This window comes from Thermosynechococcus sp. HN-54, from assembly GCF_023650955.1.
GTDB lineage: Bacteria > Cyanobacteriota > Cyanobacteriia > Thermosynechococcales > Thermosynechococcaceae > Thermosynechococcus.
In genome coordinates, this window is sequence record NZ_CP098039.1 from 1,840,845 (window position 1) to 1,898,515 (window position 57,671).

The following is a 57,671-nucleotide window of genomic DNA, read 5'->3' on the forward strand; positions in this document are numbered from 1 at the left end:
TTAAAGGCACTGGGGACTTTGTTCACCACCATTACCATTTTCGGGACATCCAGCTGCCGCGCCACATCTACAGTGACTGCTGTTCCTTGAAAATCTTGGCGATCCGGTCGCAAAATCAGCACCAAGGCATCGGAAACCGTAATCGAGAGCAGCGTTTCCTCGTTCAGTCCTGGGTGGGTATCAATGAGCAAAAAGTCGAGATTCAGCCCTTGGAGCAGTTGCTGAAAACCATCATTGAGCAAGCCGACATCGTAGCCTTCCCGCAGCACACGGGTAATTTCACTAGTTTTGAGGCTAGAGGGAATGAGAAAGATAGACCCTTTCGCCTGTTGACCATGGCTAGTGAGGAGATGGCTGACATCACGAGCCACATCGGTAATTTCACAGCGTCCCCACAGGTAGTCATTGAGGGCATGTTCCGTATCTTCCGACTCAAGGCCAAAGAGCACATGGATACCGGGGGATTGAATATCCGTATCCACGATCGCCACGCGATAGCCCAACGTTGCCAAGGTACAGCCCAGATTTGCTGTTGTATTTGACTTGCCTGTGCCACCCCGAAAAGAATGCACAGAAATAATGCTACCCATGGCTGTCCTCGCTACATCTGAGAATTCAACGTCTATTTTCACATCCTGCCGTTGAGGAAACATCTCATCCCAAATTCAGAAGATAGAACCCAAGCGGCCAACCCATCAGAAAAGGGATCATTCGGCGTCTTGGAAATACTGCTGCGTGTAGAACTGGGCGTAGCGGGCAGACTGGGCAAGTAGTTCTTGATGGCTGCCACTTTCAATGATCCGCCCCTGCTCTAGGACAAGAATGCGATCCGCTCGACGCACCGTGGCTAAACGGTGGGCAATAATAAAGACGGTGCGCCCCTTCATTGCCTTCTCCAACGCATTTTGCACCAAGGCTTCCGATTCAGAATCTAAAGCAGAGGTGGCTTCATCTAAAATCAAGATACGCGGATCGGCATAAACGGCGCGGGCGATCGCCAGCCGTTGGCGTTGCCCCCCAGAAAGATTGATCCCCCTTTCCCCCACCCACGTCTGATAGCCATCGGGAAAGCGCGTAATGAAATCATGGGCATTGGCGATTTTGGCTGCCTCAATCAGGCGCTCCCAATCCGGTTCAGAGTAACCAAAAGCAATATTTTGGGCAATACTGCCTGAAAAAAGAATCGTTTCCTGAGGAACAATGCCAATTTGCCGCCGCAGGCTTTTCAGCGTCACTGTTTTAATATCAATGCCATCAACCAAGACTTTCCCGGCTTGGGGGTCATAAAAACGGGGCAAGAGGTTAACAATGGTTGATTTCCCCGCCCCTGAATGTCCCACAAGGGCAATCACTTCGCCCGGCTCCGCCAAGAGATTAAAGTCCTTGAGCACGGGACGCTCTGGATCATAGCCAAAGTACACATCTAGGTATTGCACTTTGCCAGAAATGGGGGGTAGGGGCTGCGCATGGCTCATTTCCTTGATCGTGGGTTCGAGAGCCAACAGGCCAAAGCTACGCTCCACTGACGCCTGTGCCATTTTGAGTTCGTTGTAATCAGCAGAAATCATATTAATGGGTTCCATCAGTAGCGCCACTGCGGCAACAAAGCTGAGGAACTGCGACCCCGTAAGATGACCGGCATTGATTTGCCATGCCCCCAAGATAAACAGCAGCATGATGCTCAGGGCTTCAAGAAACCCCACCACAGGGTATTGCATTGACTTAATGCGTTCTGCACGGTAGCGAGCACGGCGGTTAATATCAGCCTGCTGTTCAAACTGCTCTACGGCATAGTCCTCAGCTGCAAAGGCCTTAATCAGACGAATCCCCGAAAAAATTTCCGTGAGGTGGGAGGTCAAATCAGCAATGCGGGCTTGACTCAGGCGCGACTGTCGCAACAACCGATTGCCAAACCAAGCGATGAGAAACGTCATCAGCGGTGCGATAATCATTGTCCCCAGTGTCAATTGCCAGTTGAGGTAGAACATGTAGCCAATGACAGCAATTGTCGTCAAGATGGAGGGGACAAGGCGATGAAAACTGCTATTGATCATCACACCAATGCGATCCACGTCCTCCGTGAGGCGGTACGTCAAGTCTCCGGTTGCAGCCCTTTCAAAGTAGTCCACCCCCAAACGATGCAGATGACGGTAAAGCCGCACCCGAATGTCATAGACAATCCGTAGAGAAATATCGGACATCAAGACATCTTGGCCAAATTGGCAAAAACTACGACCGACAAACAGCAGCGAGGAGGCTGCACACCATTGAATCAGACCTATCAAATCCCCTGCCCCAATGAGCTTTGCCGCTTGGCCAATTAGGTAGGCGATCGCCGGCATGGTGGAGACGTAGCCAAGGGTACACAAAAAAGCGACCAGCAACCGTCGCCGATAGGGAAGGATATAAGCAAGTAACGGCCGGTAGCTGGTATTCCAAAGCATGGGCTATTTTCCAATGCAAAAACGGCTAAAGATTTGTTCTAGCACAGACTCAGTCACCTCTTCCCCAGTTAGGGTACCAAGGGCACGAGCGGCAGCATGCAGGTCAATCGTCCAAAAATCAAGGGGCAGTTGGGCATCAATGGCCACAAGCACATGATTCAGGGATTGATGGACTTGCTCAAGCAGGGCAGCTTGGCGTTGGTTGAGGGCGAAATCCAAATTGGCTGCTGTCACTCCTTGACCTTGTACCAGATCGAGAATGGCCTGCTCAAGCTGCTCAATTCCCCGCTGACTCAGGGCAGAGAGGAGCACTGTGGGAATGGGGGCAATGGGCAGGGGAATATCAGTCACGTCCACTGTTTCGCTGAGCAGATCGGCTTTATTCAGGACAACCAGCACTGACTGAGGAGAGTGTTGCCGCCGCTGGTGTAGGTTGAGTTGGTCGTAGATTTCCTGATCAGCGGCTGTCCACCCTTGGCTAGCATCAATGACAAAAAGGATGAGATCGGCAGTGGCGGCGGCTTGGCGCGCTCGCTCGACGCCAATTTGTTCGACAAGGTTATCGGTCTCGCGAATACCTGCGGTATCGAGCACTTGGATTGGAATGCCACCTACGACCAATTGCGACTCAACAATATCACGGGTGGTGCCGGGTAAATCCGTAACAATGGCGCGATCGCTACGACTCCAAGCATTGAGCAGACTTGACTTACCGACATTCGGGCGACCCACAATGGCCACTTTTAGCCCAGTGCGGATCAGTGCTCCCCGTTCTGCCGTGGCCAAAAACGCCTCTACTTGGTGTTGCAACTGACGAATTTCCTCAGCAATAGCTGCGGGGTCAAGGGGGGGGAGCTCGTCGGTAAAATCGAGTCGCGCCTCAATTTCCACCAAGAGGGATAAACAAGTTTGGCGAATCTGCTTGAGGGGGCGAGCCAATTTGCCCGTGAGACCCGCTAGTGCTATTTGTGCTGCTGTTGTCGATTGGGCAGCCACCAGTTCAGCCACACTCTCGGCTTGGGTGAGATCAAGGCGACCGTTGAGAAAGGCACGCAGGGTAAATTCCCCTGGCTCTGCGAGGCGTGCCCCGGCGGCCACACAGAGTTGCAGCACGCGCTGGACAGGGATGAGACCACCATGACAGTGAAATTCCACCACATCTTCGCGGGTGTAGGAGCGGGGAGCCAGCATTAAGAGGAGGAGGGCTTCATCCACCCGTTCCCCAGTTTGCGGGTCGCGGACATAGCCATAGAGGATGCGATGGGATTGCCAGTGTTGCTTGCCGGGAGCTTCAAATAAAGACTGGGCGATCGCGACTGCTTTGGCGCCTGAGAGACGGACAATGCCGATACTCCCTTGCTGGGGCACAATGGCCGTGGCGATCGCCACAATCGTGTCATGGAGGTGTCGCACTAGCGTTGGCGATATGACTCCCTAGAAGCTCATCTCCGCTGCTTGGACTTTCTCGACCTGTTTCTTCTTCAGCACAAGCAGAATCTGCGAAAGGGTAATGGCGGCAAAGAACACCAACAGCCACTTAATGCGGTTGGGATCCTGAAGGACAATTTCCGTATCCTTTTGACCAAAACCACCCACATTGGGATTGTTGGTGAGGGCTTCGCCCGCAGTCACCGTTTGGCCTTCACTGACAATGAGGTCAGGGCCAGCAGGAATGGTTTCTGTCACTGCTTCGCCGCTCTCGGGGGTAATCACCACCGCAGTACTGCCATCGGGGTTAGCGGTAATACTGGTAATCGTGCCCGCGATCGATGCAGTAAAGACGTTATTGTTGCTCTTTTCACCATTGGGATAGACTTGGCCGCGACCCCGGTTGCCCCCGGCATGAACGGAATATTTACCGAAGTGGATCGATTTATCCGTGGCAGGGTTGGGGGCGAGGACGGGGAAAACAATTTCCTGATACTGCTCACCTGGTAGAGGCCCCACGAGAATAATGTTTTGCTTATCCTCACTGTAGGGCTGGTAGTAAATGCCGCTGGTTTTGGCTTGCAACTCCTCGGGAATGCGATCGGGAGGAGCAATTTTGAAGCCCTCGGGCAACATCAGCACTGCCCCGACATTCAGACCGCCCTTAGATCCATCCCCCAGCACCTGTTGCACACTGGTGTCGTAGGGAATTTTCACCACAGCTTCAAAGACAGAATCGGGGGTAACGGCTTGGGGCACTTCCACTTGCGTGGGTTTGGCGGCGAGGTGACAGTTGGCGCACACAATTCGCCCGGTCGCTTCACGGGGACTGTCATAGCCCTGCTGGGCATAGAAAGGATAGGCCTGTGCTTGCGGTGACCAAAGAAGCACACTGGCGGCAAGGGCGATCGCCAGTGTCAAAGATTTGAAAAAGCGTTTCATACCACTCCCTAAATTTCTTTTTATGTCCACCAAGGTTCTTTACCCGTGCGGAAATCGGTTTCCGTCCAAGGGGTAAACACCAGTTTGTCATCTTCTGTCACCGTGGCATTCACCAGTGCCAAGGAGAGGGGAGCAGGGCCACGCACCACTTTACCCGTGCTGTCGTATTGAGAGCCGTGGCAGGGGCAAATGAACTTGTTTTCGCTGACATTCCAAGGCACCACGCAGCCAAGGTGAGTGCAGACGGCATTCAAGCCATAATTGGCAATTTGGTGATCCTCAGTAACGATCACGTAGGTGGGATCCCCTTTAATCCCTTGGGCAAGGGAGCGATCGCCCGGCAGGTGCTTCGTCAGGTAGTCGGAAACCTTAATATCGTTGCCCAATGCATCCTTGGCAACCACACCACCCCCCGTGCCGCCACTAGAGGGGGGAATGAAATACTTGACGACAGGGTACAAAGCGCCCAACGCTGTACCGGTGATGGTACCAAACGTCAGCAGGTTCATAAACTGTCGCCGCCCCATATCGGGCACATCAGACATTCCAGAAACTTGAGCCATGGTTTACGCTTATTTACTAAGGAATCGAAACGGACAGTCGTAAAATAATTACGTTTGTTAACTATTATCACACTGTCCGAGCCGTCCCAACCGCAAGGGCTGAAATTCTTGCCAATGCCGACGCCCCTCACTGGTGATGAACTCCATGCCTTACTCCTGCGCAAATGGGGGCGTTCCTTTGATCTTCAGTTTCGCCGCGTCGGCGATCGCATCTTTTTGCAGGTGATGTGGCGCTACCTCGAGCAGGCCTCCTATCCCGATACGCCTGAAGACTACGCCGCCCACCTCGGGGCGATCGCCCAGCACCTCAATGACTGGGGCTGTGCCGAACAGGTTTGCACCTTCATTGAGACCACTCGTGAAAAGCCACGCCTTGGCAAAGCTGTGAATATTCCCCTGAACCTCGGTACTCGTATTATCGAATGGCTAGAGTAGTCGCCCCTAGCAGATTTTTGAAAAAATGTTAAGAATGTTAAAAAGGATTGCGATGATGTGGGAGATGTCCCCCCTATGCCTGAGAATGTTTGCGGAAGGTTACGTCAGCCCGTCGGGTCAATCGCCGTACCTATCTCTCCTGCAGGAGTTCGGTGAGTCGTAACATTCCAATGGCAGATGCCACATTATCAAGACCCTTGTTTTACAATTCCAACTTTGGAGGAACTCAATGAGCGTCGTCACGAAATCGATCGTGAATGCAGATGCCGAGGCCCGTTACCTCAGCCCCGGTGAACTGGATCGCATTAAAAGCTTTGTCAGCACCGGCGAGCGCCGTCTGCGCATTGCCCAAACCCTGACCGAAAACCGCGAGCGGATTGTCAAGCAAGCGGGCGATCAACTCTTCCAAAAACGGCCTGATGTGGTCTCCCCCGGTGGCAATGCCTACGGTGAAGAAATGACCGCCACCTGCCTGCGTGACCTCGACTACTACCTGCGGCTTGTGACCTACGGTATTGTTGCGGGCGATGTCACCCCCATCGAAGAAATTGGTTTGGTGGGTGTGCGTGAAATGTACAACTCCCTCGGCACCCCCATTCCTGCTGTGGCCGAAGGGATCCGCGCCATGAAGAACGTTGCGTCCTCGCTGCTGTCTGCAGAAGATGCCGCTGAAGCCGGTTCTTACTTTGACTTCGTGATTGGCGCCATGCAGTAGGTCGCCTCAGCATCCTTCATTGATCCATCATCCAAATCAGTTTTTGAGGAAAAAGAACTATGCAAGACGCGATTACCGCTGTCATTAATGCCTCTGACGTGCAAGGCAAATACCTCGACACCGCCGCCATGGAGAAGCTGAAAGCTTACTTCGCAACTGGCGAACTGCGGGTGCGTGCTGCGACCGTGATCAGCGCTAATGCCGCCAATATTGTCAAAGAAGCAGTGGCCAAATCTCTGCTCTACTCTGACATCACCCGTCCTGGTGGCAACATGTACACTACCCGTCGCTATGCGGCCTGTATCCGCGACCTCGACTACTACCTGCGCTATGCCACCTATGCCATGCTGGCTGGGGATCCTTCCATCCTCGATGAGCGAGTGCTCAATGGGTTGAAAGAAACCTACAACTCCTTGGGTGTGCCCATTGCTGCCACTGTGCAAGCCATCCAAGCCATGAAAGAAGTCACCGCCAGCTTGGTGGGTGCCGATGCCGGCAAAGAAATGGGCATCTACTTTGACTACATCTGCTCTGGCTTAAGCTAAGTACAGCTCTCCAGTCGCACATCTGTCTGGGAGTTAGGGGTTAGAGTGTCAGCCTGTCATGGCAATTGTGCTTAAACAGTCTGAGTCTGGCCTTTAGCTCCCAGACGTGTAATCACCCCACACAGATTTGGAGTCCCATCCCATGCGCATGTTCAAAATTACCGCCTGTGTGCCGAGCCAAACCCGTATTCGCACCCAGCGCGAACTGCAAAACACCTATTTCACAAAACTGGTGCCCTACGAAAACTGGTTCCGCGAGCAACAACGCATCCAAAAAATGGGTGGCAAAATTGTGAAAGTGGAACTGTTTACGGGTAAGCCAGGCGTCAACACCGGTCTAGCCTAGGTACCCCTCTAAAACTGTTTCCTAGCGATTTTGAGGCTCCACTGTTGAGATAGTTGATTGGGTGGGTTGCTCCCTTCTGAGACAATTATCTGAAGGGTGGAGCTTTGCTCATTAGAGAAGCTTTAGAGAACTTTTTCCAAGGCTACTAAACGAGAAAACGCTCCCAACCCTCGCCATATTGGAACCGCATTTTGGGGAAAACAGCCTCTAAATTCTCGTGGGGACGCGGGATCACCGTTGACGACAGATAGAGCGTTTTTTCCTTGGGACTTTGAGCTGGAATTTTCTTGGCGGCCTCGACACCGGCTGCAACCGCAATTTGCACTTCAGAAACGTCGCCGCGCACAATAATTGTCAGGCGAGCACCACTGACTACTTCATAGCCCACAAGGGTAACACGCGCCGCTTTCACCATGACATCGGCAACGGCTAAGGCAGGGGGATGACCCAGTACTTCTACCATCCCAAGGGCAATGGGCATGAAGACCGCTCCTAAACACAAAAATTTGTTAAGGTAATGCCATTCTTGCGATCGCGAAGGGATGCACTGATTTGGCAACATCAGCATATCATCTCTATTGATAGCCTTGATAAGTTCGAGGGACGATCGCGATAATTCATTTTTATCGCCAAAATCATCTTTTCTGATTGAGTCTTTTTTGAGGCTATTGTAAGTTTAAGCCTCCGAACGCCCCACCCCCATCAGCTTGGCTAAGCCAATCCCCGTAAAGTAGAGGGTAAGGAGGGCACCCGCCAACAGTCCTTGGGTAATCGGATCAATGGAGGGGGTCAAGACCGCTGCCACGGCCACCGCAATCATCACGACGTAGCGCCATTGGCTCAGCATTTGCGGGATCGAGACAATCCCTAGGGCAATGAGCACTAACTGGAGAATGGGGACTTGAAAGGCGAGGCCAGTGGCAAGGAGCAATAGCAAAATAAAGTCCACGTAGCGATCGATCGACCACAATTGCTCAACCACATCCGCCCCATAGTTAATGAAAAAGCCGAGGGCTGCGGGTGCCAAGAGGGTATAGGCAAAGGCCAAACCGGCAATAAAGAGAATAGATGAGCCAAAAAACACCGGTGCCAGCAAGCGTTGCTCACGCCGTGTCAATCCCGGCAGGATAAAACGAATGGCTTGGTAGAGGATCATGGGGGTGGCTAAGAGAATACCACTGTAGGCCGCCGCTTTACAGGAGACAAAAAAGTATTCCCCTGGACTGAGTTGCAGGAACTTAGCACCATGGGCTGGTTTTTCAAGGAACTGAATGATCCGGCGGACTTGGGTAAAGCAGAGAACAATCGTGACAGCAACAGTGCCGAGGACAACAAAGAGCCGCTGTCGCAACTCCTCAAGGTGATCCCAGAGGGACATTTCCACTTCATTGGGCAGTTCATCCTCAGGGTCAATGGGGTCGCTCGCCTCAAGGGCGCTGTCAACAATCGCTGAGGATTCTGGAGCGGGACTATCGATATTGGGCGATCGCGTCATCAAAGACCTCCGAGAAACCCTGCACTTTAAGGCAGGGAGGAATAGGAGCGGCGGCACCGCCGCCAATATGAAGTCTTCCCTGTTCCCTATAATAATCGGGTTGGGGAGAGCGCAAAATGTATGTCACTCAGAAGAACCAAATACGGGGTTTGAGTCGGCAGGAATTTGCTGCCTGACGCGCCCTGTACAGACTGACCAAAAATCTTTACAACGTAGGGCTTTATTCGGTCAGGCAGTTTTTCTTTGAGACACATCAGCACCTCCGTTATAGAGTTTTCTGAATCCTTGTCCTGCTTTTTACAATGATAAGAGAGCGTAAGGATTATAATGCGTTAGCACTGCCCCAAGGGGTGGCGACTCAATTCTTAAGTCTTGATCACCTGCACCGACGCTAGTCTATGTCCTTAATGGCAATTCCCCGCAGTTGGGGTAAGCTGCCGCTGACGGCTGAACTACTCAGCAAATTACAACACCAACGGGAAATTGTCCTCACCGGGATGCCCCGACTAGTGAAGGGCTTGGTGGCCACCACATTGGCGCAGCAGAGTCAGCAATCGCTGTGTGTGATTACTTCAACCCTAGAGGAGGGGGGACGCTGGGCAGCCCAATTGGAACTCATGGGTTGGGATGCGGTTCTTTTTTACCCCACATCAGAGGCATCCCCTTACGACCCCTTTGACTTGGAAGCGGAGATGGTCTGGGGGCAACTGCAAGTTTTAGTTGAGAGCGATCGCCCCAACATGGCAATTGTCACCACGGAACGGGCACTGCAACCCCATTTACCGCCACCAGAGCAGTTTCGTGCCGCCTGTCTAACCTTACAGGTGGGTCAAGAGCACTCCCTAGGGGAGGTGGCCACTGCCCTAGCAGCCCTTGGTTATGAGCGGGTTTCTCTAGTAGAAACGGAAGGCCAGTGGAGTCGGCGCGGCGACATTGTGGATATTTTCCCCGTTTCGGCGGAGCTACCCGTTCGCTTGCAGTGGTTTGGTGATGAGATTGAGTCGATTCGCGAGTTTGATCCGGCCAGCCAACGCTCCCTACACACCGAGGGCGATCGCCTTGATGCCCTTGAGCAGGTAACCCTGACGCCCATTAGTTTTACCCCCCTGATTGCCCAAGCCCTGCGGGCAGCGGATCACGCCCATCTCATTCCAGAGGATCAGGAGGGACTGCGGCGCTATCTGGGGGTGGCTTTTCCGCAGCCGGCTTCGCTCTTGGATTATTTGCCTGCCCAAACCCTCATTGCCGTGGATGAGCCGCCTCTTTGTGCTGCCCATGGCGATCGCTGGTATGAGCACAGTCAAGCCTACTGGCAAAGTCTGGAAACGCCGCCTCCCCCCATTCATCGTCCGTGGTCGGCCACTACCCAAGCCCTCGAGCGGTTTCAACGGGTGCACCTCTATGAACTGGCCAGTGAGGGACTCGGTCTCAATTTGTCAGCACGGGCGGTTCCAGCGATTCCCCACCAATTTGGTCGCTTAGCAGCAACCCTACGGGAGGAACGGGACAAGGGTTACACCGTGTGGTTAGTGTCTGCCCAGCCCAGTCGCTCCGTGGCACTGTTGCAGGAGCATGATTGCCCTGCCCAGTTTGTGCCCAATCCTAAAGACTTTGCCGCTATTGATAAGCTGCAACAGCAGCGGCTTCCCATTGCTCTCAAGGTCAGTGGCCTAGCGGAAATCAGTGGCTTTATTTTGCCCACCTTCCGCACGGTGCTGGTGAGCGATCGCGAGTTCTTTGGCCAGCACAACTTGGTCAACCTTGGCTATGTGCGCAAACGCCGCCGCGCTGCCGCCAAACAGGTGGATCTCAACAAGCTCCAGCCGGGGGACTACGTCGTCCATCGCCAACACGGTATTGGCCAGTTCCTGCGCCTTGAAACGCTGACGATTAACAATGAAACCCGCGAGTACCTCGCCCTTCAATATGCTGATGGCATTCTCCGCGTTGCTGCGGATCAACTAAATAGTCTCTCCCGCTACCGTAAGCAAAGCGATGGCGTCCCTCAACTCAATAAGTTAACGGGCAACACTTGGGAGCGTACCAAAGCACGGGTGCGCAAAGCCATTAAGAAAGTGGCAGTGGATCTGTTGCAGCTCTACGCTCAACGCGCCCAACAACGGGGATTTGCCTTCCCGCCGGATACACCGTGGCAGCAGGAGATGGAGGACTCGTTTCCCTACCAGCCCACCCCAGATCAGCTCAAGGCCATCCAAGAGGTCAAGGCCGATATGGAGAGCGATCGCCCCATGGATCGGCTTGTGTGTGGGGATGTCGGCTTTGGCAAAACCGAAGTGGCGATTCGCGCCATCTTTAAGGCCCTCATGGCAGGCAAACAGGTGGCCGTTCTAGCACCAACCACGATCCTGACGCAGCAGCATTACCACACCCTCAAGGAACGCTTTGCCCCCTATCCCATTCAAGTGGGGTTGCTCAACCGTTTCCGCAGTGAGAGTGAACGGCAAGACATCCTGCAAAAACTCAAAACCGGCGAAATTGATGTTGTCGTGGGCACCCATCAACTCCTGAGCAAGACTGTCAAATTTCGGGATCTAGGGCTGCTGGTGGTGGATGAGGAGCAACGCTTTGGCGTCAATCAAAAGGAGAAAATCAAAGCCCTGAAAACCCAAGTGGATGTCCTCACCCTGAGTGCGACACCAATTCCCCGCACCCTCTATATGGCCCTGTCGGGGGTTCGGGAAATGAGCCTGATCACGACACCACCCCCCTCCCGCCGCCCGATTCAAACCCACCTTGCTCCCTATGACCCAGAAACGGTGCGCAGTGCGATTCGCCAAGAATTGGATCGGGGGGGGCAAGTCTTCTATGTAGTTCCCCGTGTGGAAGGAATTGAGGAAGTAGCGGCCAAACTCCAAGGGATGGTGCCCAGTGCCCGCATTCTTATTGCCCATGGCCAGATGCCTGAAGGGGAACTGGAATCGACGATGTTGGGGTTTAGCAATGGCGAAGCCGATATTCTCGTGTGTACGACGATCATTGAGTCCGGCTTGGATATTCCCCGCGTCAATACAATTTTGGTGGAGGATGCGCAGCGGTTTGGTCTAGCCCAACTCTATCAACTGCGGGGACGGGTGGGGCGAGCAGGGATTCAGGCGCATGCGTGGTTGTTTTACCCGCGTCAAGAGGTACTCACCGATGCGGCACGCCAACGGCTGCGGGCGATTCAGGAGTTTACCCAACTGGGATCGGGCTACCAACTGGCGATGCGGGATATGGAAATCCGCGGTGTTGGGAATCTATTGGGGGTGGAGCAACACGGTCAACTCGACAGTGTCGGCTTTGATCTGTATGTGGAACTGCTAGAGGAGGCGATCGCCGAAATTCGTGGTCAGGAGATTCCCACCGTTGACGATACCCAAGTGGATCTCAATGTCACTGCCTTTATTCCCGCCGACTATATGCCTGATCTAGAGCAAAAGATGGCCGCCTACCGCGCGGTGTCCGCAGCAACCACCAAGGAGGAGTTAACGCAATTGGCAGCGGAATGGAGCGATCGCTATGGGGCATTGCCTAAATCGGTTCAGCAACTGCTGCGGGTTGTCGAACTCAAACAACTGGCACGCCAGTGTGGCATTAGTCGCATTCGTCCCGAAGGCAAGCAGCATGTGATCCTTGAAACGCCCATGGCCGAACCGGCTTGGAAACTGCTCCTTGAGCAACTGCCCAGTCATCTTCAGAGTCGGTTTGTCTATCAGCAAGGCAAAATCACTGTCCGCGGTCTGGGGGTACAACCGGTGGAAAAACAACTGGAGCAACTTATTGACTGGTTCAGCCAAATGAAAACAACCGTTGCGACAGCTCCCTAAAGAACGGATTGGGGATCTAGTTGGTCTAAAAGGGGTTCAAGGACGGCTTCCCAAGGGGGTAGAGGAGTCCCCAAAATCGCCTCTAACTTCTCGCAGTTCAGGGTGGAAAAGGCGGGTCGCTTGGCCGGGGTGGGGTACTCACTACTGGGAATCGCTTCTAGGGTAGCAACCTGACAGCCCTTTGCACGCAGCTGATCAAAAATTTTTGCCGCAAAGCCATACCAACTGGTGCTGCCGCGGGGGGTGAGGTGATAGAGGCCGCTCAGGGAGGGATCCGCCTGCCAGCGTTGAAGCAGTTGATAGGTGACTTGGGCAATGAAGGGGGCAGCCGTGGGCGTACCGATTTGATCGGCAACCACCCGCACGAGAGGACGAGTTTGGGCAAGGCGAGCCATTGTGCGCAAAAAGTTCTTGCCCCGCAGATCATAGACCCAACTGGTGCGCAAGATCAGGTGGGCAGGGTGATGGGTAGCGATCGCCTGCTCTCCCAGCCACTTACTGTAGCCATAGGCATTGAGGGGGGCAGTGGCATCGGTTTCCCGATAGGGCAGCGATTGAGTACCAGCAAACACATAGTCGGTGGAGTAGTGAATCAACAGCCCTCCCAACGTAGCCATTGTTTTTGCCAAGAGACCGACAGCGGTGCCATTAATCCGCTGCGCCCGTTCCGCTTCCTGTTCGGCTTGATCCACGGCAGTGTAGGCCGCCGCATTGATCACCACATCGGGGCGAAGGGTTTTCAGTAAGCGGGGAATGGCCTCTAACTCTTCCAAGTCTAGGGTTACGGCAGTGCCTTGGCGAGCAATGGGAATGACTTCAACGCCGGGGGGTGCCTGCTGCACCAATTGCCAGCCCACCTGCCCCGTTGCCCCCAAAATGACTAGCCGCATTTTCCGCACTCCTTGATGATGATGAACTGATTGTTAAAATACTTTAAGAGTTTGCGCCACTGCCCATGAACACGGCACTTGTCCCCAGCGATTCGCCGCCCCAAGAGATTGCGATCGCGGCTGAAACCCTTCCCAATGATCCGGAGACCTTTCAACCCTACGATCCATACGATCCAGTGGCCATTGATGCTTATTATCGGCAGCGGCCTTTACTGGTCTTGAGTCGCTGGTTGCGGATTCTCTGGCCAGTCTTTTGGTTGTTCTTTCATCGCTGGTGGGACAAAGTTACAGGCCAAAGCAAACAAAATCAGCGACAGCGGGCGATCGCCCTGCGCGAAACCTTAACCCGCCTTGGGCCTGCCTATATCAAAGTGGGACAAGCCCTCTCCACCCGTCCTGATCTCCTGCCAGCCGTCTATCTGGAGGAATTGACCAAGCTTCAGGATCAGTTGCCGCCTTTTCCCAATGAAGTGGCCTTTCAGTTTATTGAGGAGGAACTGGGAGCGCCCCCCAGCGAACTCTTTGCAGAAATTAGTGACCGGCCGATTGCTGCTGCTTCCCTTGGACAGGTGTATCGGGGGAAACTCCATAGTGGGGAAGAGGTTGCCATCAAAGTGCAGCGCCCCGGCTTGGCAGAAAGTATTACATTGGACATTTATATTCTGCGCGGCGTGGCCTATTGGGCAAAACGCTTGATCAAAGAGATTCGCAGCGATTTAGTCGCCATTCTCGATGAATTTGCCGGTCGCCTCTTTGAGGAAATGGACTATACCCAAGAGGGACGGAATGCCGAACGCTTTGCCCGTCTCTATGGCCACTTGACCGATGTCTATATTCCCAAAATCTACTGGAAGTACACGCGGCGGCGAGTGCTCACGATGGAGTGGGTGACGGGGGTCAAGCTCAACCAACCGCAGCAAATTCAGGCCTTGGGAATTGATCCGCGCTACATGGTGTATGTGGGGGTGCAGTGCTCCCTACGGCAGTTGCTTGAACATGGTTTTTTCCATGCGGATCCGCATCCGGGAAATCTCTTGGCCATGCCCAGTGGCAAATTGGCCTATCTCGACTTTGGCATGATGAGTGAGATTGCGCCGGAACAGCGCTACGGGCTACTAAATGCGATTGTGCATATTGTCAACCGCGAGTATGAAAGCCTGGCCTACGACTACGTAAAATTGGGTTTTCTCTCGCCAGACACAAATCTTGAACCGATTATTCCTGCTTTGGCCTTGGTGTTTGAGGATGCGTTGGGAGCCAGCGTCTCGGAACTGAATATCCAGCGCATTTTTGATCGCCTATCAGAGGTGATGTACGAATATCCCTTTCAGGTGCCTGCTTACTACGCTCTGATCGTGCGATCGCTCCTGACCATGGAAGGGATTGCCATGGGCGTTGACCCCAACTTTAAGGTTCTCAGTGCCGCCTATCCCTATATCGCCAAGCGCCTGTTGACGGATCCGGCACCGGAGCTGCGCACAAGCTTAGCCAATCTTCTCCTCAAGGATGGCCAATTTCGCTGGACACGTCTAGAAAATTTGCTGCGCAATGCCCGCGAGAGCCGTGACTATGACTTTAATGTGGTGCTGGAGCAAGCCTTGGATTTTCTCTTTTCCGAGCGGGGGGCGGATTATCGCGATCGCCTAGCGGATGAAATTGTGAAAAGCCTTGATACTTGGGCGCGCACAACCATGGGGCAATTGAACTTGGTGCAACTGTTACCTTTAGTCACTCGTCCTGTGCCAGCCACCTCAACGCCAAGTATTATCAATGAACCCAATGCCCTAGAGCATTTGCGCCGTATTTTCACTATCTTGCAGGATACCCCCGGCTTTGACTGGGGCAAAGTCATCCCTGCGATTCTGCGGATTATTGTGCGGCCAGAGGTACAGCAAATGGGTCAGCGTATTGTCAATGGCCTCCTCCAACGGGCGATCGCCCGCTTTATTCGGGAGATGTTGCTGGCGGACTCGCAGCCGGCGCTTCAGACGACGAATTTGTCTCGCTAGGTTCGGGGGATACGGGTGCTGGCGCAGCCTCAGTGGGGGTCGGTGCTGGTGAGGCTTCACTCGTAGGTGATGGTCTAGCCTCTGGTTGGGGTGTTGGCGGTGGCGTTGCCGGTGCGGGTGTGGTAGGTTGTGGTCTTGGGGTGGGAGTAGGTTGCTGACCGCGGCAGACCTCCGGACGGTACTGAAAAGCAAAGGTGAGCGCTAAGGCTTGATATTGTCCTGTCGCCTCAAAGGATTGCTGACGTACCCGTTCTAGAGCCGCTTGATCCAAGAGCGCGGAGCCACTGCTGCGAATAATTTGGGGATTGCGGGTGAGTAAGCCGGTTTCTGGGGCGGCGTTAGCGGGGAGCAATTGACCTTGGGGAGTGACGACAACAGCAACCGTAGTTTCCCCTTGCAGGCGATCGCCACAGGCCTCTTGGGGATAAAAGTCCGTGATCCGCTGGGCTAAATTCACTTTCAAATTCGCCGTGTTGAGCGTTAACCGCGTTTGATTCAACCAACGGGACAGCGCTGCCGCTGCTTCACCTTCTCTCGTGGCCACTGGCTCTTCAGGGGTAGCTTCAGGGGTCGGCGTGGGTGAAACCAATTCTGGCGCAACCGCAACATCTTCATTCGGGGTTGTCGGGATAACGGGCAAGGGGCGGCTGGCCGGGGGCAATTGCCACAGGGGCGGCAAGGGCTGAATCGGGGTGGGATTGGGCAGGGGCGGGAGTTCCGTCAGCGGCGGCAAAGGCGGCAGGGGCGCCAAGGGGGCAAAGGAGAGAGGGGGTGGCTCAATGCCTGTAAACGGCAGAGGGGGTGGAGTGGTCGTGGCTAGGGGCGGCAGTTCTGTGGGCAAGAGCGGTTCAATCGAGGGTAAGTCCGCTTCGAGTTCCGGAGCAAGGCTGACCAAAGGCACCAGTTGATCGCTGGCCAACTCTGGAGGTGTGGGTTCTGGCACCCGCACGAAGGAAAGAATCACAGCGTGCAGCAGGATGGAGCTGGCGATCGCCACTCGTGTTGGCTCCCACACTGGCCATTGAGAAACCCGTTGCCAAATTGGTTGAATTGGTAGCCGCAGCACCCTAGATCCTCCACACCGTATGAACATTCACGACGATTGTATCTCGGCTGATGATTTCTAACTCCTAGCCATACTTGCTACGATAAACGGATAATCCTGTCCTAATATAGCTGGCTCTCAATACATTCTCCATAAAATTATGTCCAACCAATTCCAAGAAGTTGAAGTGATACTCAACCGTTTTTTTGTAAAAACTCTGAGTCAACCAGATCTCACATTTCATGAATACCAATGCCAATTTAATCAAGTGCCAGAACAAGGTAGTGAGCAAAAAGCTATTTCTAGTATTTGCTACAAACTAGGAGTGCCTGCTGTTCGCCTAGGGAGTCACATTATTACAAGGGAGCCTATTGACCCTAGGAGAATGCAAACTCAGGATTGGCAGTTACAGCAAATCGGATGTAGAGAACTTAGCTGTCAAAATGATCATGAAAGACAGGCACTAGAATCCTTTGAACGAAAAATCCTAGAAATCAAATTAAAGGAAAAATTTAAGAAAACCACGATTGAAAAAGACTATGAATCAGGACTAATTTGGTGGATTCCGGAAAGGGAAGGTATAGAGAAATTTGATGATGAGTCGGAGATGTGTGGTAATGGATGGGAGATCCATCGAGGCAGAGCAATAGACATTACAATAGATACAGATGGGCAATTATATTTAGAGATTGATCTTCATCATCGGTTTTATACTCCATTCACCCTTGAATGGTGGCTTAGAAAATATCCTAGTATTCAGATTAAGTATGTGAGGAATACCTACAAAGATAGGAAGGTATGGATTCTTGAAGACTTTTCGGATAAAAAACCAGATGAAATAGAAATAGAAGGGTTAGGAATAAGTTTAGCAGAATACCACCGTCAACAGGGAGCACCTGAACAAGACATAAAAGATTCTCGCGTGGTAGTTGTTAGGAAAATTAATGACTATAAAGCTAAGCCACTCTATCATTTGTCCCAAAGGCTATCACCAAGTCTAACAATGGAAATGTTGGCGCAAGTCGCTGAACAAGGAGCAGAAAAAAGTAAAATTCAAGACGTATTTGGCTATACAAAGAAAAATCTCAACCTGCGTTTACAAGAATCGCAAGAGACAGCCGAAATTATTTTCAAAAAAATTTATAATCTTAGCGATAAACCAGCACCAGTTAAAGTTAATGGCTTTGTTATGCCTCGTGCAACACTATTAGCTCGCAATAATAGAGAAGTTAACAAAACAGCTAAAGTTAGCTCCTTTGGCTGCGCCAAGATCGGTGAAACACAATTTGGTTGTCTTAATCTTTTTAATAATAAACGTCAATACCCAGAACAAGTACGTAAATGTTTGCTACAAATAGCAAAAAACAGTGACACGCAAATACAAATAGAATCTTATTTTATAAGAAGTGACTATCCGAAAGATGATCTGGCTCAACAAAGGTTCTGGCAGCAGTGGGCTGCTCAAGGAATTAAAACGGTTTTAGTCGTGATGCCTTGGTCGCCCCATGAGGACAAAACCAAACTACGGATTCAGGCATTAAAGGCGGGGATCGCAACTCAGTTCATGGTGCCAATCCCCAAGGCTGATGCCTACAAAGCTCTCAACGTTTCCTTGGGACTGTTGTGTAAAGCCAAGTGGCAGCCGGTCTATCTAAAGCCATTGGATAATTCTGAAGCTGCTGACTTAATTATCGGTTTTGACACAGGCACAAATCGAAAACTGTACTACGGCACCTCTGCTTTTGCAGTCCTAGCGAATGGCCAAAGTTTGGGTTGGCAGTTACCAGATGTACAACCGGGAGAAACTTTCTCTGGCCGATCAATTTGGCAGGTCGTGTCCAAATTAGTTCTTAAATTCCAAGACAACTGTAATTCCTACCCTAAAAAGATCCTCCTGATGCGCGACGGGCTTGTTCAAGAAGGGGAGTTTGAACACACAATCAAAGAGCTGACGAATCAAGGTATCGCTGTAGATATTCTGAGTGTGCGTAAAAGCGGCTCAGGCAGAATGGGACGTGAGATTCATTCAACTCATAGCGGAGTAACCTATCAGGACGCCGAAGTCGGTACGGTTATCTTTATCCCTGAAAGGAACGCATTTATTTTACAGACCAGCGAGGGAATCAAGACAAGCCATGGAACGATTGGCAGTGCTAGACCGCTGCACGTTGTGCGTCATTATGGCAACACTCCCCTAGAGCTACTGGCCTTGCAGACCTATCATTTGACTCAGTTGCATCCTGCCAGTGGGTTTCGCTCTTGCCGACTACCTTGGGTGCTGCACTTAGCCGATAGAAGTAGCAAAGAGTTTCAGCGGATAGGTCAGATTAGCGTTTTAGAAAAGATCGACCGCGAAAAGTTAATTGCTGTTTGATGTAATAATAGACTCTAGCCTAGTAAAACTTGGAGCAACATTGAAATACTCTATGTAGGCTGCTCAATTAAAAGCGGAACTGGCTTACTTGGGTGGCTAGTCTATGAAAAGCAAATACTTTTAGATAAAAGTCTATAGATTCATCATCCTGACCCCTGATCAAAGGGAATGCTAGGGGGTAAAATTAGGTTTAATAATATGAGAAACTAGAAAAGATTATCAATCATTATATTGTCAAAAGAAACCCCTGACCCTATGCTTGTTTAGAGATAAAAAGACGGTGTTAACGTCACGATAACAATCGGCTATCCCGTCATTATTTTCTGTAGCGATCGCCCTGATTGCAACTCTAGTTTTTGTACTGCTTACCCTTATTCTAATTAGGAGATCTTACTCATGCCAATTGCTGTGGGAATGATTGAAACGCGCGGATTCCCCGCCGTCGTCGAAGCAGCAGACGCAATGGTAAAAGCCGCTCGCGTTACCCTTGTGGGCTACGAAAAAATTGGGAGTGGTCGGGTCACCGTGATTGTGCGGGGTGATGTCTCCGAGGTGCAAGCCTCAGTGGCTGCCGGGGTCGATTCTGCCAAGCGAGTCAATGGCGGAGAGGTGCTGTCCACGCACATCATTGCTCGTCCCCATGAAAACCTTGAGTACGTGTTGCCCATTCGCTACACAGAAGCGGTGGAGCAATTCCGAAACTAAGGGGTTTGGCAGTCCAGTAGAGTCTTCAGTTCAGTCGCTTATTCAGTGTCCAGTTCTTACCTGTTTGACGTTTAGGAGTTATTACAATGGCAATTGCCGTCGGTATGATTGAAACCCTTGGCTTCCCCGCAGTGGTGGAAGCCGCAGATGCAATGGTGAAAGCTGCTCGCGTTACCCTAGTGGGCTATGAGAAAATCGGCAGTGGTCGGGTGACCGTGATTGTCCGTGGCGATGTGTCTGAAGTGCAGGCTTCCGTCGCCGCGGGTGTTGAAAATGTGAAGCGTGTCAATGGGGGTCAAGTGCTCTCCACCCACATCATTGCTCGTCCCCACGAAAACCTCGAATACGTCCTGCCGATTCGCTATACGGAAGCGGTGGAGCAATTCCGCGAAAGCGTTAGTGGTATTCGTCCGATGGGTCGCCCATAGTGAAGATCGCGCGAGTGTGCGGCACCGTTACCAGTACTCAAAAGGAAGACACCTTAACGGGAGTCAAGTTTCTCGTCTTGCAATATTTGGGTGAGGACGGCGAATTTTTACCCGACTACGAAGTGGCTGCGGATACGGTTGGTGCAGGACAGGATGAGTGGGTATTGGTAAGCCGAGGCAGTGCCGCCCGCTGTATTATCAATGGCGCCGAAAAACCCATTGACGCAGCCGTTGTCGCCATTATTGACACCGTAAGTCGGGATAACTATTTGCTCTACAGCAAGCGTACCCAGTATTAGCATTGGAGACTTCTCCCTATGGCGGTTCAAAGCTATGCGGCACCTCCGACGCCGTGGTCTAGGGATTTAGCGGAGCCAGAGATTGCCCCCACGGCTTACGTGCACTCCTTTAGTAACCTCATCGGCGATGTCCGCATCAAAGATTATGTTCACATCGCACCCGGCACTTCCATTCGTGCCGATGAAGGAACCCCTTCCACATTGGCTCCCGCACCAACATTCAAGATGGCGTTGTCATCCACGGCCTCCAGCAGGGACGGGTGATTGGCGATGATGGCCAAGAGTATTCTGTCTGGATTGGTGATAATGCCTCAATTACCCACATGGCCTTGATCCATGGCCCTGCGTACGTTGGCGATGGCTGTTTTATCGGCTTTCGTTCAACGGTCTTTAATGCACGGGTGGGCGCGGGCTGTGTGGTGATGATGCACGTCCTCATTCAGGATGTGGAGATTCCACCGGGAAAATATGTGCCTTCGGGAATGGTGATCACGACGCAGCAGCAAGCCGATCGCCTGCCGAATGTGGAAGAGTCGGATATTCACTTTGCTCAGCACGTGGTTGGCATTAATGAAGCGCTGCTATCGGGGTACCAGTGTGCTGAGAATATTGCTTGTATTGCCCCGATTCGGAATGAACTCCAGCGTCAAGAAGACCCACCCATCCTACACGTTGAAACGCTCACCGGGGAAAAAAACACCATGACCGCAGATTATGGGACTCATGTCCGCCAATTGTTGCAGCAGGGATACCAAATCAGCTTGGAATACGCCGATGCGCGGCGGTATCGCACTAGCTCTTGGCAGAGTTGCCCGGCGTTGACGGGACGGCAAGAGTCTCAAGTGATGGCGGCGATCGCCCAACTATTGAAGGAACATGAAGGCGAGTATGTGCGCCTGATCGGCGTCGATCCCAAGGCTAAACGCCGCGTTTTTGAGGAGATCATTCAACGCCCTGGTCAAACCCCTGTGACCACTTCCGGTAGCTATCGCCCTAGCACAACTGGCAGTGCGGCGCCAGTGGGTTCCTTGGACGCTTCCGTGGTGGCTCAGGTACGGCAGTTGCTTCAGCAAGGCTATCAAATTGGCACAGAGCACGCCGATCCCCGCCGCTATCGCACCAGTTCTTGGACAAGCTGCGCTCCCATTCAATCCAAACAGGAACCGGAGGTGCTGGCTGCCCTTGAAGCCTGTCTCAAAGAACATGCCGGCGAATATGTGCGCCTCATTGGTATTGATCAAAAGCAAAAGCGGCGCGTGCTTGAGCAAATTATTCAACGGCCAGAGGGGCCGGTGGCGATCGCCACAAAAGCACCCACCCCAGCGGCTACTAGCCATGTCTCCGTCAGTTCTGGCGGCAATGAAACCGTTCTCAGTGCCGATCTCCTGAACCAAATTCAAGACCTGTTGCGCCAAGGCTGCCAAGTCACCACCGAGTATGCCGACCAGCGTCGCTTCCGTACCAGTTCTTGGCAAAGTGGCATCAAAATTACCTCTGCGCAGCAAATCAATGACCTGAGTGCCTTCCTAGCGGAGCACCAGCGGGACTATGTGCGCCTTGTGGGTGTGAATCCCCAAGCTAAACAACGGGTACTGGAAACCATTATTCACCGCCCCAATGGCAAAGCGGCCAGCAATGGAAATCAAGGGGGCACACCCCCCTCAACAAGCGCTGTTCAAGGGAGCAGTAGTCGCTATGGCCTCAGTCAGGAGACGGTTGAACAAGTCCGGCAACTGCTGCAACAGGGCTATGCCCTCGGTCTAGAACATGTGGATGCCCGTCGCTATCGCACCAACTCTTGGCAAAGCGGCCCGCGCATTGAGGCCAAAACTCTCAACGAAGCCCTTGCTGCGATTCAGGCTTGCCTCCAAGAGTACAGTGGCGAGTACGTGCGCCTTAGAGAATTCCACGCAAGATCAGCAGGACTCTAGAGACCTCACTCTAGTCATCAGGAAAGCCCAGCTGCCGCGCCACCAGAGACAAGGACTTCGCCAACACCTAAGACAAGTGTAGTCTATGGCCAAGCCTATGTTAGTCAAATGTTTGCCAAGATGTTTCGCGTAGAACCTATCCAACCTGCGGTGGATGGTACAGGCAACAGTTGAACTCACCCACCGTCATTAACTTTGGATGATTAAGAGTAGTTTGTCATCAGGTCGGGTGCAGTGATCTGTTATGTGGCTACTCCCCATACCAAGATTTCTTCCACATCTGCATTTGATTTATTTCTGCCTGCTGGGTTAGTAAGATGTTTTTCGCAAGCCTTTTGATTTCTTGTCGCTTAGTCTTTGCTTGTTGTGATGAAGAATCATTGCATTTATAAATCTTAGATCAAAGTTTTCGTCAGCATTCCCTAGACTCATAGTCATCATCATGGCTTCTCTTTGAGTTTCAGACATTGGCATCATGTGACCCATTTGGGAGTTCCATGCCATTGGCGTACTTCCAATTCTGGGATACCAAGTTCTTCGCCATGTTTGTAACTGAGTAATTTCTTTCTCTTGGGCTTTGATAATTTCTAGGGCAAGTTTCTTGATTTCTGGTCGCTGGGATTTTTGGATAGCTTCCTTTGCCATTGAAACTGCACCTTGATGATGAAGAATCATCGCATCGATAAATCTTAAGTCTAGGTTTTCATCTGATACACCTAGCTCCATTGTCATACCACTCATGTTGTGACCCATTTGATGATTAGCGGCTGCTGCTATTCCTGAATTCAGAGCAAGAGCAACCACTAAAATGGGCGTATAAATTTTTGACGTCATAACTTTACTTCCTAATTTTTTGGCTCTAGCTTTAGCATAAGCATAACAATACGCTAGGCCGCAGTGAGTAGAGCAACGGTTTCCACATGGGCGGTTTGCGGAAACATATCGAGGGGCTGAATTTTTGCGAGTTGATAGGCACCGGTAGCGCAGAGGTGAGCTAGATCCCGTGCCAAGGTGGCGGGGTGACAACTCACATAGAGAATGCGCGGCGGACGAGTGCGGAGGATGGCATCAAGAACGGGGCGATCGCACCCTTTGCGCGGGGGATCGAGAATCAGCACATCTATAGCCTGATTGTACTGAGGCAGCCACTCTTCTGCTCTAGCACAGAGAAATTGAGCATTCTTAACGCCATTGTGCTGGGCGTTGGCGATCGCCTGCTGTACCGAGGCAGGATGCACTTCCACACCAATCACTTCAGCCACAGCACCCGCAAGGGGTAGGCTCAGCGTCCCGACGCCACAGTAGAGATCCACCAATCGTTCGCGACCCGTTGGCGCAATCCATTCTTGGAGGATGGTAACCAGTTGCTCCGCTTGCGCCGTGTTGACCTGAAAAAATGTGGTTGAAGCAATCTGAAACCTCACCCCTGCCATCTCTTCCCAAAGGTACGATCGCCCAGCCAGTACTTGTGTCTCGTCACCAAAGATGCGATTTCCCACTTGATCATTGAAGTTGACACAGACCCCCACCACTCCTTGAAACCGCTGTAACCACGTTTCTGCCTGTGCCGCAAACCTAGGGGGCAATGCTCCCGCTAGCACGAGGGTAATGAGCTGCTCCCCTGTGCGCTGACCTATGCGCAAACCAAGGTGGCGAAACCCCGGTTCATGGGTACGCTCGTTGTAGATTGGCCAAGGGTGTAACTCCTGCTTTAGGGCAGCCAATAGGGGGTTGAGACGTGGATCTTGGACTGGACATTGATTGAGGTTCACCAGATCATGGGAGCCTTTTTGGTAATAGCCAGCAACAACCGTTCCCCGCCGCCGACCAAGGGGGTAGGTCACTTTATTGCGATAGCCAAAGGGGTGGGGAGCAGCCACAATTGGCAAAAAGATTTGCGGCTCTAGATGACCAATGCGGGCGATCGCATCCTTCACCAGTTGTTCTTTGGCTGCCAATTGCGCCCCATAGGCCACACACTGCCACTGACAGCCGCCACACTTATCGGCAACAATACAGCTGGGGCGTACCCGCTGCTCTGAGGGCTGCACCACCTCCAGTATTTTGGCATGGGCGTATTGACGCTTCACATGGGTCAGTCGCACCCGTAGGCGATCGCCGGGAACCGTATCGGCCACCAAAACGACGCGACCCTGCCAGCGTCCTACCCCTTCCCCTGTGTGGTTTAAGGAGCCAATCGTTAACTCAATGGTGGCACCCTGCTGCCAAACGGTCATCAATTGATTTACGTCTGATTTACAGTTAAGACCAGCAAACGTTAGGGATACGTTAAGGAGACCAAGCATGCTCTATTTTCGCTGCTATACTGCAAGCGGTGCAATCCGACGTTTGTACTGAAGTCATTTTGGAGTCAATCCCCTATGTTGAAGCGTCTTTCGCCTTGGTTACTTGCGCTAGCACTACCCGTGGGTGCCTTCTTCACTACCCCTGCTAAAGCGGCCAATTTTATCTCCCTCACCTATGGCCCTTTTCAGCGCTCCTTCCCCATGTCAGAGCTAGAGGAATTTGTGTCCACTCAAGAAGCCACGGGGGAATTGCGAGCATTGATGCGGCTAGTTCCCAAAGATGACCAAGCCAAGCTCCTAGAATTTTTGGGCATGCGGCTGCCCTTTAATGTCGTCCAAACCAATAAAATTCTGTCTAGTCCCATTGGTAAAGATTTACTCAAACAATTTTCTGAAGTTACGATTCGCCGCGATAAAGCCGGTGAAGTTGCCCTCCGTGGTGCCATGCTCACCGCCGCTGCCTCTCCTGAGGGCTTGAGCATGATGTCGTTCCTAAAAAACTATCCCGCTGAAACCATTAACCTTGATTTGCGCAAACTCAACAAAATGCTCAAGAAACAAGACGGCATTATGAGTATGCTGGGTAAGTTGCGCCCATAATCGCAAACGATTAAGCAAAAAGAACAATTAACAATTCCAGTGCAGGGGTACAAAGACTCCTGCATTTTTTGTCGCAATCTACTCCTGCTCTCGCAACCACGTCCACCAGCGATTCAAGGGCGCATAGAGCAAGGGTGCCCAAAGACTACTCATAATGGCTGAGCTAAGCGCCACCTGCCGATGGTGTTGCCAAATCTCCTCGAGGGGCAAGCCACTCACAAGGCTCATTTGCATCGCCATGACCGTTTGCTGAAGAATAGCCATTGCAAAGGTCATCAGAGCAACGGAAATAAAATCCTCAGAAACAAAGCGCTGCTTTTGCATCAGGGCGGTCAGCCCCCCCACTACTGCTAAGCCCACTGCATGACTAGGGTGAGCACTGACTAAGCCATCTTGAATCCAACCGAGGGCAATACCCGCCAGTACCCCTTGACCCCACGATCGCTTGACACTCCAGACCACCACCCAAATTAAAAACCAGTCTGGCACCAATAGATGCAAGTTGGGTAAGTGAATAAAACTCAGCAGGGCACAGAGTCCCACAGAGCTAATAATAATCAGCCAGTTCAGACTAGTTCGCTGTAAAGGTGTCTGTCGGTTCAGCATAGGGAATGACCGTAACCCACTCGAGGCGATCAAGGGGGGCGCCGAGAATCACTGTGGCATGGGGACGGGTGGGATCGCTCAGTTCCACCGATTGCACCTCGCCAATGGGAATGCCCGCTGGATAGAGGCTACTGAGGGCTGAGGTATAGAGGACATCCTTGGGCTGCACCTTCGGATCCTTCTCCAAAAACTCGACAATCACTTGCTGGTTGAGCTGTCCCCGCAAAATCCCCATTTGCCGTGTCCGACCCACCACAACGCCGACTCGACTGGCGGGATCCGTGAGCAACATCACCCGACTGGTATTGGGAGTAATGCTGGTAATGCGCCCCACAAGACCCCCGTTGCCGACCACGACTGAACCAATGGTGAGACCCTGACGACTGCCTTCTCCCAACAGGAGCGATCGCCACCACTGATCGGAACTACGACCAATCACTGGTACAACGCGGCCATTGAAATTCGGCAACATGGGTGCATTGAGCAGTTGGCGTAGGCGTTGGTTTTCTGCTTGAAGGGCTGCCAGTTGCTGCTCCAGTTGCCAAGTGCGGGCTTGAATCAGGGCTTGCTGCTCTGCCACCGAGCCTTGAAAGGGCAACCTCAGCAGGCGGTACAGCTCTCGAATGGCTGCTCCATTGGTCTCACGCAAGATCCAAGTGCTCGTGAGTGCCAACGCTGCAATAATTAGGCCACCCGCATACCGCTCCCACCAGCGCAGCAAAAAAGCCATGGTTATCTATCCTTAACCAATGACCGTCGGTTGATTGGAAAAGACACGGGCTAAATCCTTGAAGTTCTCAAGGACACGACCGGTGCCCATCACGACACAACGGAGTGGATCTGCCGCCACATGGACGACAATGCCCGTTTCATGGCTAATCAGGGTATCTAGACCCCGCAGCAGCGCCCCACCGCCTGCTAACATAATGCCCCGATCCACAATGTCGGCTGCCAGCTCTGGGGGCGTCCGCTCAAGGGTACGTTTAATTGCTTCAATAATGGCCGAGAGGGGTTCGGCCATGCTTTCGCGGATTTCCGCTGCTTTGACCACGACGGTGCGCGGTAGGCCAGAGAGTTGGTGTAGCCCCCGCACTTCCATGGATTCGGAGTCATAGCTGTCGTTGGGGTAGGCAGAGCCAATGCGAATCTTGATCTCTTCGGCTGTGCGTTCACCAATAATCAGGTTGTGCACTTTTTTCAGATACTGGACAATGGCTTCGGAAATTTCATCGCCAGCAACCCGTACGGATTCACTCAAAACGGTGCCCTGTAAGCTGAGAACCGCCACTTCCGTCGTGCCACCGCCAATGTCCACAATCATGTTGCCCGTCGGTTCTTCCACGGGTAAACCCGCACCGAAGGCGGCGGCCACGGGTTCATCAATCAAATACACTTCCCGCGCGCCAGCACCGCGAGCGGCATCCTCAATGGCACGGCGTTCAACACCAGTTACGCCACTGGGAATGCCAATCACGACACGGGGGGCAAACAAATTCTTACCGCCGTGCACTTGGCGCATAAAGTGCTTCAGCATGAGTTCAGCCCGCTCAAAATCGGCAATGACGCCATCCCGCAGGGGACGTACGGCCACGACATTGCCCGGTGTGCGCCCCAGCATTCGCTTTGCTTCAACACCAACGGCAAGGGGTTGTTTGGTATTTTGGTCAATAGCAACAACGGAGGGTTCCTCTAAAACCACACCCCGCCCAGACACATAAACCAGGGTGTTGGCTGTGCCCAAGTCAATGCCAATGTCTCGTGATAGCCGACTAAATACTCCCACGATGGTGTACCCCTTCTTTGAATCCTGTTGATTGTAACAGTGCCGTTACCAAAAAACGTGATGGCAAGATTGTATTACGTTTTGTTTGGAAAATCTCGGTGGGTTATCCCTATATCCAGACTTTTTGCTAAAGAGTGATGACGTCTCTTGGCGAGTCACCCAAAGCCGACTATTGATTCACCGCATCCTCTTCATCGGGATCACTCAAGGCCATGCCATTGGCTTCACGACGCAGGGTTTGCCGCTGTTGCTGGGTGACTTCAATACCGACGGCGATCGCTTCCTTAAGCCGTTCTAAGGTGGCCTGCCAGCGTTCTTGGGTGGTTTCTGAGAGGCGATCGCGATGTTGTTCAAAACTAGCAGTAATGTCTTCGAGCAGTTCGGGTAGGGCATCAGCGGATTTGCGCAGCAATTGTCGGGTTTCTTTACCGGAGCGGGGGGCAATCAGCAGCCCCACAAGTGTACCAATCGCACTCCCTAGGAGCAGACCACCCCAAAAGGCACCACCGCCACCCTGTTGCTGACTCATCGCTTTCTCCTTTGCAGGCGGACACCATATCGCCCTATCCAGCTTATCAAGGTTAAAAATAGACGGACATTGCGCTGTTGCCGACGCCATTTGGGCAATTGCGATCGCAAGCCCGACACCCCCCGCTGGCCAATGATAATCACGTCAGGAGCACCGCCCAAAACGCCATGAGTACTGCGCTCCGCATCCAGTAGCGCACGGGACACCCCCCGTAGAATTTGCCGCAACTTGACCAACTGCCATGCCAACCACAGGGCAATCAGCGCAATCAGGCAATTGCAGCCAATGACAATCCAAACCATTCGCGGCGTAGGGGGCATCGAAGTTTACAATTGTTGGTTTATCTTTTCATAGATTGCCACAGCCTAGTTTACCGTGGAGAACAAGTCGCTGGCCGGAATGGCAGGTATGGTAAAACTCTTCCCAAAACCAAAATATCGGCGAAGGATACGGCCTTGGCTGGTGTCGCTGTTGTTGGCGGCACTGATTGTTGGCGGTGGGCTGTTCAGTTGGTACCACTGGCGATCGCCCTCTTTGGCACCCCTTTACACGCTTACCGTTGAGGCACCGCCCCAAAGTCTGCAAGAGCTGGAGCAATGGGCAGAGTCTGCGGATCCCCTGAAGCGCGATCGCGCCCGCTATCTCTTGGCTGTAGAAAGCCTGAGTCGGCAGCAACCCCAAGCGGCTCTTCAGTGGCTCCAAGACCTTGAGCAGACCTACCGGCCAATGGCGGCACCGATTCTCCTCCTGCGGGCTGAGGCCTATCGCCAACAGGGAGACAACCGCAGGGCCAAGGAAACGTGGGAACACTTACTGCGGGACTATGGCAGCGAACCGGAAGCGGCAGTAGCCCTGCTGAGTTTGAATCAACCGCAAAAGGCGATCGCCCGCTTTCCCCAGCATCCGGCCGTCGTTAACTATGTGGCTGAACAGTTAAAGAACAACCCGGATCAGGTGCCCTACTTGAAGCTGGTGGCACGCTACGGTCTCTTTCTCAAGGATTACGGTACCTACCTCGAAATTTTGCGGCAGCGCTATGCCGATGAACTGACACCCGCCGACTGGGAAGCGATCGCCTTTGGCTATTGGGAAAAAATGCAATATGCCCCCGCAGCAGCGGCCTATGCCAAGGCTCCGCCAACCCCACTGAATCTCTATCGGGTGGGACGAGGACGGCAACTGAGTGAGGATCTTCGCGGCGCGATTGCGGCCTATCAAGCCCTGATTAAACGCTTTCCCAAAAGCTCAGAAGCAGCTCTTGCCCAACTGCGCCTTGCCCGTTTGGCGAAAACGCCGGCGGAGCGTCTTCCTTTGCTGGCTACCTGTCTCAAGTTAGCGACTCAAAATAAGGTGCCGGCGATCGCTGCCGATGCCCTTCTGGCACAGTACCAAGCCTACAAGGAACTGGGGAATGCTAAAGGGGCGCAACAGAGCCAACACCAACTCTTCAAGACCTATTCCCAGAGTACGGCCGCCGCAGAACTGCGCTGGCAACTGGCTCAAGAGGCGGCCCAAAAACGGCAGTGGTCTCAGGCACAACAGTGGGTCAAGGAGATCCTCAAATTCAACGCCGAGAGTGAGATTGCCCCGCGAGCTGCCTTTTGGAAAGGAAAGTGGCAGGGGGACTCAGGCCACAGCCAAGCGCAACGCCAAACTTGGCAATTCCTCATGGAGCGCTATCCTCACACGTACTATGCTTGGCGGGCAGCCAGTCTGCTCCAAAAACCGGTGGGCACCTTTACAACCCTGCGGCAACAGCGCCCCTCGGTAGTGGGCGATCGCCAAACCATACTCCCTCTGGCGACGGGCAGCCCAACGTTGCGGGAACTGTACCTTCTGCGGCAGTCTCAGGAGGCTTGGCAACGCTGGCAGTGGGAGTTCCAAAATCGGGTGACGCCGACAGCGGCAGAACAACTCACCGATGGCCTGATTCGCCTTGGTGTGGGGGAATACCTCGATGGCATCTTTATGCTGCAAAACTTATTTACGCGGGCAGCCAGTGAACCGGAGGTGGCAGCATTCTTTGCGCCCATTCGCCGGGATGTCCGCTTCTGGTATGCCCTTTACCCCCTGCCCTACTGGGAGTTGGTGGAAAAGTGGTCACTGGCACGCAACTTAAATCCCCTATTGGTGATGGCCTTAATTCGCCAAGAATCCCGCTTTGAAAAGGAAATCCGCTCCGTGGTGGGGGCAACGGGGTTGATGCAGTTGATGCCAGAGACGGCTGCTTGGATTGCCGAGACGTTGAACCTAGACAGCTATTCCCTTGTCGATCCGGAGGATAATATCCGCTTGGGCACCTGGTACTTTGACTACACCCACAATAAGTACAATCAAAACACGCTCTTGGCCTTGGCCAGCTACAATGCCGGGCCGGGCAATGTCAATCAGTGGTTGCAGCGATTTGATATTACCGATGGCGATCGCTTTGTCGAATCCATCCCCTTTCCTGAGACCTATGGCTATGTCAAGAGTGTCTTGGAAAACTACTGGAACTACTGGCAACTCTATGCCCAGCCCTAAAAAATCGTCTATTCTCTAAGGGGGTACGAGTTGAATCATGGATCAGGATATTCCTGTTGCGGAACGGCTGCAACCAATTTCTAAGGGCAAAGCGGAACCTCGGCGAGGGGGATGGGCGATCGCCAGCGCCATTGTCCTCGTAAGTCTTGTGGGGGTAGGAGCAGTGTGGTTCCTCAATCGTCCCACGGAATCACCAACGGCTACGGAAACGGAGCCAACCGTACCGCCAACGGAAAATCTGCTGGGACATCTGCCCTACGAGGAAGCCCCTCTCGCGGAACTGGAACCCATCAGTGCCGATGGCCAAATCAAGTTACGGCGAGCCGCAGCAGAGCGGTTTCGTGCCATGGTAGCAGCAGCGCAGCAGGAGGGAGTGGTATTAGTGCCCCTATCCGGTTTTCGCTCCAAGCAGGATCAGGACTATCTCTTTTTTGAAGTCAAGGAGCAACGAGCACAACGAGCCAGTGAGCGGGCATTGGTGAGTGCACCCCCCGGCTATAGCGAACACCATACGGGCTATGCCGTTGATATTGGCGATGGCGCCCGGCTGGACACCCATCTCAAGGAGACCTTCGAGGATACCCCTGCCTTTCGCTGGCTGGAAAAGAATGCGGCTCGTTTTAGTTTTGAACTGTCCTTTCCCCGTAATAACCCTCAGGGAGTGAGTTATGAGCCTTGGCACTGGCGATTTGTGGGCGATCGCCACAGTTTGCAAACCTTCTACAGAGCACGGCAACTGACACTGAGGAACGAACCATGAGGGGATTTGACCATCGAGCAGTTTTAGTAACCGGCGGTACAGGGGGACTCGGTCAAGGGGTGGTGCCTGTGCTCTTGAGCCAAGGCTATACGCTGACAATTCCCTACATTGATGCGGCGGCTCGTGAAACCCTAGAGAAACAACTATCTGCGGCTGAATTGGCCAACGTTCGGTTTGTCCCCGCCGACTTGAACAATGAGAGCGAAGTAGATGCGCTGGTCAGTCGGATGCCACAACTGGATGCGGTGGTTCACCTTGTCGGTGGCTTTAGCATGGGCGCAACGGCACAATTTGCCCTCAGCGATTGGCAGCAGAGTTTTCGCCTCAATGTTGAGACCACCTTCCTAGTCTGTAAGCACGCCCTCAAACGCATGCAAGCACAGCAATACGGCCGCATTGTCACCATCGGCTCCCGCGGTGCGGTCGAACCAGCAGCTGAACTAGCTGCCTATTGTGCTGCCAAAGCAGCAGTCGTGGCCTTGACGCGGGCGATCGCTGCCGAAACCAAAGGCAAGAACATCACTGCCAATGTCATTCTGCCGAGTATTATCGATACCCCGGCCAATCGAGCTGCCATGGGGGAAGCCCAAGCCGTGAATTGGGTGAGTCCTGCGGCCATTGGTGAACTCATTGCCTATCTTATTTCTGAGGGAGCAGGGGCTATTAGTGGTGCTGTGATTCCTATCTATGGCAATGCCTAGAGTGAGTTGCCATGCCTTTTATTATTTTGCTCATTCTTCTTTGTACGGTCACCAATCTCTTCAGCGAGGTGCTGATTCTCACTCCCCTCGAGGTCTTGCGCTCCATTCATATTCCAGCCATCGTCCTCTGGGGCGGGCTGCTCTTGCTCTTGGCGTGGGTGATCGGAGACTAGCAGGCTAAACCTTGACAACCCTTTGACTAAATTCAGCAATTTGGGCAGCGGCGACTTCTAAGCAGGGGCGATCGCGCACAAGGGCAAAGCGCACATAGCCCTCTCCCCCTTGACCAAAGCCAGAGCCTGGAGCGGCGGCAATCCCCGTTGCCTGCACGAGCGCTTGACAAAAGCCCAAGGAATCCCGTTGCCAAGGTTCAGGGAGTTTTGCCCACACGTACATCGTCGCTGGGGGGAGGGGCACCGGCCAGCCATGGTCGCAAAGCGCTTGGACAAAGGTATCGCGCCGCCGCCGAAAGACCTCCCGCGTTTGCTGGACACAGGTTTGATCCCCCGTGAGGGCAGCAATGGCTCCCCGCAGGATGCCGGCGTACTGGTTAAAGTCAATCACCGATTTGATTTGGCGCAGGGCAGCAATAATGTCAGCACGACCAATGGCAAAACCAATGCGAAACCCGCCCATATTGTAGGACTTGGAGAGGCTATAGAATTCAATACCCACCTGGCGATCGCGATCCACTTCAAAGATCGAGGGTGCCCGCTCCGCGTCAAAGACGAGATCAATATAGGGAAAATCATGGACGAGTAAAATGCCGTGGCGATCGCAAAACTCAACCGCTGTCTTGAAAAAGTCCAAGGGAGCAACCGCCGTAGTGGGATTGTGGGGATAGCTGAGAATGAGAAGTTTGGCCTGCTCTCGCACCGTTAGGGGAATGGCTGCCAAATCCGGCAAAAAGTGATTTTCTGCCCGCAGGGGCAAGGGATACAGGTGTCCCCCCGCAAGATAGACTCCCCCGGCATGGGAGGGGTACCCCGGATCCAGCACCAACGCATACTCTTGGGGATTCATCACTGCTAGGGGCAAATGCGCCGTCCCCTCCTGCGAGCCAATGAGCGTCAGCACTTCCCGCTCTGGATCCACACTGAAGCCAAAGCGGCGTTCAAACCAAATCGCCACCGCCTGCCGAAAGGCCGCTGTACTGGCAAAGAGTTGATAGCCGTAGGTATTGGCATCGCGCACCGAAGCTTCAATCGCCGCAAGAATATGCTCCGCTACCGGCAAATCCGCAGACCCCAAGGAGAGATCGACAATCGGCTGTCCCGTGGCGGCCACTGCCGCCTTCGCCCGATCCATGGCGTCAAAGACATTGCCTTGGAAATAGCGCAGGCGATCGGCCAGCTTCATGCTGCCACCTCCACCTCACTGGAGAGCAAGGCCTCCACAAATTCAAAACTGCAAAAGGGACGCAGATCCTTAATGCCTTCGCCGGCGCCAATAAAACGAATGGGTAACCCCAACTCCTGCACCACGGCTAAGGCCACTCCCCCCTTGGCTGTACTATCCAACTTGGTCAAGATGACCCCAGTGAGTTGGGCCGCTTCTGCAAACACCTGCGCTTGGCGCAAGCCATTTTGACCAAGGGTGGCATCGAGGACGAGCAGCGATTCAATCTGGGCATCGCCCGCTTTTTTGTCAATGATGCGGCGGATTTTCTTGAGTTCCTCCATCAGGTTGGCCTTGTTTTGCAAGCGACCTGCGGTATCCACTAGCAGCAATTCTGTGCCCCGGGCTTGGGCAGCACCAATGGCATCAAAAACAACGGCAGCAGGATCAGTATTTTTGCCGGGGTTGGCAATCACCTCCACACCGGAGCGCTGTCCCCAAATTTTCACCTGTTCGGTGGCGGCCGCCCGAAACGTATCCGCCGCTGCAATCAGACAACGATAGCCCGACTGGGTGGCAATGTGGGCGAGTTTGCCAATCGTGGTGGTTTTGCCAACGCCATTGACACCGGCAATCAACCAGATATTCAGCACGCCCTTTTTCGGGGCAAAGTCACGACGGTAGCCCTCCTGAAACGGCCGATCCAGAATCTCTCGCAGAATCTCCTTCAGGTAGGCGATCGCCCGATCGGCGGGCAGCGTTTCTTGGCGAATTTTCGTTTGCAGGGCCGCAATAATCTGATCCGTGGCCTTGACGCCCACATCCGACTGCAACAGCAGCATCTCAATCTCTTCGACAGCATCCCGACTTAAAGGGCCTTGGCCAACGATCGCCCGCAGTTGATGCACCAGTCCACGACGGGTTTTGCCCAGACCTTGGCGCAGGCGTTGTAACCAAGTAATTTCCTCAATATCCACCTCCTCTGGGCGCCGGCCTTGGGCGGCGAGCACCTCCGCTGACCACAAAAAGCCCTCATCAAGAACAAGGGAGGAGGCTGGTTCTACCGGCTCAGCTTCAACAACGGGCTGGACAGGGGCAGATTCAGCAACAGCGACCTTTTCAGACTCTACAGAGACGGGAGCGGGGGCCTCAGCCGCCACTGGTTCGGCCGGCGGTGTCTCTTGAGTTTCTTCAGGGGTTTCAATGGTCGCAGCACTTTCCGATTGCTGTCGCGCTTGAATGGACTGGAGTGCGGTTTTTGCCCAGTTGAGGATGCCGGGAGAAGCGGTAGATTCTGTAGATTCTTTAGATTCTGCGGATGGTGCTGCCGTTGGGGTTTCTGCCGGCGGCGATGGCTCCTCACCACTGCCACCAAACTTGCGTCGAAACCAATTAAAAACCATGCCCTATCCTCTGTCCGACTGAACTTGCCTATTTCCCAGAATAGCCTTGATTTTCCTGTAAAAAGGCTTGCAGGCGATCGCCCACCCACTGACTCAAACTGGGGTGACCCACCACCAAAGGTTCCCAGTGTTGCACATCACCGCGATTGTAGCGGGGCAACTCACCATTGGCATAGGTAAAGGCACCCCCCGCCTCCTGCATGATCAAATCTGGTGCCGCTAAATCCCAGTCCTTCGGGGCACTGCGCCCTGTAAGGTTGACGTACAGATCCGCATCCCCTTGGCAAATACTTGCCGTTTTACAGCCCATACTCCCCATGGGAATGAGCTGGACTGCCCCCAAGGTTCTCAAAAAGGCCTGTAGGCGCTCTCCGCCGTGGCTCCGACTCATCACCACCCGCAACGGCTGTCCCTCCCTAGGGGGTTGAACCCACAAACGTGTCGAACCATGGCGCGTTTCTCGATAGGCTCCTGCGCCGGCAATGGCGGTGTAGATCACCTCCTGCTCCGGCCAGACAACAGCCGCTAAACAGGGGCGATGTTCATGCACCAAGGCGACGTGAATCGCGTACTCCCCCGTTTGCTGCAAAAAGTCGTAGGTGCCATCGAGGGGGTCAATCATCCACTGGTAGGGCTGGGGCAACGGCTGACCTAGGGTGTAGGTCTCTTCTGTTAAATAACCAAACTGCGTCGGCGGAAAATAAGCTTGGAGGGAATGGCGCAAAAAGGTATCAATCGTTTCATCGGCAAGGGTAACGGGATCACCGCCTTTATCCTGCACCGTTAGATCCTTCACCTGACGGTAAAACCGGCGCAGCTGCTCAAGGGCTTGCCAAAGGATGGGGCGCAGGGTGGCAAGGGTATTCTCAAGATCAAGGGAGGGGGACATCTAGGCTGCCTCAAGGGAAAGACCACGGGGAATCGCGGCAATTAATGTGCGGGTATAGTCGTGCTGGGGTTGTCGGTAAACGGCTTCCGCTTCACCCATTTCCACAATTTCGCCATTGTACATAACCATGAGGCGATCGCTCATGAATTTGACAACACTGAGGTCGTGGGAAATAAAGAGGTACGTCAATTGAAACTCCCGCTGGAGTTCCTTGAGCAAATTCAGCACCTGCGCCTGTACCGATACGTCCAAGGCGGACACCGCCTCATCACAGACGACAAATTGGGGATTCAAGGCCAAGGCACGGGCAATACAAATTCGCTGCCGCTGCCCTCCGGAAAATTCATGGGGATAGCGATTTTGGGCTTGGGGGTCAATGCCCACCCGTTCAAGGAGATAGGCCACCCGCTCTTGGTGTTGGCGCTTGGACTGATGGCGGCGGTGAATCCGCAGCGGTTCAGCCACTAACTCGCCAATGGTCATCCGGGGATCTAAGGAACTGTAGGGGTCTTGGAAAATGAGTTGCATCTGTTGCCGCAGGGGACGTAATTGGCGAGGCGATAAATGGCTAATGTCGCGATCGCCAAAAAAAATCTTGCCTTGAGCGGGTTCGAGGAGGCGCAAGAGGGTGCGTCCCAGTGTTGTTTTGCCACAGCCCGATTCCCCCACCAAGCCAAGGGTCTCCCCGGCGCGAATCGTAAACGAGACATCCCTGACAGCAGTGACAAAGCGCTGCGTGTCCGCCACAGGATACTTGACCCAAAGGTGTTCAACCCGCACCAACGGGGGTTGGCTAGCCAAATGCGCCAAGCGTTCCTGCTGCTGCACTGGTGAAATCACTTCTAATCGCGGCGGCGTGGCCGCTAGAAAGTCCGCCACTGTTGGCAGAATCGCCAGAGGCTGATCCAAGCGAGGACGACAGGCCAGTAGCCCCTTGGTATAGGGATGTTGGGGGTGACGAAAGACCTGCTGAACTGTCCCCGATTCAACAATTTGCCCTTGGTACATGACAATGACCTGATCGGCCAATTCGGCAATGAGATTGAGATCATGGGTTACAAAAATGAGCGACAGAGGGTATTGCTGCTGCAACTCCCGCAATAGCCGCAGGATTGCTGCTTGGACAGTGACATCGAGGGCAGTGGTTGGTTCATCGGCAATTAAGAGCACTGGCGAAGCAGCCATGGCCATGGCAATCATCACTCGCTGAATTTGCCCTCCGGAAAGTTGGTGTGGATAGCGATTGAGAAAGCGTTTTTTGTCCTCAAGGGGGTCTTCAGGTTTGAGGAGATGCACCTGCTCAAGGAGGGCGATCGCCCGCTGTTGACATTGCCCCCGTGGCAATCGCTGCTGCGGATCAATGGCCTCTGCCAGTTGAAAGCCAATGGAATAGACCGGATTGAGGGAACTCATCGGTTCTTGGAAGACCATACTGATTTGGCGGCCGCGAATCTGTTGGATTTGGCGGGGGGGACAGCGCAGTAGGTCAATGACCTCACCCTCTGGCTCAGGCTGAAACCAAGCTTGGCCGTGGCTCACTTCTCCCGGCGGCAACAGCAGCTGCAAGAGCGCCAAGCAGGTGACTGACTTTCCCGATCCCGACTCGCCGACAATGCCAAGGGTCTGGCCCCGCTCAAGGCGAAAGGAAATGCCATCCACCGCCCGTAGGGTTTGATCGGCTTGGCGAAAGTCAACGGTGAGTTCTTCAACACGCAAAAGGGGTGAGGACATGGCAGGGCGAACTAACTCAGAATAATCCTAGAATAGAGGCGATTCTGGCACTCAGGCATGGAGTTGATCTTTTTTGGGGTTGGCCTGCTGTTGGGTCTAGGGGTTTGGTTTTGGCAGCGCCAGCAGGTTGAGGGATATCTCGAAACCCTTCTTGAACAATATGGGGCGCGCCCCTTCAAATCTTCCCCATGGCTACGGTTACAAACTTTACTCAGGGAACAAGTCAAGCAGTTAGAACGCTGCCAGCAAAAAATGACACGATGGCAAACGCTCCTTGAATACGCCCCCATTGCCTATCTAGAGGTAGATGAAGCCAACTGCGTGGTCTGCTGTAATGAGGCAGCGCGATCGCTCCTTGGTCTAAGGCATGCCGAAGGCCGCCTTTTTTTGGAAGTGGTGCGCTCCTACGAATTGGACTGTCTCATTGAAGAGGTGCGCCAAGAGCAAACGATGCGGGAGCAAGAATGGCTTTATGCCTACCTCACGCCGACGGGGCAAACCAAGCGTAAACCCCTGCGGGCACGGGGACTCTTCCTTGGGGAAGGGCATGTGGGTGTATTTATTGAGGATTGCGAAGAGGTGGTGCGACTGCGGGATGAGCGCGATCGCTGGGCAGCGGATGTCGCCCATGAACTGAAAACCCCCTTGACCTCGCTTCGCCTTGTGACTGAAACCCTCCAACAACGGGTGCCTGAGTCCTTACGGGATTGGGTCGATCGCCTCCTCGAGGAAATTATTCGCCTCAGCCTCTTAGTGCAGGAACTCCTAGAATTAAACCGCCTCAGCCATACCCCTGCCGATAGCCTAGAGCGACACCCCCTCGACCTTGCGCGGCTGATTGAAACTGCTTGGCAAGCCCTCGCTCCCTTGGCTCAAGCCAAAAACATTCAGCACGAGTACACAGGCCCAGAGCAGTTTCCCTACTGCGGCAACGAATCGCAACTGTTTCGGCTCCTCGTGAATCTGTATGACAACAGCATTAAATATGGCCCAGTGGGGGGTCAAGTCATGACGCGGCTGTTGAGCGATCGCGAGGGGGGCTATCTCTGTATCGAAGTCATTGATACCGGCAGTGGTTTTCCACCCAAGGACTTGCCCCATGTGTTTGAGCGGTTTTATCGGGCACAGGCACGGCGACATCGCTTTGTCATTCCCACCGATCCTGAAGGACGGATGCCCCCCGTCGGTAGCGGTAGTGGTTTGGGATTGGCCATTGCCCGTCAAATTGTTGAATGCCATGGCGGCTACATGCAGGCTGCCAATCATCCCGACTATGGGGGAGCGTGGCTGCGGATTTACTTGCCCCTCACTGAGCTATAGTTCCTTGGCCACCCAGCGATCGCGCCCTAGAGTCTTTGCTTCATAGAGGCACTGATCTGCAAGACTCAACAATATGGCTGGACTATGGTCAGGGGTGGGGACGGTTGTTGCAATCCCAAAGCTTGCCGTTAGCTTCGGCCCGACGGTGCTTTTAGCGTGGGTGATATTGGCTTCGGCTAGTGCTGCTTGAATCTTCTCAACAACATGGATGGCTCCCGCTTGATCTGTACTCGGCAAAAGCAAGGCAAACTCTTCCCCCCCAAAGCGCGTCGCCAAATCCCCCGCCCGCCGCAGACGACTTTCTAAAATTTCCGCGACCCGCTTGAGAATTGCATCCCCCTGCAAATGACCGTAGTGATCGTTGTAGGCTTTGAAGCAATCAATGTCCAGCATCACTAAACTCAAAGGCTGTTGCTCCCGTTGACAGCGTCGCCACTCCCTCGGCAGCAATTCATCAAAACAGCGGCGATTGCCAATATCCGTGAGACTGTCAATGTACACCATTTGCTGGAGATTCGCATTGGCCAGCTCCAAGGCCTGATACATCTCCGCCTGTTGTAGTGCCACCGTCAAGGGTTCCGCAATGCGTTGCAGCAAGAACAACTCCTCCCGCTGCCACAGGCGAGGACTGCGACAATGGTGGGCAATCAGGAGTCCCCAGAGGTCGTGGCCTTGCAGCAGAGGCACCACCAGATTCGCCTGAACTTGCAAGCTGAGCAGTAGCTCGCGGTAGCAATCCTGTAGTTGGGCTTGGTTGACATCGCTAATCGTCACCGTGCGCCCTTCGAGAAAGCGTTGTGCTGTCCCTTTACTAAAACAAGGGTCGTGGATCACTTGACCCAAAATCGAGTACTGGGGCAACGTGGTGGCTTCCACTTCCACAATGCCACTGCCATCGGGTAAAAAGCGGTAAATCAGGACGCGATCGCTCAGAAGCAGTTGTTGAATACTCGTTACCGCCCGCTGCAAAATCTCCTCTAAGCGAATGGACTGGCGAATATCCTGAATAATGGTGCTGACAATCATTTCCCGCTCTAGGGAGGTTTTGAGTCGCTCCTCGGTGCGCTGCTGATCTGACACATCTAAGAGGACGCCATGGAGCATTTGACTGTGGGGATCCAGCTGCCCGCGATCGCTCAACCAGCGAAAACAGCCATCGCGATGTTGAATGCGATAAGTCGTGCTGTAGGCGCGCTGTTGCCGAAGCGCCTGCTCAATATCCCGTTCCGCCAAGACCAAATCCGGCGCTGGGATAATCTGGCGCAAGTCGGTTAAATCTTGGGGAAAGTAGCCCGTGAGCTGGTAAATTTGGTCACTGACATAGCTAAATTGCCACAGGCGATCGCGATCGCGCCGATAGATGGCCACGGGCAAATGACTAATGAGGGTGTTATAGCGCTGTTCGCTTTCTGTAATTGCCACCGTAATCGCCTGCTGCCGCGACAGTTGCCAGCGCAGTTCTGCCGTTGCCTTGTTGAGTTCCCGCGTGAGCACCTGAATCACCCCTTGGGCTTCGGCAATATCAATCGCCGCCAAAAGATTACTTTGGGTCACAATGCCCACCATCTGCCCATCGTCGTCCACGACCACAACGCGACGTACTTGATGCTCCTTGAGCAAATGATTCACCTGCCACAAACTTTGCTCTGGATGTACCGTTAAGACCGGCTGGGACATCCTGCTGGCAACCGTGCCGCTAAGAGTGCCGCCATCGTGTTGGAGTGCTTCAAACAGATCTTTCTCAGTGATAATGCCCCACGGACGAACCCCCAAGGAGGTTTTTTCCGGAATCACTAAACTAGTCACGCCCCGTGCTGCCATCAGAGCAGCAGCCTCCTCTAAGGAAGCCTCAGCAGTAATTGTGGCCACATCAGGCACCATCACCTCCGCCACCCGCTTAATCCGCAGCAGATCCACAGGGCGCAAACTCTCACGTAAGGCCTGACGGGTCAGCAGTCCCTCTACTCCCCCTGATGGATTGACTACTGCGAGGGCGTCCACGCCCAATCTACGAAAGTGTCCCAAAACCGCTAGCGGATCATCGAGATCACTGAGGTGCAGACTATAGTCTGGTGGCAGCATAATCTGATCAGCAGTGATTGCCTGCGGCGCATAGCCCTTCCCCAAGGCACGGATCACCTCCCGTTGGGTGATCAATCCCCGAAACTGCCCCTGCTCCTCGACAACAAGGCCAAGCCCTTTATTTTTCTGTAAGCCGTGGAGAATGTCATTGAAGGAACCCCTAGGAGCAATTGAAACAACGTGCGCCTGCACTAAGGTTTGCAAATTTAAGCCTGAACTCAATTGCTCCATACACTGCCTCTCTCAATAGGTAGGATCATTAACTTTAAGGTTTTATTAATAATTTTTTAGAAATAAACATTAAAACTTCGATCAAAGTTGACGAAGTTTACGAAAAGTTGCATTACTGATCTCGTTGACATCCTCCCCCTGCTTTAGCAGGGGGATTCCTAAGCCTCACGACTTAGGTTTCTGTTTCTTCGCGGTTGCCCTTTAGACGTATGCCTATCAGGTCTTACACCCGCTCCACAGACTGCAACCGTGTGTCCCACGGCCAAAATGTTTTGAGCGGCATTCACATCTCGGTCGTGGTGTGCCCCACATTCAGGGCAGTCCCATTCCCGGACGTTCAGCGGCAGCTGCTCAACCACGTGACCACACTTTCCACAGCGTTTAGAACTGGGAAACCATTGGTCAATTTTTACCAGTGTCCGACCATACCACTGGGTTTTATAGTCCAATTGCCGTATCAGTTCACCCCATCCAGCATCGCTGATGGATCGGGCAAGCTGACGGTTCTTGACCATATTTTTCACAGCCAACGACTCGACTACAATCGTTTGGTTTTCACGTACCAATCGAGTCGTCAACTTGTGCAAATGGTCTTTTCTGGAATCAGCGATCTTCTGTTGAATCTTGGCGACTTTCAGCCGCGCCTTATTCCAATTGCGAGAGCCTTTTTGCTTGCGACTCAAAGACTGCTGAGCCTTACGGAGTCGTTTGTAATGGCGGTCAAAGTGCTTGGGGTTGGCGACCTTTTCCCCTGTACTCAGGGTAACGAGACTGCTAAGTCCTGCATCCAAACCAACCGACTGGTTGACGGGTTGCAGTGTCAGGTCTCTGGGGTCGTCAAACCTCAGACTGACATACCACTGTCCAGCGGGGTTAAGCCGGACTGTAACGGTGGATGGCTCAACGCCTTCTGGCAATTGCCTAGACCATCTAATATTCAATGGCTCCAGACACTTTGCCAGAAACAATTTCCCGTCTTTCCACCTGAAAGCAGACTTGGTGAATTCTGCGCTACCACCATGGCGTTTCTTTTTGAAGTTGGGATATTTCGCCCGACCCGCAAAGAAGTTGTTGAAGGCAGATTGCAGATGCCTCAAGGCCTGTTGCAACGGAACAGAGCTAACCTCATTCAAAAACTGGAGGTCATCTTGCTTCTTCCACTCGGTAAGCAAAACAGAGGTTTGGGTGTAATCAATTCTCTCCTGCCGTTCACGCCAAGCTTCTGTTCTCACTGCCAACGCTCGGTTATAAACCAACCGAACACAGCCCAACGTTTTCCGAAGCAGGGATTCCTGCTCGGTCGTCGGGTAGAAGCGGTAACTGAAAGCCTTTTCCATGCCTTAGATTGTAACAGTGAGTGTACTTGGCAGTCTACGACTGCCGCTCCTATCCCTCCCCTTCCTAAAGGAAGGGGTCTCCCGGAGGTAACGATGATCTCCACTGCAGATCAACTTATTCCAATTCTATCTTGAGGGCTAAGTCACAACCTAGGTGGGGCTGACAACCTAGGGGCGGTAGTACATTCCGCTGTGGCAAGAGAAAAGCTAGGATAGGGTATTGAATGCGTCCTATTCGCCCCATGCTATGGATTAGCGAATTACGGTATCAGGAACTGTGCCTGCTGCGGGTGAGTGTGACTGCGGCAGCAATCTTAGGATTGAAGCGATGAATCCCCCTACGTCTAGTCTCATCTGCCCGGAGTGCGGCACGGCAAACGCCATTCACCAAATCGAGTGTTGCCACTGTCAGGTGCCACTCCTAAAGCGCTATTTGTGGGCGATCGGTTCCAGTCTGGATCGCTACAGTGTGGGTGAACTGGTGGGCGATCGCTACCTCATCCAAGGCAAGCACCTTTTATTAGATTTATTGCCGGGGGAGCCAGCCCCAACTGTGGATAACGCTGCTCAGCTTTACCGCCCCTATCTGCGCCTGTTTCCCAAGCGTCCCCATGTCCCGGAATTATTTGGCGCCCTTTCCCTGCCGGAAGGAGAACTGTTGCTCCTTGAGCATGCCCCCGTTAGTTGTATTGATATTGCCAATGCCAAACTTGCCCCCGGTTTGACCCATGCGGCTCCGCTCACCAGCATCTGGGAAAAAGCCAATGTGGTCCGCCGCTTCAATTGGTTATGGCAAATTATTGCCCTTTGGCCAGCGTTGGTTGCAGAAAACGTCGCCCTGACGCTGCTCAATCCACAATTTTTGCGGGCTGAAGGCTCCCTTGTGCGGCTGTTGCAACTGCAAGCCGGCAATAATCCCACCTTGGCTGAACTGGGCAAATTCTGGCAGACCCATTTCAGCTTTGCCGACCAAGGGGAAAACTTCCAGCAGGCCTTTGCGCTCCTGTGTCAACAAATGCAGGAGCAGCCGCAAACAACCCCTGAAGCTATCCGCGAAACCCTAGAGACCCTATTTCAGCAGGCCCTAGACAGCCTTGGCTATGAGTACCACTACGATGTTGCCAGCTGCTCTGACCAAGGCCCTAGTCGCAGTCGCAATGAGGATAAATGTCTGCCCCAGACTAATCTCACTAACCAGTCGCGGGTTCTCGCCTTGGTGTGTGACGGGGTTGGCGGTCATGAAGGGGGAGATGTGGCCTCGGGTTTAGCGATTGAAATCCTAGAGCAAACCCTCAAGCCCCTCAATCTCCTAGAGACAACCCCCGCCACGGTAGAGCAGGCGATTCAAACCGCCATTCGCCGCACGAATGATGCGATCAATCAACGCAATGATACGGAGCAGCGCCACGAACGCCAGCGCATGGGAACCACGGTTGTCGGTGCTCTGATTGAACACGCCCATCTTTACCTTGCCCACATTGGCGATAGCCGCGCCTACTGGATCAACCGCTGGGGCTGCTACCAACTCACCCTCGATGATGATGTGGCCAGCCGCGATGTGCGCTTAGGGATGAGTACCTACCATCAAGCCCTCGAACTCCCCTACGGTGGTTCCTTGGTGCAAGCTTTGGGGATGGCACCCTCCCAGCATCTGCACCCCACAGTTGAGCGCTTTTTGCTGGATGAAGAGGGGATTCTTTTGTTGTGTTCCGATGGTCTTAGTGACTTTAATCGTGTCGAAACCTACTGGCCACAGTACCTCCTGCCTGTGCTCCAAGGTCAGCTTGCCCTCACTGCTGCGGCTAAACAACTGATTGATCTTGCCAATCGCCTCAATGGCCATGACAACGTGACGGTGGTGCTCATTCACTGTCGGGTGAAGAACGCATCGGGTATCATTGACTTGGACTACAGCGATATTGTCTGTCAAGGGGAGTTGCCAGAGGTGACAGACATTACAATGAGCTATGCCCCCCCACCCGAGCCACCGGATCTCGACCTAACAGTTTCCCAGATTGTGGAACCCCCTCAACCCCAACCCAAACCACAGCCAACCCAAAGGTCTCGTTCCCAAGCGTGGCTGCTACTGCTGATTGCCGTGGGCGTTGCCACCGCTGCCCTTGGCTTTTTGGCTGTGATGACTTCTATGAATCGCTCTGTGGTAGAGCCATCCCCCTCACCGTTGACCCCACCCCAATAATGCCGAGTCCTGACGATTTTTCCCTCGACGCCTACGACTATCACCTGCCCCCGGAACGGATTGCCCAACATCCCGTTTCTCCCCGCGATCATTCCCGCCTGATGGTAGTGGCACGGGACACCGCTACAGATTACTACTTCTATGAGCTACCGCAACTGCTGCAACCGGGAGATTTGCTGGTGCTCAATGATACACGGGTGATTCCGGCGCGGCTGATCGGTCAAAAAGTGGGTGGCTCTGGCCGCACCGTTGAGGTGTTTCTCCTCGAAGAGTTGAGCGATCGCCAGTGGCTAGGCCTTGTGAAACCGGGACGTAAATTGCGCCCTGGAGCTGTGATTCAAATTGGTTCCCTCCGAGCAACGGTACAGGCCATTGATGCCGCCACACGGGGACGGGTGATTGAATTCGACCTGCCGCCGGGCGATCGCCTGTGGCCATATCTCGATCAACTAGGCGAAGTGCCCTTACCTCCCTACATTGACAATCCGATTGAGGATACTGAGCAATACCAAACCGTCTATGCCCGCCGTCCCGGTGCCGTGGCTGCGCCAACCGCTGGCTTGCACTTTACCCCCGAACTCTTTAGTAAGCTGGCCTATCGCGGCATTGATCACTGTTTTCTGACGCTCCATGTGGGCATTGGCACCTTTCGTCCGGTTGAGGCCAGCGATATTCGCCATCACCATCTCCACGAAGAATGGATTGAGGTACCCGCTGATACCGTCGAGCGGATTCAGGCCGCCAAAGCTGCCGGCGGACGGATTATTGCCGTCGGCACCACCGTTATTCGCTCCCTAGAGACCGCTGCCCAATCAGGCACCCTTCAGCCCTTTTGTGGCAAGAGTGATCTCTATATCTATCCGGGGTATCAGCCCAAGATTGTCGAGGGCTTCATTACCAACTTTCATCTGCCTCGCTCCAGCTTGATGATGCTCGTGAGTGCCTTTATTGGCCGCGAACGGCTACTTCAGCTGTATCAACAGGCCATCGATCGCCAGTACCGCTTCTATTCCTTTGGCGATGCCATGCTAATTTTGCCTAGCGCTTGCCACAATGCTGTTTGAGTGTGCTATCTTAAGGCCAGCTGTTTTGCAAATTACCGTTCAGGGAGATGGAGGTGATGCCCATGGCAGATAGTAGTAAACGCTTGGGTTGTCGTTTTGGAGTCGCTCAACTCTAGGGAAGAGTTGTTCTCCATCTGTTGATTTTGAGTCAGCAACTAGGGGGCTGCTTCTCCTAGCAGTTGATTCCAACGATAGCCACCAGACCGCTCCTGAGGCCTTCCTTGGGGGCGGATGGCTTTTTAAGGGTATTTTAGTGTGTCTTAAGCAATAATGTAGTTTTGTGACTAGCCATTAAAAAACATTTCAGATGCTGGGTTGCCAATGGGACAGCGATCTATAGTGGGGGCAACCGGAACGTCGCCATTGTTGGCCAAAGAAGACAAATTGAGAGTGAACAGCGACTAATAATGGTGGACTCTGGAACTGTTGCGTTCTGAGAGCAGCTATGGCCGTTCAGAGTTTACCCCGGAAAACGCGGCAGAGAACCCCGCCATTGCGCCCGATTAGTGGCCCAAAGCTACTTCTGGTGGTGCTGTTGAACCTATCCGTTGCGGGCTATGTTTTTTGGGCTTATCGTACCGCTTATCAGAATCAGCTGCCCACCCAACGGAATCCCATTTTCCAAAACCTGCGTTCCCGCTAGACTTGCCCTTGGCAGATTGCGACGATAGAATGAGGGGTTGCTGTCTTTTTTTTCAACGGGCATGAAATCCTACCTCGCTGCCGCAGTGCAAATGACGAGTCAGCTGAATCTTGAGGCAAATTTGGCTCAAGCAGAAGAATTGATTGAATTGGCAGTGAGACGGGGGGCAGAACTCGTTGGGTTGCCAGAAAATTTTTCCTTTCTTGGCGATGATCAGGAAAAGGTGGCTCAGGCGGCAACAATCGCGGAGCGGACTGAGGCCTTTTTGAAACGCATGGCGCAGCGATTTCAGATTACCTTGGTGGGGGGGGGCTACCCGGTACCGGCAACTGAAGGCAAAGTCTATAACACAGCGGTACTCATTGGCCCCAACGGAGAAGAATTGAGCCGTTACCAAAAGGTGCATTTGTTTGATGTCGATTTGCCCGATGGCAATATCTACCACGAATCGGGCACAGTGCTCGCGGGACGGCAATTGCCCTCTGTCTATCCCAGTAAGGAACTGGGGAATATCGGCTTGTCGGTGTGCTATGATGTCCGCTTTCCAGAACTTTACCGCGCGCTCTCCCAAGCGGGGGCAACGGTGCTGTTTGTGCCGGCGGCCTTTACCGCCTTCACGGGTAAGGATCACTGGCAAGTTCTTCTCCAGGCACGGGCGATTGAAAATACCTGCTACGTGATTGCGCCAGCGCAGACGGGAATTCACTATGCACGGCGGCAAACCCACGGCCATGCGCTGATTGTCGATCCTTGGGGCACCATTCTGGCGGATGCGGGCGATCGCCCTGGCCTCGCCATTGCAGCCATTGAACCTAGTCGCCTTGAGCAAGTACGCCAGCAGATGCCCTGCCTGCAACATCGCGTCTTTTTCTAGGTTTTGGGCAAATTCTGAAATAAATCGTAACACTGCATACCGCAGGGGGAAGTGTCCTACGCTATCGTAGAACCATCGGTGAATCCTTGCCCCCACTCCAAACCCACTAGGAGAGTATCTATGGATAGCGTTACGGTTCCTAACCCACAAGCCTCCGCCGAGGTTTGGAACTCCCTGAAGTGGGCGATCGCTCACAGTTCAGGTTTTCAGCGTTGGTTGAGCGAAAAGCAAGCTAGTGTTGTCGTTGAGCAGCCGACCGATCTCGACGCCTGTGTGACAGCTTACTTACGTCAAGCGCTAGAGACCCTTGCCTATTAGAATTTGGTGAGAATCGTAAGCTTTGCCCCTATACTAGGAGCATTCTGACTCCTTAGGTCACCAAACTCGCCCCATGACTCATGCGTCTGGGGATTTTCTATTTATTTTCTAGCCACAATCAGCGATCGCGACCGAGGCTCAAGGATCCCGTTGGCTATAGTGGAAAGTGCTAACCCACAACAGACCTATGATTGAAGGCCCGTGGATCCATAAGTTTATTGTCTCTAATGGGATTCGTCTCCACTACGTCACCCAAGGGGAAGGGGAGTTGGTGCTGCTGCTCCATGGCTTTCCGGAGTTTTGGTACTCTTGGCGACACCAGATTCCCGTCTTAGCTGAAAAGCACAAAGTCGTTGCCCTAGATTTGCGCGGCTATAATCTCAGTGATAAGCCCCAAGATGCTGCCAGCTATGTTCTCGACGAGTTAATTCTCGATATTGTTGGTGTGATTGATGGTCTTGGCTATCGTCGCTGTCATTTGGTGGGGCAGGATTGGGGGGGCATGGTGGCTTGGGGGGTGGCCTATGCAGTGCCAGAGCGGATTCAAACCTTGAGTATCTTGGCCTGTCCCCATCCTGCCAAGTTTCAACAGTTGAGTTTTGAGCAATGGTTGCGCAGTAGCTATATGCTGCTGTTTCAACTGCCATGGCTGCCGGAGGGACTCTTGGAGTGGGGAGGCTATGGGGCGATCGCCCAAATCTTTCGCTGGGCAGCGGTGAACCAACAGGCGATTCGGCCGGTGGACATTGCTCGCTATCAGGATGCCGCCGCCCAACGGGGTGCCCTCTCCGGAATGCTCAACTACTACCGTGCCGGGTTGCAAAGCCTCTGGAGTCGGGAGTGGGGTGTGCTAGAGGTACCGACGCTGATGCTCTGGGGGCGGCAAGACCCTACCTTGGGCATTGAACTCACCTACGGCACTGAAGCCTTCGTCAGGGAACTGAAAATTGAATACTTGGACTACTGTGGCCACTTCGTGCAGCAGGAGCAACCCGACTTGGTGAATCAGTATTTGCTAGAGTGGCTAGAGACTGTCTCGGCTCCTCTAAATTAGCCGCCGCAATTCCGTCACTTGGTCGGCGATCGCCAGCAGCGATTCCGGCATTTCAGGCCCCGTCAAGATCACATCGAGGGTTCGCGGACGCTTTTCCAAAAAGTTCAATACCTCCGCTTCACTCAACACCCCCAGTTGAATGGCCACACTCACCTCATCTAAGACCACCAAGCGATGCTGTCCCCCTTGCACCGTGGTTTGCAGATGCTGCCACAGCTCACGCACCGCCGCCTTTTCTTGAGGAGTCAAGGTGTCCGTTTCGCCTAGACAGCGCTGGAGTGCTGGTCGCCACCACGTTAGATGCTGTCCCAACTGAATCGGGTGTTCAATCCCCGTTTGAATTCCCCCCTTGAGCAATTGCACAATGATGACGCCGCTCCCTTGGGCAGCTACCCGCAACGCCTGCACCATGACTGTTGTGAAAAAGTGCCGCTGCCGACAGGTAAACACCTGCACCACTCCCTCAATGCCATAGCTGAGGGGTAATTCTGCCTCAGAAACGGAAACCGTGAGTTGCGCCACCATCGTGTTCCTGTCCAGTCAAAAGGGGAAGCTTGCCACTAGCCGTTATACATCTAGTGTAGTACGCCATAATTTAACCCTAGTGAACACTAGATATACGTAGCCGTCAAGGGGTCAGAGAATCAGTTATCTTAAGAAAATGTGACTGTTACTGAGGATGCACCCATGCCAGCGACACAGGCCCTTGATGCTGAGGCGCTTTTTCGCGCTGCCTACGAAAATCGTTACACATGGGATGAGAATTTTCCTGGCTTTACGGCCAGGGTCACGCTCATGGAGGGCGATCGCACGTACCAAGGGCAGGTGAAAGTCGGCCGCGACTACAGCGTTGAGGTAAGTGGGATAGAAGACGAACAAGTCCGTGAATCCCTCTACAATCAATTACGGGATGTAATTGTTCACCGCAAGCGCAACCGTTTTGAAGCTGCCCACGGCAAAAACACCTTCCAAACTGGAGAAACGGATGCCAGTGGGGCAGTGGAGATCCTCGTCAGTGGCGACGCCATGGGATCGAACTACAAAGTACGGGACAATCAAATTGTCTATGTCAGCCGTGTCATGGGGCGGGTTGCCTTTGCCATTACCCATCGTGAAGCCCTCGATACGGGATCGGGCTACATTTCCACCAACTATGTGGCTGTCTTCCGTAACCCGCAAACGAACGAAGTGCTGCGGCAAATGGAGTTTGAGGACACCTATGTGCCGGTGGGCAATTATTACCTGATGAGTCGGCAGGTGGTGCATACCCATGAAAATGGCCAAACCAGCACCGCGGAAATCCGTTTTGATAACCTGCACCTTTTAGCCGACTAAGCGTGGAAATCACATTTCTAGGCACCAGTTCGGGGGTACCCACACGCACACGCAATGTTTCCAGTGTTGCTTTGCGACTGCCCCAACGCAAGGAAATTTGGCTCTTTGACTGCGGTGAGGCCACCCAGCACCAATTGCTGCGCAGCGACTTGCGCACGAGTCAGATTCGCCGCATTTTCATTACCCATATGCACGGCGATCACATTTTTGGGCTGATGGGCTTACTCGCCAGTTGTGGTCTTGCGGGAACCGTGACTCAAATTGATGTCTATGGCCCGCCAACACTGGATCGCTATATTGCCAGTTGTTTGCGCTGGTCGGTGATGCGGCTTCCCTACAAGTTGCAGGTGCATACGGTTGAGCCGGGGGAAGTCTTTAGCGATGGCGAGTTTACGGTAACCTGTCGGCTGCTGCATCATCGAGTGCCTGCCTTTGGCTACCGTGTCACCGAGAGCGATCGCCCAGGTCGCTTTCATGTGGAAAAAGCCCAAGCCCTGGGGATTCCCTTTGGCCCTCTGTATGGCCAACTCAAGCAGGGAAAAACGATCACTTTAGAGGATGGCCGCACCTTCGATGGTCGAGACTTCTGCGATCCGCCCCAACGGGGGCGCAGCATGGTCTATTGTACCGATACCCTCTTTTGTGACAGTGCAGTTGAATTGGCTCAGCAAGCGGATGTCCTCATCCACGAGGCCACGTTTTCCCATCAGGAGGCAGATCTGGCCTTTGCACGACTTCACTCCACCTCAACAATGGCAGCTCAGGTGGCGGCCTTTGCCCAAGTGAAATTGCTTTTCCTCACCCACTTTAGTGCCCGCTATGCCCCCGGCAACCCTATACAAGTGGAGGATCTGCTGGCAGAGGCGCAAGCCATTTTCCCCAATACCCGCCTAGCGCGTGATTTTCTCCACTACGAGATTCCCCGTGAGGGGAGTGTTCCTGAGGAGCTGCCTCCGAGTCAGCACGCGAGTCTCGATAGTGCTAAAACCGTGGATCACCCTGAGGCGCAAACAGGGGCTGCTGTCCAGAAAAATGCCCCCGCGATCGCCATCAACCGTGCCACTCGCCAGCAGATGCAACAGAAACTAGGAATTGACGCTGCTACAGCCAATGCCATTTTAGAGCGGCGGCGGCAGCAAAAGTTTACCTGCCTAGAGGAACTCGAACGCCTGTATCCGCAGGTGGCATGGAACACGCTCAACGTGCACTTCTAAAGTTCTCAAGATTGATTCTTTTGAGTCTCAAATAGAAACTTGTGACTGAGATCAACGTCTTGTTGTGCTGTTGATCACAGTTAAGCTTTGTGAAGCACTGGCATAGTTGAGACCATACCACCCAATTTTGAGGGGACTCATGTATGACGCTGCTAGAACTGATCCGACGTATTCAGGCGACCCGGATTGTGACCCCTGCTCAAGAGCGACAAATCAATGAATTGTTGTGGCAGCGTTCCCTGAGTGCAACTGAATATCAAGCCATGCAGGAGCTAGTAACGGCAATTATTGCGGGAGACATTCAAGTTATTTCCCAAATTCAACGGTTTGGCAGCAAAAAGAAGCTAGGGAATAATCGGCTACAATTGGTCTAGGGAATTGACCATCCCGCCGTTGGTTTTTGGGAGCGGCGTCTGCCCATGCAACTGTATTTTGACTATGGTGCGACGACCCCCTGTCGAGGGGAGGCTATTGCGGCCATGGTAGCGGCCTATGAACAGCAGTGGGGCAATCCATCGAGCATTCACGAGTGGGGGCAGCGTTCGGCGATCGCCCTCGAACAAGCGCGGGTGCAGGTGGCAGGCCTGATTCATGCCCAAGCGGATGAGATTATTTTTACCTCCGGCGGCACCGAAGCAGACAATTTGGCGCTGTGGGGCGTCTGTCAGCGCTATCGCCAACCCCAACATTTGATTATTTCGGCAGTCGAGCATTCTGCGGTGGCCAAACCGGCTGCGGCTCTTGAAGCCCAAGGCTGGCAAGTGACCCGTTTAGCGGTGAATCACTGGGGGGAGGTGGAACCGGCTCAATTGCGGCAAGCCCTCCAACCAAATACCGTCCTCGTCTCTATCATCTACGGGCAAAGTGAGGTGGGCACGCTCCAACCCATTGCCGAGCTAGCTGCTATTTGCCAAGAGGCAGGGGTGCTTTTCCATACGGATGCAGTGCAGGTGGCAGGACGGGTTTCCCTTGATGTACGACGGTTGGGGGTGGATTTACTGTCGCTGTCCAGTCATAAAATTTATGGCCCCCAAGGGGCAGGGGCGCTCTATGTGCGATCGGGGGTGTCCTTGGAACCGCTCTTGCGCGGGGGCGGACAGGAACTGGGTTTGAGATCTGGAACGCAAGCGGTGCCGACACTGGTGGGGTTTGGGGTGGCAGCGGAATGGGCTGCGACTGAGCTTGAGACAGAACCAATGCGCCTTGCCCAACTGCGCGATCGCCTGTGGCAGCAGTTGCAGGATCACCCTCAAGTGGAACGCACCGGACATCCATGGCAGCGCCTGCCCCATCATCTGAGTTTGATTGTGCGCGATCGCCACGGCCGACCGTTGAATAGCAAAACATTGGTGCGGCAACTGAACCTTGCCGGCATTGGCATTAGTGCGGGTTCCGCCTGTCAAAGTGGTCAAACACAACCGAGTCCCACGCTTTTGGCCATGGGCTACGATCCTGAAACCGCTAAGGCAGGAATTCGGATTACGTTAGGGCGAGAGACGACGGCTGCCGATGTCGACTGGTTGGCCATGGTACTGCGGCAATATCTCGCAGAGGCGATCGCCCCCCCCTTAGCAGTATCTCTTTCCTAAGGTGTATCCATGGTGTGGGCGGCATTATCGGCACAGGGGACTTGGGCACTTGCCAGCTATGGGGTCATTGCTACGCTCATTCTGCTGTGGCTCACTGTGCGATCGCAGCAACATCCTTCCCAAAAAGCCGCCCTCGAAGCTGAAGTAGCACGGCTGCAAGCGCACTGCAATCAACTCCAACAGCAACTGGATCAAGCCCTCACTGAAAATCAGCAGTTACAGACAGAGCGCAATTACTGGCAACAGCAACATCAAGCCCTGAGTGATCAACTCACCACCCTAGAGGTGACCTACCAACAACTAGAGGCCAATCTCCATCGCCTCGAACAGGAGCGCGATCGCCTGCAACAGGCACTTCAACAGCCCGTTGACTGGTGGCAGGAAATGACGAAAAACTATCAAAGTTGGTGGGAAAGCTTACCCTTTCTTCCCCATGAGGATACCAGCAGCAAATCCTAGGGTAAGCGATCGATGGGCAATGGCGGATAAAAGAGATAGCCTTGGCCATAGTGACAACCGAGGTCGATTAATTGAGCGGCTTGGGTTGCCGTTTCCACCCCCTCTGCCACCACATCCAAGCTCAGGCTTTTACCAAGGGCAATCACTGCCCCGATAATTTCATGGGCGGCTTGGCTTTGTCCGAGGTTCTGGACAAACGAACGATCAATTTTCAGGGCATGGATCGGCAACTGATGCAGCCGACTCAGGGAGGAATAGCCCGTGCCAAAGTCGTCAATGTTGAGGGCAACCCCCAGTTGTTGCAGTTCAGCGGCCACCTGCAATGTGGCTTCAAGATTGCGGATCATTGTGGTTTCCGTAATCTCCAGATGGAGGAGGTGAGGAGGGAATTGGGCACTGCGCAGCGCCACCAAAATATCACTGACAAAGTTGGCATCCACCAGCTGTTGAGGTGAGATATTAATGCCCAAGGTCATGGTCTGACGACGGCTGTCCTGTTGCCGCCACCGGCTAAATTCTCGTATCGCCTGTTCAAAGACCTGTCGGCCAAGGTTGACAATCAAACCTGCTTGCTCGGCAAGAGCAATGAATTCAGCAGCAGGAATTTCCCCCTTTTCAGGATCAAACCAGCGGCTGAGGGCCTCAAGACCGACGATCGCCGCCGTCTCCAGTTGAACAATGGGCTGAAAATACACCTGTAGTTCACTGTTGGCGATCGCCTGATGCAGTTGACTCTCCAGCGTAAAGCAACTCTGGGCTTCGGTGTGCATTTGCGGGTCAAAGATGCGATACTGCCCCAATCCCTGTTTTTTCGCTTGGTACATGGCAATGTCAGCATCCCGCAGCAGGGTGGTGGCTGAGGTGTCGGAGCGATCGCTAAAGGTGACGCCAATGCTGGCACTGAGACTCAACAGATGGCCATCAATGACCAATGGCTCCTGAATCACCCGCTCTAGATCGGCGACCCGTGCCTCTACCTGAGCCACCATTTGCTCAGGAACCAAATCCTCACAGAGCACCACAAACTCATCGCCACTCAGGTGAGCCAAGGTATCCCCCGCTGGCACCACACTTTGCATCCGCTGGGCAAGGGTAATCAGCACCTGATCTCCTGCTTGGTGACCCAAACTATCGTTGACCCGCTTAAAGCGATCAATGTCAATAAAAATCACAGCAAAGGGGCGATCGCGATGGCGTTGATACTGTCGCCAACAGTGCTGCAACCGGTCTTGGAGGAGGGTACGGTTCGGCAGTCCTGTCAGGGCATCGTGTAGAGCATCGTGAATGAGCTGATCCTCCATTTGCTTGCGCCGAGTAATATCCCGCCCCACACATTGATACTCGATACAGCGACCATGGTTGTCAAAAAAGGCACGGGTCGTCCATTCAAACCAAGCAAAACGTCCTTCACCCAAGGCAACGCCACATTCAATTGTGCTAATGGGCTGTGTAGGGGTAAGGGCTTGCAGGTGTTGTTGAAAGCGTTGCTGGGTCACGGGATCAAACGGATGCTGGAGAACCTCCCCTAGATCACAACTGATGCGCGCTTCAGCTAGGTAGCGAAAGAAGGCAGGATTGCCAAACGTGAGGTGTCCCTCAGGGGTGCAGCGGTAGAGCAGTTCGGTCTGGGCTTCGAGAACCCGCCGATAGCGTTCTTTTTCCTGATGCAGGGCACTCACCAATTCAGCACGGTTGATACCAAAGCCGAGTTGTTCCCCCAGTTGGCGAATCAGTTCCACTTCGTCAATCGCCCAAGGCCGAGGCGCAGAGCAATGATGACACAGCAGCAATCCCCAGAGTCGCTCCTCCTCAATAATGGGTACGACTAGGGTGGCACGCACATGCAGTTGAGCAAGAAAATCCCGGTGACACTGAGCTATTTTAGCGGTGTTAATATCCGCTACCGCCAGCACTCGTCCCTGCAAGTAGGTGTCAGCAGCCTCGCGGTGAAAACAGGGGTCATAGAAACTGCGATTGAGAATCGAAAACTGCGGCTGGGCAACCGATTCGGCAACGACCTCTCCCCTGCCATCGGCATAGAATTGAAAAATAAGCGTGCGATCCACCCCTAGCAACTGGCGCACTTCCTCAAGGGCGATTTTGAGAACGGTTTCTAGATCTAGTGAGCGACGAATTTTGATCGTGAGACGATGCAGGAGTTCGGCTTGGGTTTGGCGGCGCTGTAACGAGGTGGTTGAATCCACTTGCAGCGTAATATTCTGGGAGAAAACGGCAAGACCGCGGCTGGTAGGAAATGCCCGTACTGCAAACCACTGGTTGAGTCCCTCATAGAAGGCTTCAAATTGGACGGGAGTTTGCTCTGTCATTGCCCGCCGACACTGGGTCTCAAAAATCGAGCTGCGGGCATCGGGGAAGAGATCCCAGAGGTTTTGCCCTAGCATCTCCGAGGTGGATTTGCCCGCCAAGCGGCAGAGATTGCCATTGACATAGATAACGGTAAAATCGCGATCCACCTCAAAGAAGTGATCGGACATGCTCTCCAGAATCTCGGTCACTTGGTTGTAGGCTGCTTGCAGGCGATCCCTAAATTGCCGCTGCTCAGTCACATCCCGTGCGGCTGCGTAAATGCGCCCTTGGCTAAGAAGCCCTTGCCATTCATACCAGCGGTAGTCCCCCCGTTGGGTGCGCAGGCGAATCGTGTGGTTAGTAATTTGCTCCCCGGCAAGGAGACGTTGCTGCATCTCCCGATGGCGGGGGCGATCGCCCGGATGGAGAAAGCTCTCAAACTTGGCGCCCGTTAATTGATTCAGGTCATAGCCCAAGCAGGTTTGCCAGTGTTGATTGACTCGCCGCAGCCGTCCCTCACTATCGGCAATCATAAACAGTTCAAGGGAAGAGCCAAAGAAATACTCCAATTCAGCGGTTTTTTGGGCAATTTCTGCTTGCAGACGGATGCGATCGCTAATGTCCCGCTGCACGCCAAAGTGGCCAATGATTTCCTTATCTTGGTTGTAGAGACACACATAGTTCCCCTCAACCCAAAAGGAGCTGCCATTGCGGCGGTGGAGTTCAATTTCCATGTGAAAATAGCCCACATCAAACAGTGCCCGCCACAACCGTTTCACGAGTTCCAGCTCTTCCTTAAAGCAGATGCGCGGCGTTAAGCCAATCAAATCCTCAGGCGGTAATTGATACTGCTGGGCAAAGGCACTATTGATACGTGTAATCCGCTGATGATCGAGGACATACTCCAATATTTCCTCTTTGTTGACTGTGTCATCCCAGCGAATCGGCCGATCCAACATCATGAAAAAGCATGCTTCAAGGGATTGTTGGAAGAAGGCTTCCAGAAGTTCTTGATTGGCCTGTAGTTCTAGTTCCAGTTGACGGCGACGGGTAATATCCCGCGATGTGGTCACTAAAAATAAAACATTTCCCCCATCATCACAAATGGGGTGAGTGAGAGTTTCTAGCCAAATATATCCGCCATTCTTTTTCCGCATTCGATAGGTTTCTACCACATTCACACTGCCTTGCAGGGCAAGCGCATGGGCACCACTGCGAATTCGCTCGGCATCTTCTGGGTGAAATAATGTGTACGGGCTTTTACCAATCAGTTCTTCAGGAGAATAGCCCAAAAGTGTGTTACTTGAGGGAGTGACATATAAATAGTTGCCATCCGGTTCGTGCAGGCAAATCAGATCATCGGTGTAGTTGACTAATAATTCAGTAAAGTGCTCAAATTCAGCAATGATCATTCGCTAGAATCCACAATTGTTATCACGGAGTAGGGCATTTCAACGATTTTTACAGCCGCCAAGTTTAAGTAATAATTGACAATTTTAGCGAATCACCGACCCACCTGACTGTATAAACACTCTGCACTTCTCTGCACTTCTAAGTGTGCTCTCCTAGGTGGGTATCACCGCACTTGACAAATACTGGCTTAGCCTCTATGATCTAATCGGCCGTTAAAAGTCTGTTTAGGCGAGCGGCACTTGCCCATTTTTGGAGATTTTCTCAATGGCGTCGAGTAGCGGTAACTGTCGCGTTGCTTCTGCCGACTCCATCTCTCCTAGTGAAGATCCCTGCCATAGGTGGAGCCTCCTTCCCCTAGAGAGCGCCGAGGTGGATTCAGCGTTTTCTGCTGGCTAATGGCTTGAACGTCTGGTTCATCTCCGTGCGTTCCAAGGCAGTTGATCTGCAAATGGAGATGGATCAGGAAGCAACCGTCCCAATGTCTCAATCGATCTTAGTCTCGTGTTCACCTGAGTTTGCCTAAAACTGGCTCGCTCAAGGCGAATTGTTGTTGCGGGCGATCGCCAGTAGTCAGATCTGTTTTGCATTTTTCTTGAGAGTGGCTACTTCGTATCGCTCAGTTGGTTGCGTGGCCAAACTAG

At 53.3% G+C, this 57,671-nt stretch carries 51 protein-coding genes and 2 pseudogenes (1 of these 53 only partly in view); 28 read left to right on the plus strand and 25 right to left on the minus strand.

Annotated features, from left to right (window positions below):
• The 5 genes from NBE99_RS08900 to petC form a co-directional block, all read right to left on the minus strand.
• Positions 1-590 carry the 5' portion of a MinD/ParA family protein gene (locus NBE99_RS08900; protein WP_250681740.1) on the minus strand. 175 nt of this gene lie to the left of the window's left edge, so only the first 590 of its 765 coding nucleotides appear in the window; it begins with the start codon at positions 588-590; its stop codon lies off the left edge, out of view.
• Between the two features lie 117 nt (positions 591-707).
• Positions 708-2,444, minus strand: coding sequence for an ABC transporter ATP-binding protein (locus NBE99_RS08905; protein WP_250681741.1), 1,737 nt, complete (start codon positions 2,442-2,444; stop codon positions 708-710).
• A gap of 3 nt (positions 2,445-2,447) precedes the next feature.
• A complete protein-coding gene (gene mnmE / locus NBE99_RS08910) occupies positions 2,448-3,857 on the minus strand; it encodes a tRNA uridine-5-carboxymethylaminomethyl(34) synthesis GTPase MnmE (protein ID WP_250681742.1) in 1,410 nt (469 codons plus the stop codon).
• 21 nt (positions 3,858-3,878) lie between these two features.
• Positions 3,879-4,814 carry a cytochrome f gene (gene petA, locus NBE99_RS08915; protein WP_250681743.1) on the minus strand — a complete coding sequence of 312 codons (936 nt, stop codon included), beginning with the start codon at positions 4,812-4,814 and terminating at the stop codon, positions 3,879-3,881.
• A 20-nt stretch (positions 4,815-4,834) separates the two neighbouring features.
• Positions 4,835-5,377: a cytochrome b6-f complex iron-sulfur subunit gene (petC, locus tag NBE99_RS08920; RefSeq protein ID WP_149817478.1), complete on the minus strand. Its 543-nt coding sequence runs from the start codon at positions 5,375-5,377 to the stop codon at positions 4,835-4,837.
• Positions 5,378-5,491: 114 nt separating this feature from the next.
• Between petC and NBE99_RS08925 the strand changes: the two genes are divergently transcribed.
• The 4 genes from NBE99_RS08925 to NBE99_RS08940 all read left to right on the plus strand — a co-directional run bounded on the left by NBE99_RS08925 (position 5,492) and on the right by NBE99_RS08940 (position 7,418).
• Positions 5,492-5,812 carry a DUF3067 family protein gene (locus NBE99_RS08925; RefSeq protein WP_250681744.1) on the plus strand — a complete coding sequence of 107 codons (321 nt, stop codon included), beginning with the start codon at positions 5,492-5,494 and terminating at the stop codon, positions 5,810-5,812.
• A gap of 229 nt (positions 5,813-6,041) precedes the next feature.
• Positions 6,042-6,527 carry an allophycocyanin subunit alpha gene (apcA, locus tag NBE99_RS08930; protein WP_149817474.1) on the plus strand — a complete coding sequence of 162 codons (486 nt, stop codon included), beginning with the start codon at positions 6,042-6,044 and terminating at the stop codon, positions 6,525-6,527.
• 59 nt (positions 6,528-6,586) lie between these two features.
• On the plus strand, positions 6,587-7,072 hold the full coding sequence (gene apcB / locus NBE99_RS08935) for an allophycocyanin subunit beta (protein ID WP_149817471.1): 486 nt from the start codon (positions 6,587-6,589) through the stop codon (positions 7,070-7,072).
• Between the two features lie 142 nt (positions 7,073-7,214).
• The gene (locus NBE99_RS08940) at positions 7,215-7,418 is read left to right on the plus strand and encodes a phycobilisome linker polypeptide (RefSeq protein ID WP_011056799.1); all 204 of its coding nucleotides are present in this window, start codon (positions 7,215-7,217) and stop codon (positions 7,416-7,418) included.
• Between the two features lie 145 nt (positions 7,419-7,563).
• Here NBE99_RS08940 and NBE99_RS08945 read toward each other — a convergent pair whose 3' ends face one another.
• Complete coding sequence (locus NBE99_RS08945) at positions 7,564-7,899, minus strand: carbon dioxide-concentrating mechanism protein CcmK (protein ID WP_250681745.1); 336 nt, start codon at positions 7,897-7,899, stop codon at positions 7,564-7,566.
• 195 nt (positions 7,900-8,094) lie between these two features.
• The gene (tatC, locus tag NBE99_RS08950; protein ID WP_250681746.1) at positions 8,095-8,913 is read right to left on the minus strand and encodes a twin-arginine translocase subunit TatC; all 819 of its coding nucleotides are present in this window, start codon (positions 8,911-8,913) and stop codon (positions 8,095-8,097) included.
• A 116-nt stretch (positions 8,914-9,029) separates the two neighbouring features.
• On the opposite strand from tatC, the pseudogene NBE99_RS13460 reads away from it, so the two are divergent.
• Positions 9,030-9,182 (plus strand): annotated as a pseudogene (locus NBE99_RS13460) (RNA-guided endonuclease TnpB family protein); the annotation flags it as partial.
• 129 nt (positions 9,183-9,311) lie between these two features.
• Complete coding sequence (mfd, locus tag NBE99_RS08955) at positions 9,312-12,740, plus strand: transcription-repair coupling factor (protein WP_250681747.1); 3,429 nt, start codon at positions 9,312-9,314, stop codon at positions 12,738-12,740.
• Here the strand turns inward: mfd and rfbD are convergent.
• Entirely contained in the window at positions 12,737-13,630 is an 894-nt protein-coding gene (rfbD, locus tag NBE99_RS08960) for a dTDP-4-dehydrorhamnose reductase (protein ID WP_250681748.1), read from the minus strand. The genes mfd and rfbD overlap by 4 nt on opposite strands.
• Positions 13,631-13,695: 65 nt before the next feature.
• On the opposite strand from rfbD, the gene NBE99_RS08965 reads away from it, so the two are divergent.
• Complete coding sequence (locus NBE99_RS08965) at positions 13,696-15,639, plus strand: AarF/ABC1/UbiB kinase family protein (RefSeq protein ID WP_250681749.1); 1,944 nt, start codon at positions 13,696-13,698, stop codon at positions 15,637-15,639.
• On the opposite strand, the gene NBE99_RS08970 is transcribed toward NBE99_RS08965, so the two are convergent.
• Positions 15,575-16,705: a hypothetical protein gene (locus tag NBE99_RS08970; protein ID WP_250681750.1), complete on the minus strand. Its 1,131-nt coding sequence runs from the start codon at positions 16,703-16,705 to the stop codon at positions 15,575-15,577. The two genes, NBE99_RS08965 and NBE99_RS08970, sit on opposite strands and share 65 nt — an antisense overlap.
• 139 nt (positions 16,706-16,844) lie before the next feature.
• Between NBE99_RS08970 and NBE99_RS08975 the strand changes: the two genes are divergently transcribed.
• From NBE99_RS08975 to NBE99_RS08995, 5 genes and pseudogenes are all read left to right on the plus strand, one after another.
• Positions 16,845-19,058 carry an argonaute PAZ domain-containing protein gene (locus NBE99_RS08975; protein ID WP_250681751.1) on the plus strand — a complete coding sequence of 738 codons (2,214 nt, stop codon included), beginning with the start codon at positions 16,845-16,847 and terminating at the stop codon, positions 19,056-19,058.
• 396 nt (positions 19,059-19,454) lie between these two features.
• The gene (locus NBE99_RS08980; RefSeq protein WP_011056791.1) at positions 19,455-19,763 is read left to right on the plus strand and encodes a carbon dioxide-concentrating mechanism protein CcmK; all 309 of its coding nucleotides are present in this window, start codon (positions 19,455-19,457) and stop codon (positions 19,761-19,763) included.
• 86 nt (positions 19,764-19,849) lie between these two features.
• Positions 19,850-20,191, plus strand: a complete 342-nt coding sequence (locus NBE99_RS08985) for a carbon dioxide-concentrating mechanism protein CcmK (protein WP_011056790.1) — start codon at positions 19,850-19,852, stop codon at positions 20,189-20,191.
• Positions 20,191-20,490 carry a EutN/CcmL family microcompartment protein gene (locus tag NBE99_RS08990; protein ID WP_250681752.1) on the plus strand — a complete coding sequence of 100 codons (300 nt, stop codon included), beginning with the start codon at positions 20,191-20,193 and terminating at the stop codon, positions 20,488-20,490. Before NBE99_RS08985 ends, NBE99_RS08990 begins: the two co-directional genes overlap by 1 nt.
• A gap of 18 nt (positions 20,491-20,508) precedes the next feature.
• A pseudogene (locus NBE99_RS08995) lies at positions 20,509-22,421 on the plus strand (ribulose bisphosphate carboxylase small subunit).
• Positions 22,422-22,671: 250 nt separating this feature from the next.
• Here NBE99_RS08995 and NBE99_RS13465 read toward each other — a convergent pair.
• From NBE99_RS13465 to rlmD, 3 genes are read right to left on the minus strand one after another with little or no spacing between them, the layout of a single operon-like run.
• The gene (locus NBE99_RS13465; protein WP_399371065.1) at positions 22,672-22,761 is read right to left on the minus strand and encodes a hypothetical protein; all 90 of its coding nucleotides are present in this window, start codon (positions 22,759-22,761) and stop codon (positions 22,672-22,674) included.
• Positions 22,731-23,255, minus strand: coding sequence for a DUF305 domain-containing protein (locus NBE99_RS09000; protein WP_250681754.1), 525 nt, complete (start codon positions 23,253-23,255; stop codon positions 22,731-22,733). Before NBE99_RS09000 ends, NBE99_RS13465 begins: the two co-directional genes overlap by 31 nt.
• Positions 23,256-23,308: 53 nt before the next feature.
• Positions 23,309-24,658, minus strand: a complete 1,350-nt coding sequence (gene rlmD / locus NBE99_RS09005; protein ID WP_250681755.1) for a 23S rRNA (uracil(1939)-C(5))-methyltransferase RlmD — start codon at positions 24,656-24,658, stop codon at positions 23,309-23,311.
• A 144-nt stretch (positions 24,659-24,802) separates the two neighbouring features.
• Here rlmD and NBE99_RS09010 point away from each other — a divergent pair, with 144 nt between their 5' ends.
• Positions 24,803-25,327, plus strand: a complete 525-nt coding sequence (locus NBE99_RS09010) for an alpha/beta hydrolase (RefSeq protein ID WP_250681756.1) — start codon at positions 24,803-24,805, stop codon at positions 25,325-25,327.
• A 78-nt stretch (positions 25,328-25,405) separates the two neighbouring features.
• Here NBE99_RS09010 and mreD read toward each other — a convergent pair whose 3' ends face one another.
• From mreD to NBE99_RS09035, 5 genes are all read right to left on the minus strand, one after another.
• Entirely contained in the window at positions 25,406-25,933 is a 528-nt protein-coding gene (gene mreD / locus NBE99_RS09015) for a rod shape-determining protein MreD (protein ID WP_250681757.1), read from the minus strand.
• Complete coding sequence (gene mreC, locus NBE99_RS09020; protein WP_250681758.1) at positions 25,899-26,663, minus strand: rod shape-determining protein MreC; 765 nt, start codon at positions 26,661-26,663, stop codon at positions 25,899-25,901. Before mreC ends, mreD begins: the two co-directional genes overlap by 35 nt.
• 12 nt (positions 26,664-26,675) lie before the next feature.
• On the minus strand, positions 26,676-27,716 hold the full coding sequence (locus NBE99_RS09025) for a rod shape-determining protein (protein ID WP_250681759.1): 1,041 nt from the start codon (positions 27,714-27,716) through the stop codon (positions 26,676-26,678).
• Positions 27,717-27,885: 169 nt separating this feature from the next.
• Positions 27,886-28,245, minus strand: a complete 360-nt coding sequence (locus NBE99_RS09030) for a YtxH domain-containing protein (RefSeq protein ID WP_250681760.1) — start codon at positions 28,243-28,245, stop codon at positions 27,886-27,888.
• Entirely contained in the window at positions 28,242-28,565 is a 324-nt protein-coding gene (locus tag NBE99_RS09035; protein ID WP_250681761.1) for a hypothetical protein, read from the minus strand. Before NBE99_RS09035 ends, NBE99_RS09030 begins: the two co-directional genes overlap by 4 nt.
• Positions 28,566-28,707: 142 nt before the next feature.
• On the opposite strand from NBE99_RS09035, the gene NBE99_RS09040 reads away from it, so the two are divergent.
• From NBE99_RS09040 to NBE99_RS09055, 4 genes are read left to right on the plus strand one after another with little or no spacing between them, the layout of a single operon-like run.
• Entirely contained in the window at positions 28,708-30,768 is a 2,061-nt protein-coding gene (locus tag NBE99_RS09040) for a transglycosylase SLT domain-containing protein (protein ID WP_250681762.1), read from the plus strand.
• A 37-nt stretch (positions 30,769-30,805) separates the two neighbouring features.
• Positions 30,806-31,528, plus strand: a complete 723-nt coding sequence (locus tag NBE99_RS09045) for a M15 family metallopeptidase (protein ID WP_250681763.1) — start codon at positions 30,806-30,808, stop codon at positions 31,526-31,528.
• A complete protein-coding gene (gene fabG / locus NBE99_RS09050; protein WP_250681764.1) occupies positions 31,525-32,229 on the plus strand; it encodes a 3-oxoacyl-ACP reductase FabG in 705 nt (234 codons plus the stop codon). Before NBE99_RS09045 ends, fabG begins: the two co-directional genes overlap by 4 nt.
• A gap of 11 nt (positions 32,230-32,240) precedes the next feature.
• On the plus strand, positions 32,241-32,402 hold the full coding sequence (locus tag NBE99_RS09055) for a hypothetical protein (protein WP_250681765.1): 162 nt from the start codon (positions 32,241-32,243) through the stop codon (positions 32,400-32,402).
• Positions 32,403-32,406: 4 nt separating this feature from the next.
• Here the strand turns inward: NBE99_RS09055 and NBE99_RS09060 are convergent, their stop codons facing one another.
• The 4 genes from NBE99_RS09060 to NBE99_RS09075 are packed head-to-tail and all read right to left on the minus strand — an operon-like array spanning position 32,407 to position 37,590.
• On the minus strand, positions 32,407-33,588 hold the full coding sequence (locus NBE99_RS09060; protein ID WP_250681766.1) for an LL-diaminopimelate aminotransferase: 1,182 nt from the start codon (positions 33,586-33,588) through the stop codon (positions 32,407-32,409).
• Positions 33,585-34,970, minus strand: a complete 1,386-nt coding sequence (gene ftsY, locus NBE99_RS09065) for a signal recognition particle-docking protein FtsY (protein WP_250681767.1) — start codon at positions 34,968-34,970, stop codon at positions 33,585-33,587. Before ftsY ends, NBE99_RS09060 begins: the two co-directional genes overlap by 4 nt.
• 28 nt (positions 34,971-34,998) lie before the next feature.
• Positions 34,999-35,859 carry a 3'(2'),5'-bisphosphate nucleotidase CysQ gene (locus NBE99_RS09070; protein ID WP_250681768.1) on the minus strand — a complete coding sequence of 287 codons (861 nt, stop codon included), beginning with the start codon at positions 35,857-35,859 and terminating at the stop codon, positions 34,999-35,001.
• Complete coding sequence (locus NBE99_RS09075; RefSeq protein WP_250681769.1) at positions 35,860-37,590, minus strand: ABC transporter ATP-binding protein; 1,731 nt, start codon at positions 37,588-37,590, stop codon at positions 35,860-35,862.
• A 57-nt stretch (positions 37,591-37,647) separates the two neighbouring features.
• Here NBE99_RS09075 and NBE99_RS09080 point away from each other — a divergent pair, with 57 nt between their 5' ends.
• Positions 37,648-38,910, plus strand: coding sequence for a cell wall metabolism sensor histidine kinase WalK (locus tag NBE99_RS09080; protein ID WP_250681770.1), 1,263 nt, complete (start codon positions 37,648-37,650; stop codon positions 38,908-38,910).
• Here NBE99_RS09080 and NBE99_RS09085 read toward each other — a convergent pair.
• Both NBE99_RS09085 and NBE99_RS09090 read right to left on the minus strand, forming a co-directional pair.
• On the minus strand, positions 38,905-41,223 hold the full coding sequence (locus tag NBE99_RS09085; RefSeq protein WP_250681771.1) for a diguanylate cyclase domain-containing protein: 2,319 nt from the start codon (positions 41,221-41,223) through the stop codon (positions 38,905-38,907). The genes NBE99_RS09080 and NBE99_RS09085 overlap by 6 nt on opposite strands.
• Before the next feature lie 158 nt (positions 41,224-41,381).
• Positions 41,382-42,560, minus strand: a complete 1,179-nt coding sequence (locus NBE99_RS09090) for a transposase (protein ID WP_250681772.1) — start codon at positions 42,558-42,560, stop codon at positions 41,382-41,384.
• A 328-nt stretch (positions 42,561-42,888) separates the two neighbouring features.
• Here NBE99_RS09090 and NBE99_RS09095 point away from each other — a divergent pair, with 328 nt between their 5' ends.
• From NBE99_RS09095 to NBE99_RS09115, 5 genes are all read left to right on the plus strand, one after another.
• The gene (locus NBE99_RS09095) at positions 42,889-44,760 is read left to right on the plus strand and encodes a PP2C family serine/threonine-protein phosphatase (protein ID WP_250681773.1); all 1,872 of its coding nucleotides are present in this window, start codon (positions 42,889-42,891) and stop codon (positions 44,758-44,760) included.
• Complete coding sequence (gene queA / locus NBE99_RS09100; RefSeq protein ID WP_250681774.1) at positions 44,760-45,824, plus strand: tRNA preQ1(34) S-adenosylmethionine ribosyltransferase-isomerase QueA; 1,065 nt, start codon at positions 44,760-44,762, stop codon at positions 45,822-45,824. The genes NBE99_RS09095 and queA overlap by 1 nt, the downstream gene beginning before the upstream one ends.
• 704 nt (positions 45,825-46,528) lie before the next feature.
• Positions 46,529-47,341: a carbon-nitrogen hydrolase family protein gene (locus NBE99_RS09105; protein ID WP_250681775.1), complete on the plus strand. Its 813-nt coding sequence runs from the start codon at positions 46,529-46,531 to the stop codon at positions 47,339-47,341.
• A 120-nt stretch (positions 47,342-47,461) separates the two neighbouring features.
• Positions 47,462-47,659, plus strand: coding sequence for a hypothetical protein (locus NBE99_RS09110; RefSeq protein WP_250681776.1), 198 nt, complete (start codon positions 47,462-47,464; stop codon positions 47,657-47,659).
• A gap of 187 nt (positions 47,660-47,846) precedes the next feature.
• Positions 47,847-48,713 carry an alpha/beta fold hydrolase gene (locus tag NBE99_RS09115; RefSeq protein ID WP_250681777.1) on the plus strand — a complete coding sequence of 289 codons (867 nt, stop codon included), beginning with the start codon at positions 47,847-47,849 and terminating at the stop codon, positions 48,711-48,713.
• Here NBE99_RS09115 and NBE99_RS09120 read toward each other — a convergent pair.
• Entirely contained in the window at positions 48,705-49,238 is a 534-nt protein-coding gene (locus NBE99_RS09120) for a P-loop NTPase family protein (RefSeq protein ID WP_250681778.1), read from the minus strand. The two genes, NBE99_RS09115 and NBE99_RS09120, sit on opposite strands and share 9 nt — an antisense overlap.
• 162 nt (positions 49,239-49,400) lie before the next feature.
• Between NBE99_RS09120 and NBE99_RS09125 the strand changes: the two genes are divergently transcribed.
• The 5 genes from NBE99_RS09125 (at position 49,401) to NBE99_RS09145 (ending at position 53,310) form a co-directional block, all read left to right on the plus strand.
• Positions 49,401-50,048 carry a DUF3386 domain-containing protein gene (locus NBE99_RS09125; protein ID WP_250681779.1) on the plus strand — a complete coding sequence of 216 codons (648 nt, stop codon included), beginning with the start codon at positions 49,401-49,403 and terminating at the stop codon, positions 50,046-50,048.
• 2 nt (positions 50,049-50,050) lie between these two features.
• The gene (gene rnz / locus NBE99_RS09130) at positions 50,051-51,262 is read left to right on the plus strand and encodes a ribonuclease Z (protein WP_315897263.1); all 1,212 of its coding nucleotides are present in this window, start codon (positions 50,051-50,053) and stop codon (positions 51,260-51,262) included.
• Positions 51,263-51,405: 143 nt separating this feature from the next.
• Complete coding sequence (locus NBE99_RS09135; protein WP_250681780.1) at positions 51,406-51,636, plus strand: hypothetical protein; 231 nt, start codon at positions 51,406-51,408, stop codon at positions 51,634-51,636.
• A gap of 45 nt (positions 51,637-51,681) precedes the next feature.
• Positions 51,682-52,851: a cysteine desulfurase family protein gene (locus tag NBE99_RS09140; protein WP_250681781.1), complete on the plus strand. Its 1,170-nt coding sequence runs from the start codon at positions 51,682-51,684 to the stop codon at positions 52,849-52,851.
• A gap of 9 nt (positions 52,852-52,860) precedes the next feature.
• Positions 52,861-53,310 carry a hypothetical protein gene (locus NBE99_RS09145; protein ID WP_250681782.1) on the plus strand — a complete coding sequence of 150 codons (450 nt, stop codon included), beginning with the start codon at positions 52,861-52,863 and terminating at the stop codon, positions 53,308-53,310.
• Here the strand turns inward: NBE99_RS09145 and NBE99_RS09150 are convergent.
• Positions 53,307-57,029: an EAL domain-containing protein gene (locus NBE99_RS09150; RefSeq protein WP_250681783.1), complete on the minus strand. Its 3,723-nt coding sequence runs from the start codon at positions 57,027-57,029 to the stop codon at positions 53,307-53,309. The genes NBE99_RS09145 and NBE99_RS09150 overlap by 4 nt on opposite strands.
• Positions 57,030-57,671 lie beyond the last annotated feature (642 nt).

What these genes read in the sequence shown, in the direction of transcription:
- NBE99_RS09115 (WP_250681777.1), top strand. Translation starts at nt 47,847, where the DNA reads ATGATTGAAGGCCCGTGGATCCATAAGTTTATTGTCTCTAATGGGATT.
- apcA (WP_149817474.1), top strand. Translation starts at nt 6,042, where the DNA reads ATGAGCGTCGTCACGAAATCGATCGTGAATGCAGATGCCGAGGCCCGT.
- NBE99_RS09150 (WP_250681783.1), bottom strand. Translation starts at nt 57,029, where the DNA reads ATGATCATTGCTGAATTTGAGCACTTTACTGAATTATTAGTCAACTAC.
- NBE99_RS09010 (WP_250681756.1), top strand. Translation starts at nt 24,803, where the DNA reads ATGTTGAAGCGTCTTTCGCCTTGGTTACTTGCGCTAGCACTACCCGTG.
- NBE99_RS09125 (WP_250681779.1), top strand. Translation starts at nt 49,401, where the DNA reads ATGCCAGCGACACAGGCCCTTGATGCTGAGGCGCTTTTTCGCGCTGCC.
- NBE99_RS09055 (WP_250681765.1), top strand. Translation starts at nt 32,241, where the DNA reads ATGCCTTTTATTATTTTGCTCATTCTTCTTTGTACGGTCACCAATCTC.
- NBE99_RS08925 (WP_250681744.1), top strand. Translation starts at nt 5,492, where the DNA reads ATGCCGACGCCCCTCACTGGTGATGAACTCCATGCCTTACTCCTGCGC.
- ftsY (WP_250681767.1), bottom strand. Translation starts at nt 34,970, where the DNA reads ATGGTTTTTAATTGGTTTCGACGCAAGTTTGGTGGCAGTGGTGAGGAG.
- NBE99_RS09090 (WP_250681772.1), bottom strand. Translation starts at nt 42,560, where the DNA reads ATGGAAAAGGCTTTCAGTTACCGCTTCTACCCGACGACCGAGCAGGAA.
- NBE99_RS08940 (WP_011056799.1), top strand. Translation starts at nt 7,215, where the DNA reads ATGCGCATGTTCAAAATTACCGCCTGTGTGCCGAGCCAAACCCGTATT.
- petA (WP_250681743.1), bottom strand. Translation starts at nt 4,814, where the DNA reads ATGAAACGCTTTTTCAAATCTTTGACACTGGCGATCGCCCTTGCCGCC.
- rlmD (WP_250681755.1), bottom strand. Translation starts at nt 24,658, where the DNA reads ATGACCGTTTGGCAGCAGGGTGCCACCATTGAGTTAACGATTGGCTCC.
- NBE99_RS09075 (WP_250681769.1), bottom strand. Translation starts at nt 37,590, where the DNA reads ATGTCCTCACCCCTTTTGCGTGTTGAAGAACTCACCGTTGACTTTCGC.
- NBE99_RS09095 (WP_250681773.1), top strand. Translation starts at nt 42,889, where the DNA reads ATGAATCCCCCTACGTCTAGTCTCATCTGCCCGGAGTGCGGCACGGCA.
- NBE99_RS09120 (WP_250681778.1), bottom strand. Translation starts at nt 49,238, where the DNA reads ATGGTGGCGCAACTCACGGTTTCCGTTTCTGAGGCAGAATTACCCCTC.
- NBE99_RS09140 (WP_250681781.1), top strand. Translation starts at nt 51,682, where the DNA reads ATGCAACTGTATTTTGACTATGGTGCGACGACCCCCTGTCGAGGGGAG.
- NBE99_RS09145 (WP_250681782.1), top strand. Translation starts at nt 52,861, where the DNA reads ATGGTGTGGGCGGCATTATCGGCACAGGGGACTTGGGCACTTGCCAGC.
- NBE99_RS09045 (WP_250681763.1), top strand. Translation starts at nt 30,806, where the DNA reads ATGGATCAGGATATTCCTGTTGCGGAACGGCTGCAACCAATTTCTAAG.
- mreC (WP_250681758.1), bottom strand. Translation starts at nt 26,663, where the DNA reads ATGGCTTTTTTGCTGCGCTGGTGGGAGCGGTATGCGGGTGGCCTAATT.
- NBE99_RS09105 (WP_250681775.1), top strand. Translation starts at nt 46,529, where the DNA reads ATGAAATCCTACCTCGCTGCCGCAGTGCAAATGACGAGTCAGCTGAAT.
- NBE99_RS09000 (WP_250681754.1), bottom strand. Translation starts at nt 23,255, where the DNA reads ATGACGTCAAAAATTTATACGCCCATTTTAGTGGTTGCTCTTGCTCTG.
- NBE99_RS09135 (WP_250681780.1), top strand. Translation starts at nt 51,406, where the DNA reads ATGACGCTGCTAGAACTGATCCGACGTATTCAGGCGACCCGGATTGTG.
- NBE99_RS08980 (WP_011056791.1), top strand. Translation starts at nt 19,455, where the DNA reads ATGCCAATTGCTGTGGGAATGATTGAAACGCGCGGATTCCCCGCCGTC.
- queA (WP_250681774.1), top strand. Translation starts at nt 44,760, where the DNA reads ATGCCGAGTCCTGACGATTTTTCCCTCGACGCCTACGACTATCACCTG.
- mreD (WP_250681757.1), bottom strand. Translation starts at nt 25,933, where the DNA reads ATGCTGAACCGACAGACACCTTTACAGCGAACTAGTCTGAACTGGCTG.
- NBE99_RS09070 (WP_250681768.1), bottom strand. Translation starts at nt 35,859, where the DNA reads ATGTCCCCCTCCCTTGATCTTGAGAATACCCTTGCCACCCTGCGCCCC.
- NBE99_RS09080 (WP_250681770.1), top strand. Translation starts at nt 37,648, where the DNA reads ATGGAGTTGATCTTTTTTGGGGTTGGCCTGCTGTTGGGTCTAGGGGTT.
- NBE99_RS09060 (WP_250681766.1), bottom strand. Translation starts at nt 33,588, where the DNA reads ATGAAGCTGGCCGATCGCCTGCGCTATTTCCAAGGCAATGTCTTTGAC.
- NBE99_RS08945 (WP_250681745.1), bottom strand. Translation starts at nt 7,899, where the DNA reads ATGCCCATTGCCCTTGGGATGGTAGAAGTACTGGGTCATCCCCCTGCC.
- NBE99_RS09110 (WP_250681776.1), top strand. Translation starts at nt 47,462, where the DNA reads ATGGATAGCGTTACGGTTCCTAACCCACAAGCCTCCGCCGAGGTTTGG.
- rfbD (WP_250681748.1), bottom strand. Translation starts at nt 13,630, where the DNA reads ATGCGGCTAGTCATTTTGGGGGCAACGGGGCAGGTGGGCTGGCAATTG.
- NBE99_RS09085 (WP_250681771.1), bottom strand. Translation starts at nt 41,223, where the DNA reads ATGGAGCAATTGAGTTCAGGCTTAAATTTGCAAACCTTAGTGCAGGCG.
- fabG (WP_250681764.1), top strand. Translation starts at nt 31,525, where the DNA reads ATGAGGGGATTTGACCATCGAGCAGTTTTAGTAACCGGCGGTACAGGG.
- NBE99_RS08985 (WP_011056790.1), top strand. Translation starts at nt 19,850, where the DNA reads ATGGCAATTGCCGTCGGTATGATTGAAACCCTTGGCTTCCCCGCAGTG.
- NBE99_RS09030 (WP_250681760.1), bottom strand. Translation starts at nt 28,245, where the DNA reads ATGAGTCAGCAACAGGGTGGCGGTGGTGCCTTTTGGGGTGGTCTGCTC.
- NBE99_RS08905 (WP_250681741.1), bottom strand. Translation starts at nt 2,444, where the DNA reads ATGCTTTGGAATACCAGCTACCGGCCGTTACTTGCTTATATCCTTCCC.
- NBE99_RS09035 (WP_250681761.1), bottom strand. Translation starts at nt 28,565, where the DNA reads ATGCCCCCTACGCCGCGAATGGTTTGGATTGTCATTGGCTGCAATTGC.
- tatC (WP_250681746.1), bottom strand. Translation starts at nt 8,913, where the DNA reads ATGACGCGATCGCCCAATATCGATAGTCCCGCTCCAGAATCCTCAGCG.
- apcB (WP_149817471.1), top strand. Translation starts at nt 6,587, where the DNA reads ATGCAAGACGCGATTACCGCTGTCATTAATGCCTCTGACGTGCAAGGC.
- petC (WP_149817478.1), bottom strand. Translation starts at nt 5,377, where the DNA reads ATGGCTCAAGTTTCTGGAATGTCTGATGTGCCCGATATGGGGCGGCGA.
- NBE99_RS08975 (WP_250681751.1), top strand. Translation starts at nt 16,845, where the DNA reads ATGTCCAACCAATTCCAAGAAGTTGAAGTGATACTCAACCGTTTTTTT.
- mfd (WP_250681747.1), top strand. Translation starts at nt 9,312, where the DNA reads ATGTCCTTAATGGCAATTCCCCGCAGTTGGGGTAAGCTGCCGCTGACG.
- NBE99_RS08965 (WP_250681749.1), top strand. Translation starts at nt 13,696, where the DNA reads ATGAACACGGCACTTGTCCCCAGCGATTCGCCGCCCCAAGAGATTGCG.